At 71.0% G+C, this 43183-nt stretch carries 39 protein-coding genes; 33 read left to right on the forward strand and 6 right to left on the reverse strand.

Annotated features, from left to right (window positions below):
- Positions 1 to 572: 572 nt before the first annotated feature.
- Positions 573 to 1781, reverse strand: a complete 1209-nt coding sequence (locus ABH935_RS48130) for an ROK family protein (protein WP_370384733.1) — start codon at positions 1779 to 1781, stop codon at positions 573 to 575.
- A gap of 198 nt (positions 1782 to 1979) precedes the next feature.
- Here ABH935_RS48130 and ABH935_RS48135 point away from each other — a divergent pair, with 198 nt between their 5' ends.
- From ABH935_RS48135 to ABH935_RS48145, 3 genes are all read left to right on the forward strand, one after another.
- Positions 1980 to 3392, forward strand: coding sequence for an SWIM zinc finger family protein (locus ABH935_RS48135; protein WP_370384734.1), 1413 nt, complete (start codon positions 1980 to 1982; stop codon positions 3390 to 3392).
- Positions 3389 to 6172 (forward strand): DUF6493 family protein, encoded by a 2784-nt coding sequence (locus tag ABH935_RS48140; RefSeq protein WP_370384735.1) that lies wholly within the window; start codon positions 3389 to 3391, stop codon positions 6170 to 6172. The genes ABH935_RS48135 and ABH935_RS48140 overlap by 4 nt, the downstream gene beginning before the upstream one ends.
- Before the next feature lie 607 nt (positions 6173 to 6779).
- The gene (locus ABH935_RS48145) at positions 6780 to 7583 is read left to right on the forward strand and encodes a hypothetical protein (RefSeq protein ID WP_370384736.1); all 804 of its coding nucleotides are present in this window, start codon (positions 6780 to 6782) and stop codon (positions 7581 to 7583) included.
- Here ABH935_RS48145 and ABH935_RS48150 read toward each other — a convergent pair.
- From ABH935_RS48150 to ABH935_RS48165, 4 genes are read right to left on the reverse strand one after another with little or no spacing between them, the layout of a single operon-like run.
- Positions 7556 to 8491 carry a serpin family protein gene (locus ABH935_RS48150; RefSeq protein WP_370384737.1) on the reverse strand — a complete coding sequence of 312 codons (936 nt, stop codon included), beginning with the start codon at positions 8489 to 8491 and terminating at the stop codon, positions 7556 to 7558. The genes ABH935_RS48145 and ABH935_RS48150 overlap by 28 nt on opposite strands.
- A 7-nt stretch (positions 8492 to 8498) precedes the next feature.
- A complete protein-coding gene (locus ABH935_RS48155) occupies positions 8499 to 8780 on the reverse strand; it encodes a hypothetical protein (protein WP_370384738.1) in 282 nt (93 codons plus the stop codon).
- On the reverse strand, positions 8777 to 9670 hold the full coding sequence (locus ABH935_RS48160; RefSeq protein WP_370384739.1) for an ADP-ribosylglycohydrolase family protein: 894 nt from the start codon (positions 9668 to 9670) through the stop codon (positions 8777 to 8779). The genes ABH935_RS48155 and ABH935_RS48160 overlap by 4 nt, the downstream gene beginning before the upstream one ends.
- 28 nt (positions 9671 to 9698) lie before the next feature.
- Positions 9699 to 9860, reverse strand: a complete 162-nt coding sequence (locus ABH935_RS48165; RefSeq protein WP_370384740.1) for a hypothetical protein — start codon at positions 9858 to 9860, stop codon at positions 9699 to 9701.
- On the opposite strand from ABH935_RS48165, the gene ABH935_RS48170 reads away from it, so the two are divergent.
- Positions 9853 to 11175, forward strand: a complete 1323-nt coding sequence (locus ABH935_RS48170; protein WP_370384741.1) for an MFS transporter — start codon at positions 9853 to 9855, stop codon at positions 11173 to 11175. The genes ABH935_RS48165 and ABH935_RS48170 overlap by 8 nt on opposite strands.
- Before the next feature lie 150 nt (positions 11176 to 11325).
- Here ABH935_RS48170 and ABH935_RS48175 read toward each other — a convergent pair whose 3' ends face one another.
- Positions 11326 to 12195, reverse strand: coding sequence for a metal-dependent hydrolase (locus tag ABH935_RS48175; protein WP_370384742.1), 870 nt, complete (start codon positions 12193 to 12195; stop codon positions 11326 to 11328).
- 44 nt (positions 12196 to 12239) lie between these two features.
- Between ABH935_RS48175 and dtd the strand changes: the two genes are divergently transcribed.
- From dtd to ABH935_RS48320, 29 genes are all read left to right on the forward strand, one after another.
- A complete protein-coding gene (dtd, locus tag ABH935_RS48180; RefSeq protein WP_370384743.1) occupies positions 12240 to 12686 on the forward strand; it encodes a D-aminoacyl-tRNA deacylase in 447 nt (148 codons plus the stop codon).
- A gap of 88 nt (positions 12687 to 12774) precedes the next feature.
- Complete coding sequence (locus ABH935_RS48185) at positions 12775 to 14454, forward strand: DUF885 domain-containing protein (protein ID WP_370384744.1); 1680 nt, start codon at positions 12775 to 12777, stop codon at positions 14452 to 14454.
- Positions 14455 to 14552: 98 nt separating this feature from the next.
- Entirely contained in the window at positions 14553 to 14888 is a 336-nt protein-coding gene (locus tag ABH935_RS48190; RefSeq protein WP_194909372.1) for a PadR family transcriptional regulator, read from the forward strand.
- Positions 14885 to 16153 carry a hypothetical protein gene (locus ABH935_RS48195; protein WP_370384745.1) on the forward strand — a complete coding sequence of 423 codons (1269 nt, stop codon included), beginning with the start codon at positions 14885 to 14887 and terminating at the stop codon, positions 16151 to 16153. Before ABH935_RS48190 ends, ABH935_RS48195 begins: the two co-directional genes overlap by 4 nt.
- A gap of 30 nt (positions 16154 to 16183) precedes the next feature.
- On the forward strand, positions 16184 to 16573 hold the full coding sequence (locus tag ABH935_RS48200) for a two-component system response regulator (protein ID WP_370384746.1): 390 nt from the start codon (positions 16184 to 16186) through the stop codon (positions 16571 to 16573).
- 72 nt (positions 16574 to 16645) lie between these two features.
- Entirely contained in the window at positions 16646 to 18340 is a 1695-nt protein-coding gene (gene argS, locus ABH935_RS48205) for an arginine--tRNA ligase (protein WP_370384747.1), read from the forward strand.
- Positions 18341 to 18375: 35 nt separating this feature from the next.
- Entirely contained in the window at positions 18376 to 19773 is a 1398-nt protein-coding gene (lysA, locus tag ABH935_RS48210; protein ID WP_370384748.1) for a diaminopimelate decarboxylase, read from the forward strand.
- 128 nt (positions 19774 to 19901) lie between these two features.
- Positions 19902 to 21197 carry a homoserine dehydrogenase gene (locus tag ABH935_RS48215; protein ID WP_370384749.1) on the forward strand — a complete coding sequence of 432 codons (1296 nt, stop codon included), beginning with the start codon at positions 19902 to 19904 and terminating at the stop codon, positions 21195 to 21197.
- A 32-nt stretch (positions 21198 to 21229) separates the two neighbouring features.
- Positions 21230 to 22285, forward strand: a complete 1056-nt coding sequence (gene thrC, locus ABH935_RS48220; protein WP_370384750.1) for a threonine synthase — start codon at positions 21230 to 21232, stop codon at positions 22283 to 22285.
- 52 nt (positions 22286 to 22337) lie between these two features.
- Positions 22338 to 23348: a homoserine kinase gene (gene thrB, locus ABH935_RS48225; protein ID WP_370384751.1), complete on the forward strand. Its 1011-nt coding sequence runs from the start codon at positions 22338 to 22340 to the stop codon at positions 23346 to 23348.
- Positions 23349 to 23723: 375 nt separating this feature from the next.
- Positions 23724 to 25721, forward strand: coding sequence for a transcription termination factor Rho (gene rho / locus ABH935_RS48230; protein WP_370384752.1), 1998 nt, complete (start codon positions 23724 to 23726; stop codon positions 25719 to 25721).
- 33 nt (positions 25722 to 25754) lie between these two features.
- Entirely contained in the window at positions 25755 to 26543 is a 789-nt protein-coding gene (locus ABH935_RS48235; protein ID WP_370384753.1) for an alpha/beta hydrolase family protein, read from the forward strand.
- Positions 26544 to 26635: 92 nt separating this feature from the next.
- Positions 26636 to 26854, forward strand: coding sequence for a 50S ribosomal protein L31 (gene rpmE / locus ABH935_RS48240; protein WP_194909381.1), 219 nt, complete (start codon positions 26636 to 26638; stop codon positions 26852 to 26854).
- 99 nt (positions 26855 to 26953) lie between these two features.
- Positions 26954 to 28024, forward strand: a complete 1071-nt coding sequence (gene prfA / locus ABH935_RS48245; protein ID WP_370384754.1) for a peptide chain release factor 1 — start codon at positions 26954 to 26956, stop codon at positions 28022 to 28024.
- Positions 28025 to 28129: 105 nt separating this feature from the next.
- A complete protein-coding gene (gene prmC / locus ABH935_RS48250; RefSeq protein ID WP_370351975.1) occupies positions 28130 to 28975 on the forward strand; it encodes a peptide chain release factor N(5)-glutamine methyltransferase in 846 nt (281 codons plus the stop codon).
- A 129-nt stretch (positions 28976 to 29104) separates the two neighbouring features.
- Entirely contained in the window at positions 29105 to 29755 is a 651-nt protein-coding gene (locus tag ABH935_RS48255; RefSeq protein WP_370384755.1) for an L-threonylcarbamoyladenylate synthase, read from the forward strand.
- 55 nt (positions 29756 to 29810) lie between these two features.
- A complete protein-coding gene (locus tag ABH935_RS48260) occupies positions 29811 to 32240 on the forward strand; it encodes a hypothetical protein (protein WP_370384756.1) in 2430 nt (809 codons plus the stop codon).
- A gap of 153 nt (positions 32241 to 32393) precedes the next feature.
- On the forward strand, positions 32394 to 33830 hold the full coding sequence (locus ABH935_RS48265; RefSeq protein ID WP_370384757.1) for an MraY family glycosyltransferase: 1437 nt from the start codon (positions 32394 to 32396) through the stop codon (positions 33828 to 33830).
- A gap of 265 nt (positions 33831 to 34095) precedes the next feature.
- On the forward strand, positions 34096 to 34575 hold the full coding sequence (locus ABH935_RS48270) for a hypothetical protein (protein WP_370384758.1): 480 nt from the start codon (positions 34096 to 34098) through the stop codon (positions 34573 to 34575).
- Positions 34576 to 34757: 182 nt separating this feature from the next.
- Positions 34758 to 35096 (forward strand): AtpZ/AtpI family protein, encoded by a 339-nt coding sequence (locus tag ABH935_RS48275; protein ID WP_370384759.1) that lies wholly within the window; start codon positions 34758 to 34760, stop codon positions 35094 to 35096.
- A gap of 97 nt (positions 35097 to 35193) precedes the next feature.
- Positions 35194 to 36036, forward strand: coding sequence for a F0F1 ATP synthase subunit A (atpB, locus tag ABH935_RS48280; RefSeq protein ID WP_370384760.1), 843 nt, complete (start codon positions 35194 to 35196; stop codon positions 36034 to 36036).
- Between the two features lie 141 nt (positions 36037 to 36177).
- Entirely contained in the window at positions 36178 to 36423 is a 246-nt protein-coding gene (atpE, locus tag ABH935_RS48285) for an ATP synthase F0 subunit C (protein ID WP_194919100.1), read from the forward strand.
- A gap of 44 nt (positions 36424 to 36467) precedes the next feature.
- Positions 36468 to 37019, forward strand: coding sequence for a F0F1 ATP synthase subunit B (locus ABH935_RS48290; protein ID WP_370384761.1), 552 nt, complete (start codon positions 36468 to 36470; stop codon positions 37017 to 37019).
- Entirely contained in the window at positions 37019 to 37834 is an 816-nt protein-coding gene (locus ABH935_RS48295) for a F0F1 ATP synthase subunit delta (protein WP_370384762.1), read from the forward strand. Before ABH935_RS48290 ends, ABH935_RS48295 begins: the two co-directional genes overlap by 1 nt.
- A gap of 172 nt (positions 37835 to 38006) precedes the next feature.
- Complete coding sequence (gene atpA / locus ABH935_RS48300) at positions 38007 to 39641, forward strand: F0F1 ATP synthase subunit alpha (protein WP_370384763.1); 1635 nt, start codon at positions 38007 to 38009, stop codon at positions 39639 to 39641.
- A gap of 54 nt (positions 39642 to 39695) precedes the next feature.
- Positions 39696 to 40607 (forward strand): F0F1 ATP synthase subunit gamma, encoded by a 912-nt coding sequence (locus ABH935_RS48305; RefSeq protein ID WP_370384764.1) that lies wholly within the window; start codon positions 39696 to 39698, stop codon positions 40605 to 40607.
- 1 nt (position 40608) lies between these two features.
- Entirely contained in the window at positions 40609 to 42048 is a 1440-nt protein-coding gene (atpD, locus tag ABH935_RS48310; protein WP_194919087.1) for a F0F1 ATP synthase subunit beta, read from the forward strand.
- Positions 42045 to 42497, forward strand: a complete 453-nt coding sequence (locus tag ABH935_RS48315) for a F0F1 ATP synthase subunit epsilon (protein ID WP_370384765.1) — start codon at positions 42045 to 42047, stop codon at positions 42495 to 42497. Before atpD ends, ABH935_RS48315 begins: the two co-directional genes overlap by 4 nt.
- Before the next feature lie 56 nt (positions 42498 to 42553).
- Complete coding sequence (locus ABH935_RS48320) at positions 42554 to 43000, forward strand: DUF2550 domain-containing protein (RefSeq protein ID WP_370384766.1); 447 nt, start codon at positions 42554 to 42556, stop codon at positions 42998 to 43000.
- Positions 43001 to 43183 lie beyond the last annotated feature (183 nt).

The following is a 43183-nucleotide window of genomic DNA, read 5'->3' on the forward strand; positions in this document are numbered from 1 at the left end:
ACAAGAACCCGATGTATCAGAGGTCTCGTTTCCCATGCCACCCGGCAGCCCAGGGCCTTGACACCCACCACAAACCCTTAACTACCCGCTCTTGCTGTCCGGTCAGCTTGGCTACGCCCGCCGACGCGACGGGGAACCCGGGACAACCCCGCCTGTGGGAAAGGTTCCCGCACCTCCCACACGACAACTCACCGCCACCTGTGGCCACCGGGTGGACCCCGTCCACACCACAGGAGGGGTTGTCCCGGATCCCTCGTCGCTGTCGGCGGGCTCTGCCAACCCGCCAGGCCGGGATGGCTCCCTCCGGGCGACGTCAGCGACGAGGGCCGCCAGCCGCCGACCTGACGCGTGCGCAGTGACTCGGACTCGCGCGCGGTCGTGTCCAGCATCACCGCCGGCCGCCAGCGCGTCCCCAGGCACACCACCGAACTGCGCACCCAGCGGATCCTTCTTAAACCCGCGCGAAGCCGTCAAAAAACGCCCTTGACTGTCAACCCACCAACAAACCGCACCCACCACACATCAAGCAGGAGCGCCCGCGGGATTTTCTGGTGGCGGCGGCCGGCGATCGCCTACGCGTCCGCCGCACCCGCCGCCGGCACCACTTCCTGAACCCCTTGCCACGCCTCGAAAACCAGCCCGCGCACCGTCCGCACGCCCGAGGCCAGCGCCCCCTCCAGCACGGCGTTCGCGCCGAGCACCGACGCCGCCAGGTCCGGGACCAGGGGCGTCATCTTGCCCAGCGTCTCACGCAGCGGCTCCAGCAGCAGGTCCGCGCTGTCGCCGATGCCGCCGCCGAGGACGACCAGTTCTGGGTCGATGACCGCGGCGATCGAGGCGACGGCGTGCGCCAGGCGCTCCGCTTCGCGGCGGACGACTTCCAGTGCGGTCGTGCTGCCGGCGCGGGCGGCCAGGAAGACGTCCTTCGCCGAGGCGACGTCGGCCATGCCGAGTTCGCGCGCGATCGCCACGACCGAGTCGGCGGCGGCGGCGTCCTCCAGCAGGCCGCGGGTGCGGGCGCGGTCCTCGTCGTAGGGGCCGTACGGCAGGTAGCCGACCTCGCCGGCGGCTCCGTGCGCGCCGGGGAACAGCTTGCCGTCCACCACGATGCCGGAGCCGAGGCCGGTGCCGATGTGGAGGTAGACGAACAGGCGGCAGTCGCGGCCGGCGCCCGCCGCGTGTTCGCCGAGCGCCGCGAGGTTGGCGTCGTTCAGCAGCTCCAGGGCGGTGCCCAGGGAGGCGGCGAGGCGGTCGGTCACCTCGCGGCGGCCCCAGCCCGGCAGGTTCACCGCGTAGCGCAGCTCGTTGGTCGCGGTGTCGATGACGCCGGGGCTGCCGACCACGGTGTGCAGCACGCGCGACCACTCGACGCCGGCCTCCTCGGCGGCGTGCCGGACCTGCTCCACGATCGCGTCGACGATGCCGTCGGCGTCGGCGGCGGTGTTCGGGCGGTCGCTGCGGCCGACCACGGTGCCGTCCAGATCGGCCAGGCCGACCCGGATCCAGCTGCGGCCGACGTCCACCCCGATGGCGTAGCCGGCGGTCGGGTCGGCCTCGTAGAGGACCGGCGAGCGCCCGCGCCCGGCGACCGCCTGCTTGCCGATCTCGCGGACCAGGCCGCCGTGCTCCAGCCGGCCCAGCGCGGTGGACACCGTGGGCTTGGACAGCCCGGTCAGCCGGGCCAGCTCCGCGCGGGAGGTGGCGCCGTCGGCGCGCAGGCGGTCGAGCAGGAGCCGCTCGTTGTTCGTGCGCAGAACGCTGCGGTTCCAGGCGGACTCCACGTCTGGCGGGCTCCTTCTTCGCGTCGCGCCTCGGTCGGGCTGAGGATCGGGTTCGGGCTCGGGTTCGGGCTCGGGCTGTGGGTCGGGATCTGAGCTCCAGGGTCGGGATCCAGGTCGGATTCCGAGGTCGGCTCAGGCGGACCCGAGTCGACATTAGTCCTCTCATCCCCTGTCAGTGTCCGCCGCTACCTTCGGACCATGACCTCCACCGCCCAAATATACGGGTATGTCCGCGCGTCCAGCCTGACCCCGGCGGGGCTGCTGGACCTGCAGACCTCCGGCGGTACCACCACTGCGGGTCCCACCGCGCACCCGCGCTTCTTCTCCGGCTTCCTGGGCGAGGCCGAGCCCGCCGCCGCCGCGCTGCTCGGCGTGGCCAATATCGCGCAGGCCCGCTACTGGCGCCCGAATCTGGCCGCGCTGCGTGATCCGGTGGTCACCTGCAACGGCGACCGCCTCCGCTTCGAGTCGTTCTCCGGCTGCTGCGGCGTCTACGCCCGGCTGGACGTCCTCGACGAGGGCATGGACGGCACGGCCCTGGACCGCGGTACCACCAACGTGGACGTCAACAACGACCTGCGGCTGGCGCTGACCCGGGTCCGCGGCGGCGACCCGCTGAAGCTCGAAGTCGGCCCGGAGGCTCTGGTGGCCACGACCTTCGACGGCACCGTGGTCGAGCGCAAGGTCCCGCTGCCGGCGCGTTGGCTGCGCGGCTTCGCGGAGGTGCAGGCCGTCACCTCCGGCTACGACCTGCGCGCCGAGCTCGCCGCGGCCGACGCCGCCCGCTTCCTGCGCGGCCTGCCGAACGCGCCGCGCGGCGTGCAGTGGCTGGTCCCGGCGGGCCGCACGCTGCGGCTGGCGGCCTCGCCCGGCCCCGGCGCGATCTGCATAGCCGGGCCGCAGCGTCTCAAGGAACTGCTTCCGCTGCTGCGCTTCGGCGGCAAGCTCCGGGTCTACGGCCCGAACGTGGCGCGCGGTGCCCATCCGGCGGCCTCGGTCTGGCAGCTCGACCTACCCGGCATGCGGCTGGTGCTGACGCTCTCGCCGGAGATCACCCGGGGCTTCTCCGGGGAGGGCGCGGTGCTCTCGGCGCTGGCCGGCGACGACGTGATCGACGACGCCGAGGCGGTCGCCGCGCTGCTGGCCTTCGACGCGCGGATCGAGCCGGACGTGCTGGCCGAGCAGACCGGGCTCCCGGTGGCGCGGGTGCGCGCGGCGCTGACGCAGCTGGGGACGGCCGGGCGGGTCGGATACGACCACGCGGACGCGGCGTACTTTCACCGCGAACTGCCCTACGACGCCGAGCGCGCGGCCAAGCAGAACCCGCGGCTGCGCGCGGCTCGGGACTTGCTGGACGCCGGAGCGGTGAGCTGGGACGGGGACATCGCGACGGTGAAGGTCGAGGATCACGTGCAGCGGGTTCGGCTGGCGGGTGACGGCGCGCTGTCGTGCACGTGTCTTTGGTACGCGAAGTATCAGGGCGGGCGCGGGCCGTGTAAGCACATTCTCGCGGCGGATGCGTACCGGCGTGGTGAGCGCGGGCTGACGGATAGCGCGGATGCGGACTCGGATGCGGCCTCGGGCGACGATGTGGCGGTGGCGGCGCGATGATCTGGAAGAGAGCTGCTGCGAAGGATGCGAACAACGCGGCCGAAGCGGCTGCGGTTGCTGCGGCTGCCGGCACGCTGTCGGCCTCGGCGTCGCACTCGATAGCCGGCTTCACCCTGCTGCTGGCCAATGGCGATGCCGCTTCGATCGCGAACTTCTTCCAGGGCATGTCGGAGAAGGACCGCCGCACCTTCGGCAAGCCTCTGAGGGAGTTCCTGCGAACAGTCCGCTGGCGCTCCCAGAGTGATGAAGACTGGCGCACCTTTATGGAGCGCAGGGACCGTGCCGAGCGGACCGTGACCCCGGCGGCGTTGGCGGTCTTCGCCAGCGCGTCCGCTACGGCGAAGTTTCTGCGTGGCGTGCAGCGCACAGACCTTTTCCAGCCCCGCGAGTCCGACGCCATCCGGCAGGTTCTGGTTGAGCGTTGTCCGGTCTGGCTGGCCGACTTGCCTGGTGCTCTGCTTGCCGAGCTTGAGCCGGAGCGCGTCTATCAGCTGGTAGAGGAGGTCGCTGCGGTGGCCGGGGTGGAGCTGGAGGCGACGCCCGAGTTCGTACGGGCCTGGGGTGTCTCCTACACCTGGTTCCGGCACAACGAGCGGATCGAAGAGGAGATCTTGCAGGACCCGCGCCTCGGCGAGGTACTGCCGCTTCTCTTCGACGATGACGAGAACGACGAACTGTTCCAGTCCTGGGGCGTCGTCCGGGTCGCGGCCCTCTCGGCGGTTCGGCGCGGTCGGGTTCCTCGTGTCGCGGTGCTGGAAGGCAGCCTGCGGCGGCTGCTGCGCGGCGGTCGGCCCGGGGCGATGCAGGACCACCTCGCGTTCTGGAACGAGTTGCAGGCCACCGACGACGAGGTCGTCGAGCGGGTGTCGAGCTGTATCAGCCTGCTGTCTTCGCAGAACGGGACGGTCGCGCGGACGTTCCTGGCCGCGCTGAAGAAGGCCTCTGACGCCGGGCTGCTCGACGTCGAGCTCGCTGTCGAGGCGGCGTCGATCGCGGTGACGCGGTCGGAGAAGAACGTGGTCAAGACCACGCTGAGCTGGCTGGACGCGTTGCTCGTGGCGCATCCGGATCGGGCCGCGCAGCTGGTCGACGCGGTCGGGACGGCGTTCGGTGCGCAGGCTGCGGATCTGCAGGAGCGCGCGGTGAAGCTGGCCGGGAAGCATGCGAAGAAGCTGGGGGAGGACGAGCGCGGGCGGTTGGTCGCCGAGGCGCAGGTCTACCTCGCTCCGGACTTGGTCGCGATGCTGGCCGGGCTGCTCGGGGTTTCGCAGGACTCGACGACGGATGGGGTCGGCGCTGGCGCTGGCGTTGGCGCGGGCTCTGGCGGCGCCGACTATCCCGAGGTCGCGCCGTATGTGCCGCGTCCGCTGCTGCCGCCGATCGGGTCGCCGGCCGAGCTGGCCGAGGTGGTGGCGTCGTTGATGCACGCCGATCCGGTCGAGGCGATGGTCTTCGAGCGGGTGCTGGAGGCGGTCGTGGAGTTCGAGCGGACGGATTCCGCGGGGCTGCGGGAGGCGCTGGGGCCGATCGTCGAGCGGTGGTCTTCGGGTTCGGGACAGGCCTGGACGTCGTCCATGGCGGCGCTGACTCCGCTCAGCGCTCTGTGCATGGTGATCGCGGCGGGTGCCCGTGTGGGGGAGGAGGCGCGGCGGCATCCGCACCGGGCGTCGGTGAAGCAGCTGTGGTCGCGGGCGCGGAAGTCGAGCCGGGGCTTCTACCGCCGGAGGCGCACGACGCCCGCCGACTTCCTGACGCTGCGCGCGGCCGAGATCCACGCGGCGCTGGGGATGGCCGACATGCCGCCGCTGGTGTCGATGCCGACGTCGCCGACCGGCGCGATCGAGCCGGAGGTGCTGGCGGCGCGGCTGCGGCAGTGCGAGGCGCAGGGTTTGGTGCCGCTGGAGGCGGACTTCCACCAGGCGTTGCTGCGGCTGCCGGCCGACTGCGGGGGCGTGGATGTCAGTGGGCTGACGTCGAAGGCGGGGCGGCGCTTCGCGGCCTGGGTGGCGGGGGAGCGGGTCGTGCTGCCGCCCGCCGAGCTGCCGGAACCGCAGGCGCGGGAAGCCGTCCGCGACCTCCCCGACGCCGAGCTCGCGCGCCGGGTCAGGCAGGGCCACGCGGTCGCGCCGGAGACCCTGCTGGACCTGGCGCCGGGGGTCTGGCGCGAGCCGGAGCGCTGCTGGTACGAGTCGGACTGGATGACGTGCTGGCCCGCGATCGTGCCCTCGCGCCCCGACCTTTCCGCCCTGGCGATGCTCGGCGGCGTGGACCGGGGCACGGCCCCGCCGTCGCCGGAGTCGGCGGTGGTCCTCGCCGAGCAGGACGGGCCGCAGGACGACACGCACAAGGTGATCGCCTACCGCCTGGTCAGCGACGACGCGCGGCTCCGCGCCTCCGGCGTCGACGCGGCGCTGGTGCTGGCATCGCGGAAGCTGCTGGACCCGTCCGCCCTCGGGGCGGCGCTGGCAGCGGAGCTGCGCGTGTTCCCGGCCTCGGGCATGCGCCGGTCGGTGCCGGCGCTACGCGACTTGGCGAACGGCGGCGCGGCGGCGGCGACGTGGGAGGCGATCGCGCTGGCCCTGCCGAAGGTACTGCCACCGGCGGTGCCGAAGACCCTGTCGGGCACCGCGGACCTGCTGGTGCTGGCGACGGAGCTGGCCGGGGCGCTGCCGGCGGAGCGGGCGCCGATCGCGGAGGTGACCGCGCTCGCGCAGAAGAAGAGCGGCGGTGCGGTGGGGAACGCGGCTCGGCGGTTGGAGGCGGTGCTGCGCGCGGGGTGAGGGCTGGCGGGAGTGGGGGCTGGCGCGGTCGCTTCGGGCTCGGCGCGGGGCGGCCACAGCAGGAGGCGCGATGCGGCTGGAGAGCGGCGGTGCGGTGGTTGGAGGCGGTGCTGCGCGCGGGGTGAGGGCTGGCGGGAGTGAGGGCTGGCGCGGTCGCCTTGGGCTCGGCGCGGGGCGGCCACAGCAGGTGGCGCGATACGGCTGAAGAGCGGCGGCGCGGTGGGGAATGCGGCGCGGCGGTTGGAGGCGGTGCTGCGGGTGGGGTGAGGGCCGGCGGGAGTGAGGGCTGGTGCGGTCGCCTCGGGCTCGGCGGCGGGGCGGCCATAGCAGGTGGCGCGATACGGCGGCCGATGGCGCGCTTCGGGCTTCGGCGCGGGGCGACCGGGGCTCGCCGGTGCAGTGCGCTGCGACTGGCGAGCTGCTAGCAGTGGGGATGCCTTAGCGCGGATGGCTGCGGGTGGCTATGAGCGGCTGCGGGTGGTCGGCAGCTGCGGGCGGGCGCTTCGGCGGGCGGTGGGTTTGGCTGTCGGCGAGCGGGCTGCGCGCGTTGCGCCAATAAGGGCCCTGTGTCCGGGAACCGGCGGCGCGTTGCTCGCGTCCAAGTCGCATGGAGATGCGCAAGTACTTGTGTGCTGTCGCGCTGATCATCAGCGTGGCGGGGTGTCAGAGCTCCACGAAGGCTGGTGGGGCTGGTGGGACGGCGACGAGTGGGGCGAGTCCGTCGGTGCCGTTGTTGCCGCCTGCGGGGGTGGTGACGCGGGTCGCGGAGGTCAGCTACTCCGGTGGGTTCGTTGTGCGGAGTGCGTTGGCTGCGCCGGCGGTTGCCGTCTACTCGGACGGGACGGTCGTCTTCGACGCGCGGAAGCGCCTTACGCTCACGCCGGGGGCGCTCGACTACCTCGTGCAGGGGGTGCAGCAGGATCTCAAGGGGCAGTCGTCGACCAAGGTCCTGTTGCCGAAGGGTGGCCATGCGATTCCTGACGGCGCGATCACGGTGCTCGGTGTCTACCAGCCCGGTGGGGCGTATCAGACCGTGCGTGCGCTCGTGCTCGGCGTCAGCACCGAGTCGGAGTATCCCGCGCCTGTGGCCGACGCCTTCGCCAAGCTCCAGGCGCTCACCTCCGACGCCGCCACGCCCTACACCGGCACCAAGGTGCGTTACGAGATGCAGTGCCCGCCGAATGGGACCGGGCCCGTGCAGCCGTGGCCTGCGGGGCTTCCGCAGCCGGGGGCGGCCGACTGCGCGGAGGTGCACTCGGCCGACGGTGCGGTCGCCACTGCCGTGCGAGCTGCGTGTACCGGCATAGACACGCCGTCCGGGCAGCGGCAACCGGCGGCGACCGTGTACCGGTCGGACAAAGGTCTGCGAATCTGCCGATGGCGCTACGCGTTGCCGGACGAGACGTCCTGAGCCTCGGCCGCCGCCCGCAGCGGCGCGCTCACCCACCCAGCGACCAGAATCAGGCCACTGTCACGATGCACCGCGTAGTAGGCGAACGGCCGGTCGAAGGCGACCGCCACGTGCCGTACCCGGTACCGCTGCCTGGGCATCGCAGCACCCATCATGCCGATCGCCGTCACCGCCGCCGCCCGGAAGCCGGTCGCGCTGAACTCGGCGACGGCGTCCTGCAGCGCCTGGTTCACGAACAGCGGGTAGTCGCTGACGCCGGGGAAGTGTCCGTGCGAGTCGTCCGTCGCCCGCCGAAGCCCGAACAGCGCCGCGTGATCCAGCAGGTCGTGCCGCGCCTTGATCCGGAACGGAACCGTCGTCACCTCCAGGCTGTCCTGCTGCCAGGAGGACTCGACCACCGCCACCCGAACTCCCGGTCCGGCATCGCCGACGGGTAGGTCGGAGCCCCGCGTCATGGGGTGACGCGGGGAACCGACCAAGTCGCTCCCGACCGCCAGCACGTCCGACGGCGAGCCGTCCACCGGCCCCAGGACGAGGTGCACGTCCACGTCCTCGTTGCTCTCGACCCTCAGCGTCGTCACCGGGCCGATCGGCGTGTCGGCGACGCTCAGCAGGTCGAGATCCGGGGTGCCGCGCCGCAGGGCCGGGATGTCGTCTCCGGCGTCGGCCCACGGTCCGGTCGATTCAGTGAAGCTTTTGGTGAACGTCTCGCGCCAAGTGAGCGTGACCAGCAAGGCGCTCGCCAGAACGAGCATCGTGTCCGGCTTCACCTCGATCGGCATCCGGGGGATCAGGCCCTCGGTGCGCTCCGAGGCCCAGGCGTTCAACCGCTGCTGGTCGTCGCCCGGCACGCCGGTCAGCTCGCCGTGGACGTCGGCCGGCAGACGCCCGAGCCAGTCCCGGTCCACCTGCACCTCACCACGCGTCCACAACCCGAGCGCGGTGGATCGCAGGCGTGTGCTCGACCACGGCCAGCAGTTCGCGCGCCGCCCGCGCAGCCTCCTGCACCGGAACGCCGAGCGCCCCAGACAGCTCCCGCCCCGTCTCCTCGTCAGCGCCGTCGGCGAGGAAGGCCAGCAGCGGCCAGACCCCGACCGCCGACAGCACACCCGCGTCTGCGCCGACCGCCGCCAACCAGCGCTTCGTCAGGGCATTGACGTTCTCGACGGCCACCCGTGCCTCCCGCGATGTGCTCATTCGACCCCCACCCACTCCGGCAGCGCCTCGCACCGCTTCAGCCACTCCTCCGGGATCCCGGCCACGCCGACCCGCGCGGCCACGATCCCGCCGACGATCGCGCACGTCGTGTCGATGTCCCCGCCGACGAAAGCGGTGTCCCAGAAGGCGTTCTCGAAGTCGTCCAGGTGCTTGGCGGCGATCCACAGGCAGAACGGAACCGTGTCCGGCGCCGAGATGTAGCGGCCGTTGCCCAGCGACGCGGCGGCGCTGCGCGGGTCGGTCAGCGGCAGCAGCGTCATCGCCGTCCCGACCCCGTCGCGGACCAGGCCCGGCGGCGTGCGCTCGGCGATCTCGTCGAGGAACTCGTAGCCGGTCAGCGTCGTGTCGGCGGCCAGTGCGGCGGCGACCGCGATCGCCACGGCGCCCGCCGAGCCCTCCGGGTGCGTGTGCGTCACCTCCGCCGAGGCCGTCGCCTCGGCGACGACGCGGTCCAGATCGGCGGCGCCGTACCAGGCACCGAGCGGGGCCACGCGCATCGCGGCGCCGTTGCCCCAGGAGCCCTTGCCCTCGAACATGCCCGCGGCCTGCTCGCGCCAGTCGGCGCCCTCCTGGCGGATCAGCCGGAGCATGCGGTTGACGCCGGCGCCGTAGCCGCGGTCGAAGTCGTGGTGCGCGGCGAAGGAGTGGGCCAGGGCGTCCTGGTCGACGCGGCCGTGGTCGCGCAGGACCGCCAGGACCGAGCACGCCATCTCGGTGTCGTCGGTCCAGTACCAGGGGTCCGGCGGGAGGCGGCGGTCGGTGAGGAGGGGCTGGTTCAGCGGGATGAAGTAGCAGGCGCCGACCGCGTCGCCCACGGCCAGGCCGCGGAGCGACGCGACGGCGCGGGGGAGCGAGCGGTCGTCGGTCATGTTCCACTTCTTACCGCATGGCATACCACTAACTCACATCGCTGGGGCCGGGCCGGTCGGCGGTGGTCTCGGCGGCGGTGTCGGCAGTGGTCTTGGCGGTGGTCTCGGCAGCCGCTCCACGCGCGATTACCCACTCGTCTTTGTCGGCGGCGTCTGCGATGATCTCGGTGGGAAGGAAACAAGTGCTCAAGCTCATCACCCCTTACAAGCCGATTCTGGCCATGCCCGGGACCCGGGCCTTGTTCGTCGTCGCCTTCGTGGCGCGGTTGCCGCTGACCGCCAAGGCCATGGCGCTGACCCTGCATGTCGTGCTGGACCAGGGCGGCAGTTACGCCGCGGCCGGTCTGGCGAGCATGGTGATGACGATCGGCATGGGTGTCGGGTCGCCGTTGCTGGGGCGGATGGTGGACCGGCGCGGGCTCAAGCCGGTGCTGCTGCTGACCGGGGTGTCGGAGGCGACGTACTGGGTGACGGCGCCGTTCCTGTCCTACCCGGTGCTGCTGGGGACCACGTTCGTGCTCGGCGGCGTGCTCGGCGTGCCGGTGTTCTCGGTCATCCGGCAGGCGGTGGCCGCGCGGGTGCCGGACTCGATGCGGCGGCAGGCTTTCGCGCTGGACTCGATGATCGTGGAGCTGGTCTTCATGGTCGGTCCGGCGCTGGCGATCGCGGCAATCACCTCGATGCACACCGCGACCGTGACGATGGCGGCCATCGGGGTGCTGACGGTCGGGTCGGTGGTGACGCTGTGGGTGCTGAACCCGCCGATCGGGCACCGGGCGGATGGGGCCGGCGACGGCGCGCCGCCGCAGAAGGTGCCGCTGAGCACGTGGCTGCGGCCGGCGTTCGTGCTGGTGCTGGCCACCGGTATGGCGGCGAACCTGGTGCTGGCCGGGACGGACATCTCGATCACCGCGCTGCTGCGGCAGCAGAACGCGGTGAGCATGGCCGGCGTGTGCATCTTCGCGTGGTGCCTGCTGTCGCTGATCGGCGGCTTCTGGCACGGCTCGACCGAGCGGCCGTGGCGGCTGCCGGTGCTGATGCTGCTGCTGGGCGCGGGGACGGTACCGGTCGGCTTCGTCGGCCAGTTCGGGTGGTGGTGGCTGGCGCTGATCCTGCTGCCGGCCGGCTTCATGTGCGCGCCGACGCTGGCCTCCACGGCCGAGGCGGTCGCCGCCGCCGTGCCGGCCTCGGCCCGCGGGCAGGCGATGGGGTTGCAGGGCTCTGCGATGACGCTCGGCGGCGCGATAGGCGCGCCGCTGGCCGGGACGGTGGTGGACGCCTCCTCGCCGCCGTGGGCGTTCGCGACGACCGGGGCGATCGGCGTGGTGCTGGCCGCCGCGATGCTGGGGTACCAGCGGTTCGCGGGGGTCGCGGTGGAGCGGGCGGTGCCGGTGGCGGCGACTGCGCTCGCGTCGGCTCCGGTGCCGATGCCGGTGCCGGTGCCGGTGAATGCGGGTGCTGCGAGGGACGCGGAGGTCGCCGTGCTGGAGCCGGCGGCCTGCTAGCGCCAGGCCGGAGCCAGCCAGCCAGCCAGTCAGTCAGTCGGCCGGTCAGCCAGCCGGCAACCGAAGCGCGCGCCGCGAGCGCGATCTGGCCGCGGCCCGACATGCTGCGGGCGGCGGCCAGTCGGCAGTCCGTCGGCAGTCCGGGCGCTGTTAAGCCCGCTTCGGCGTCGTCACCACGACCAACTCGGTCCCGTCCTCCGACAGGGTCAGCTCCGCGGTCAGCGAAGCCAGCTCCCCGAGCCGGTGCAGGTGCGTGCCGCCGCAGGCGATCTCGACCGTCCGTTCCGGCAGCTCGCAGACCCACTGGCGGCGGGCGGTCAGCTCCGGGCCGGGTGAGTCGATGCGCACCGTCGCGTCCTGCGCCAGCCATTCGGCCAGGCGCGCGTTGACCTTCTCGGTCACCTCCGGCAGCGCCTCGCGGAGTCCTTCGGGGTCGAAGCCCTTCTTGCGCAGCGACTTGCCGAGGCGGTAGCGGTCGGTGCTGGCGTCCAGGCCGATGCGGGAGGTGTCCATCGCGAGGCTGTCGAAGTCCGGGTGGTCCAGGCCGTCGGTGCGGACTTCCTTGCGCCAGCGGTCGGCGAGGGCGTCGTTCAGGGCCAGGGCCATCAGGTGGCAGCCGGTGTGGGAGGCGGACAGGGCTGCGCGGCGGGCCTCGTCCACGCGCAGTTCGACCGACGCGCCCGGGGCCGGCGCCGAGCCCGAGCCTTCCAGCACGTGCACCGCCAGCCACCGCCACGTCTCGTCGCCGCGCCGCACCGGGATGTCGGGCCCGACTGCGAACTCGCCGTCCGGGCCCACGCCGCCGGTGAGGCAGTCCGTCACCGCGTGCTCCACCCCGTCGGCGCTCAGGACGCCGGTGTCGCCGGGCTGGTCCGGCCAGCTGTGGTCCAGCGGGTGGAACGGGGTGGTGTCGACGATCACGCCGACGCCCTCCGCCAGCGGCCGCACGGCCAGGACGGTCGCGGTCCCGGACGTCGCGCCGGCGGGGAAGGTGACGAGGGTGGTGTTCAGCTCTGCCATGGCGCCATCGTCTCATCGGCCGCACGGCGGGGGAGAATAGGCGCATGCGAGCGGTGGTCCAGAGGGTGAGCGAGGCGTCGGTGACCGTGGCCGGCGAGGTCGTCGGCGCGATCGAGGGTCCCGGTCTGGCTGTGCTGGTCGGCGTCACTCATGACGACACCGCGGCCAAGGCCGCGCAACTGGCCCGGAAACTGTGGAGTCTGCGCCTGTTTGAAGGGCCTGATGGCGAGCCCGGAACCGAGCAGTCCTGCTCCGACTTCGGAGCGCCACTGCTCGTGATCAGCCAGTTCACGCTCTACGGCGACGCGCGCAAGGGCCGGCGTCCCACCTGGAGCGCCGCCGCCCCCGGGCCGGTGGCTGAGCCGCTGGTCGAGGCGGTGGTCGCGGAACTGCGCGAGCTCGGCGCGAAAGTGGAGACCGGCCGGTTCGGCGCGGACATGAAAGTCGCGCTCGTGAACGACGGGCCCTTCACGGTGCTGGTCGAGGTCTGAATCCCGGTCGGGGGAGGTCGCCGTGGCGGCGTGCGGGGCGCGTAAACGGCTCGCGCACCGGCGTATGCGGTGACATAGGGTCGAGCCTGTGACGTCCATCAATGAAATCGCCGAAGACTACGTCGCCCGCTACGTCGAACTGGACCCGCAGTTCGCGACCGAACTCGGAGTGGCGGGGCACGACCACGAGCTGACCGACATCTCCCTGGACGGGTTCGCCGAGCGCAACACGCTGACGGCGTCCACCCTCGCGGCGATCCGGGCCCTGGAGCCCGCGGACGGGAACGAACGCGTGGCCAAGGAGGCCATGGAGGAGCGCCTGGCGCTGACCGTCGAGCGGTACGAGGCCGGCGACGACACCTCCGAGCTGAACGTGCTCGCCAGCCCCTTTCAGTCGGTGCGCGCGGTCTTCGACCAGATGGGCGTCGAGGGCGAGGAGAACCACGCGAACATCGCCAAGCGTCTGGCGGCCGTTCCGGCCGCGCTGGAGCAGCTGAAGGCGACGCTGGCGGACTCCGCGGGCCGGGGCCGCACCGCCGCGCGGCGGCAGGTGCTGGCCTGCGCGAAGCAGGCGAAGGACTGGAACGGCGAGCTCGGCGGCGGCAGCTTCTGGACCGGCCTGGTCGAGCGCACCGGCGCCACCGGCGCGGTCCGCGGCGACCTGGACCGCGGCGCCGAGGCGGCGGCGGCCGCCACCGCCGACTTCGGACGCTTCCTCACCGAGCAGCTGCTGGCCTCCGCGCCGGAGAAGGACGCGGTCGGCCGCGAGCGCTACCAGCGCGCCTCCCGCGAGTTCCTCGGCGACACCATCGACCTGGAGGACTCCTACCGCTGGGGCCTGGACGAGGTGGCCCGGCTGCGCGCCGAGATGAACGAGACCGCCGCGCGCATCGTGCCCGGCGGCTCGCTGAAGGACGCGCTGGCCGCGCTGGACGCCGACCCGTCCCGGAAGGTCACCGGTGCGGACAACTTCCGGGCCTGGATGCAGGAGAAGTCCGACGCCGCCGTCGAGGCGCTGGCCGACGTCCACTTCGACATCCCCGAGCCGGTGCGCCGCCTGGAGTGCATGATCGCCCCGACCCACGACGGCGTCATGTACTACACGCCGCCGTCGGAGGACTTCGCGCGCCCGGGCCGCATGTGGTGGTCGGTGCCCGAGGGCCAGACCGAGTTCTCCACCTGGCGCGAGACCACGACGGTCTACCACGAGGGCGTCCCGGGCCATCACCTGCAGCTGGCGCAGACCGCCTACCGCAAGGATCTGCTGAACCGCTGGCAGCGCTCGATGTGCTGGGTCTCCGGGCACGGCGAGGGCTGGGCGCTGTACGCCGAGCGGCTGATGGACGACCTCGGCTACCTGTCCGACCCGGCCGACAAGCTGGGCATGCTCGACGGCCAGATGATGCGCGCCGTGCGCGTGGTGGTGGACCTGGGCATGCACCTGGAGTTCGAGATCCCGGCCGGGACCGACTTCGGCAACGGCGTGGACCACGGCGGCGAGCGCTGGACGCCGGAGCTCGGCTGGGAGTACATGACGACGAACGTCAACACCACCGAGGCGCAGCTCGCCTTCGAGCTGGACCGCTACCTCGGCTGGCCGGGGCAGGCGCCCGCGTACAAGCTCGGCGAGCGGATCTGGTTGCAGTCGCGGGACGACGCCAAGGCGCGCAAGGGCGGCGACTTCGACCTGAAGGCCTTCCACCGGCAGGCCCTCGACCTCGGCTCGATCGGGCTCAAGCCGCTGCGCGAGGCGCTTGAGCGGCTGTAGCCACGCGGTCTCAGAGCCCGGACCCCGCGAGGGCCGGGCTCTTTTTCTTCACGCAGTACTGTGCAATGTGTAGTACTGTGGTCCGCACAGGAGGGGCGATGGATTCCACACAATTGCTCAAAGGCGTCCTGGACTCGGCGGTCCTCGCGGTCCTGGTCGACGAGGACGGCTACGGCTACGACATCGTGCGCAGGCTGCGGGTCGCGGGGTTCGAGGACATCGGCGACGCGTCCGTCTACGGGACGCTGCGGCGGCTGTACGCCAACGGCTATCTGACGAGCTACGTGGTGCCCTCCGAATCGGGGCCGCACCGGAAGTACTACGGGGTCAACGCCAGTGGGCGGGCGCAGCTGAAGGAGTCCGCCGCGACGTGGCGGGTGTTCGCCGGGTCCATGGACCGGCTGCTCGGAGCGGAGAGGGGAGATCGGGCATGAGTTCCCAGGAGTTCGAGGGCATGGGCGGCGGCCTCGGTGATGGTGCCGGCGTCGGTGGCGTGGACGGTCTCGGGGGTGGTGTCGGCGGGAGCGGCGACGAGGTCGCCGGCTACGCGGCCGAGGTGCGCGCGCAGTTCGCCGATCTCCCGGCGGACGAGAGCGCCGACCTCTTGGAGGACCTTGAGGACCACCTGCGGGAGGTCGCGGCCGAGGACGCCGGGACCCTGCGGGAGCGGCTCGGCGCGCCCGCGGCGTATGCCAGGGAGCTGCGACAGGCGGCGGGGCTGCCGGAGCCGGGGGAGGGGAGCGGCCCGGGCGGCCCGGGTGCGGGTTCGCGGCCGCGGCCACGGCGGAGGCTGCGGGCGAGGGTGCGGCAGGCGATCGCGGACGCGGAGCAGCGCGCGCGCAGGTATCGGGCGGGGCGCGAGGTGCTGGACTTCCTGCCCTCGCTGCGTCCCGCGTGGTGGGTGCTGCGTGGCTGGGTGGCCGTGCGGCTTCTGGAGGCGATGACGACGACTGCGCATCCCTGGCACGAAATCACGATCATCCCGCAGGTCGGGAACAGCACGTTCGTCGGGTTGCTCGCGTTGCTCGTCGCGATCCCGGCGTCGGTCTACGCGGCCCGCCAGACCGTGCCGGACGGATGGCGGCGGCGGGCCATGGGCGCCGGGGAGGGCATCCTGGTCCTGTTCACGGTCGGGATGGCGTTGTCGGCGATCGGCAGCCAGGGCGACCGGGGCGACACGGGGTCGGGCGTCTCCTACGTCCAGCAGTCCCAGTCTGGGCTCGTCGAGGACGGCAAGCCGATCTCGAACCTCTACCTCTACGACCAAAGCGGCAAGCTGCTCAACGGCGTCTATGTGTACGACCAGGACGGCATGCCGGTGCGGGCGATGCCGTTCTCGGTCGGGTCGTACATCGACAGCGACGCGTGGCTGGACGGGAACGGGTCGCCGGTCACGAACCTCTTTCCGCGACACCTGCTGCAACAGCAGTGGAGTGGCGACGGCAACTCCATGCACCTCGTCACGGTTCCGCCGCCGATGGTGAGCGTTCCGCACGGCCTGCACCGCGAGCCGGGGTCCGACGATCCTCAGCAGGATCCTGCGACGCCTTCGACGACCGCGACCAGTTCGACGCCGTCCGGACCGCCTGTGACCTCAACTTCCGCAAGTCCGTCCGCGTCGGCGTCCGGTGGCGCCACCGGAGCGCACACGGCGTCCGTGCTCCCGACGACCCCGACACCCTCTGGCGCGACGGGCTAGGACTTCGCGCGGGGCCGCTACCGTGGGGCCGTGACCAAAACCGGCCCCTCGCGTGTCCTCGTGGTGGATGACAGCGATACCGTCAGGACCCTGATCCGTATCAACCTGGAGCTGGAGGGCTTCGAGGTGCAGGAGGCGGAGTCGGGCGCGCGGTGCTTGGAACTGGTGCCGGGCACCGACGTGGTCACCCTGGACCTGCTGCTGCCCGATCCCGGGCCCGGCGGCCTGGACGTGCTGCGACGGCTCAAGTGCGACCCCGCGCTGGGCCGTCCGCGCGTGGTGGTGGTGACCGCCGCGGCGCTGCCGGAGGACCGGCGGCGTGGGGAGTCGGCCGGCGCGGACGCCTACATCACCAAACCCTTCGAGCCGGTGGATCTGGTGGACGCGGTGCGGGCGCTCGCCCCGCCCGGCGGCACCTGACCCGGCGGCCGACACCGCGGCACCGCCGAAACTCGCGCGGGCCGTCCCAGCGCGTCCCGTAATCTAGGACGGGTGACTCCCGAGCAGCTTTCCCAGGCCGTCCTCGACACCGTGAACGCCGCCGTCGCCGACGGCGCGTTGACCCTGACCGCGGTCCCCGGTGTGTGGCCGGCGCAGACCGTGACCGTCGAGCGACCGAAGAACCGCGACCACGGCGACTACGCCACCAACGTCGCCCTCCAGCTGACCAAGGCCGCCGGCATGCCGCCGCGGGCCCTGGCCGAGCTGCTCGCGGAGCGCCTGCGCAAGGTCGAGGGCATCGCAGGCGTCGACGTCGCCGGGCCCGGGTTCCTCAACCTGAAGCTGGCCGCCGGTGCGGCCGGCGAACTCGCCAAGACCATCGTCGAGCAGGGTGCGGAGTACGGCCGGAGCGAGACCTACGCCGCCCACATCGTCAACCTGGAGTTCGTCTCGGCCAACCCGACCGGGCCGCTGCACCTGGGCCACACCCGGTGGGCCGCGGTCGGCGACGCGCTGGGCCGGCTGCTGGAGGCCGCGGGCGCCGACGTCACGCGCGAGTTCTACATCAACGACGCCGGCAACCAGATGAACAACTTCGGCATGTCGTTGGCGCTGCGGGCGAACGGCCAGGAGGTGCCGTCGGGGCAGGGACTGTATGAGGGTGCGTACATCAAGGATCTGGCTCAGGCCATCCTGGAGGAGCACCCGGTCCTGACCCAGCTGCCCGAAGAGGCGCAGGTCGAGGCCTTCCGTACGGCCGGGTACAAGCTCCAGCTGCGGCTCCAGCAGGAGTCCCTGGAGAAGTTCCGCACGCACTTCGACGTCTGGTTCTCCGAGAAGACGCTGCACGAGTCCGGCGCGGTCGAGGGCGTCGCCGACCGGCTGGCCGAGCAGGGGCACGTCTTCGAGCAGGACGGCGCGATCTGGTTGCGGACCACCGACTTCGGCGACGACAAGGACCGGGTCATCGTCCGCTCCAACGGCGAGCGCACCTATTTCTCCGCGGACTGCGCGTACTACCTGAACAAGCGGGACCGCGGCTACTCACCGTGTATCTACATGCTCGGCGCCGACCACCACGGCTACGTCGGCCGGCTCAAGGCGATGGCCGCGTGCTCCGGGGACGACCCGGAGAAGGACATCGAGGTCCTGATCGGCCAGTTCGTGAAGATGGTGAAGGACGGCGAGGAGGTCAAGCTCTCCAAGCGGACCGGGAACATCGTCACCCTGGACGACGTGATCGACCTGATCGGCGTGGACGCGGCGCGGTACGCGCTGGCGCGCTCCAGTGTGGACAACGAGCTGGTGCTCGACGTCGACCTGCTGACGACGAACGCACCTGAGAACCCAGTCTGGTATGTCCAGTACGCACACGCGCGGATGGCCTCGGTCAAGCGCAACGCCGCCGAGCTGGGCTTCGACAAGGGCAGCGCGGAGGACTTCAAGCCGGAACTGCTCTCGCATCCGCGTGAGGAGGAACTGCTCGCCGCGCTGGCGGAGTTCCCGCGGGTCGTGGCCCAGGCCGCGGGACTGCGTGCCGTGCACAAGGTCGCGCACTACCTGGAGGACCTGGCCGGCAAGTACCACGCCTGGCAGTCCGAGAAGAAGGACTGCCGGATCCTCCCGCTGGGCGGCGAGGCGCCGACCGATCTGAACCGCGCGCGGCTGTGGCTCGTCGAGGCCACCCAAACTGTCCTGCGCAACGGCCTGGACCTGCTCGGTGTCTCGGCACCTGAGCGCATGTGACAAATCGGACCTGAAGTAAGGAACACTCTCGGTCCATGAGCAGAAGCGCGCACCCCGCCGGGCCCCGCTACGCCGACGTCCTCCCGGAGGGCGGCCACGGCGCGGCCCCGGCGGACCTGAACCGGCTGGACCGGAAGATCTGGCCCGGCGGGGTGGCACGCGACGCCGACTCCGGTGCGCTGACCTTCGCCGGCGCCGACATCCGCGAGCTGGCGCGCGAGTTCGGCACCCCGGCGTACCTGGTCGACGAGGACGACTGGCGCCGCCGGGCCCGCGAGTGGGTCGAGGCGTTCGGCGCGGACGCCGACGTCTTCTACGCCGGCAAGTCCTTCCTGTCCGTCGCGATCGCCAAGTGGGCCGCCGAAGAGGGGCTGCATCTGGATGTCTGCTCCGGCGGCGAACTCGCGGTCGCCCTGCGCGCCGGCTTCCCGGCGCACCGCCTCGGCTTCCACGGCAACAACAAGTCCGTCGCCGAGCTGGAGCGCGCGGTGGACGCCGGGGTCGGCCGGATCATCGTCGACTCGCACGACGAGATAGAGCGGCTGGCCGCCATCGCCGCGGACCGCGGCGTCCGGCAGCGCGTCATGGTGCGCGTGACCGCCGGTGTCGAGGCGCACACCCACGAGTTCATCGCCACCGCGCACGAGGACCAGAAGTTCGGCTTCTCGCTGGCCGGCGGCGCGGCGGCCGAGGCCGTGGCGCGCCTCCTGAAGCACGCCGACCACCTGGAGCTGACCGGTCTGCACTCGCACATCGGCAGCCAGATCTTCGACACCGCCGGCTTCGAGGTGGCGGCGCACCGGCTCACCGAGGCGCTGGCCGCCATCAAGCGCGAGCACGGCATCGAGCTGCCCGAGCTGGACCTCGGCGGCGGCCTGGGCATCGCCTACACCGAGGCCGACGACCCGGCGCCGGTGGCCGAGATCGCACGGCGGCTCAAGGAGATCGTGGCGCGCGAGTGCGACGCCGCGGGGCTCGCGCACCCCCGGCTGTCCGTCGAGCCCGGCCGCGCCATCGCCGGCCCGCCCGGGATCACGCTGTACGAAGTCGGCACGGTCAAGCCGCTGCCCGGGTTGCGGACGTACGTCTCGGTGGACGGCGGGATGTCCGACAACATCCGTACCGCGCTCTACGACGCGGAGTACACGGTCGCGCTGGTCAACCGGGCCAGCCGGGCCGAGGCGGCACTGACCCGCGTGGTCGGCAAGCACTGCGAGTCCGGCGACATCGTCGTGCGCGACGCCTGGCTGCCCGGCGACACCGCCCCCGGCGACCTGCTCGCCGTCGCGGCGACCGGCGCCTACTGCCGGTCGATGGCCAGCAACTACAACCACGTGCTCAAGCCGCCGGTGATCGCGGTGCGGGACGGCGCGGCGCGCGTGATCGTGCGGCGCGAGACCGAGGACGACCTTCTGGGTCTTGACCTCGGCTGACGACCGTCCGCCGGTCCCACATCCCGGACGACGGGTTGTCGAGGAATGGGATTCGGCAAGACTGGCAGGACTGACTGTGCCGTGCCCGAGGATGTGTGACGGCACCGACCGAGGCGATGGGGTTTGCGATGCGTACTGAGCCGCTGAAGGTGGCACTGCTGGGCTGTGGAGTAGTCGGCTCGGAAGTCGCGCGCCTGATGACGGCCAATGCCGCCGACCTGGCCGCGCGGGTCGGCGCCCCGCTGGAGCTGGCCGGGATCGCCGTGCGCCGGCCGAACCGGCAGCGCGAGGTGCCCGGGGTCGACCCGAAACTGTTCACCACGGACGCCGAGGCGCTGGTCAAACGGGACGACGTGGACCTGGTCATCGAGGTCATCGGCGGGATCGAGCCGTCCCGGGCGCTGATCCTGGCCGCGTTGGAGTCCGGAAAGTCCGTGGTGTCCGCGAACAAGGCGCTGCTCGCCGAGGACGGCTCGACGCTGTACCAGGCTGCTGAGAAACACGGCGTGGACCTGTACTACGAGGCCGCGGTGGCCGGCGCCATCCCGCTGGTCCGTCCGCTGCGCGAGTCGCTGGTCGGGGACCGGGTGCACCGGGTGCTGGGCATCGTCAACGGCACCACCAACTTCATCCTGGACCGGATGGACACCACCGGCGCCGGCTTCGCCGAGGCGCTGGAGGAGGCCACCGCGCTGGGCTACGCCGAGGCCGACCCGACCGCCGACGTCGAGGGCTTCGACGCCGCGGCCAAGGCCGCGATCCTGGCCGGTCTCGCCTTCCACACCCGGGTCACCGCCTCCGACGTGCACCGCGAGGGCATCACCGAGGTCACCTCCGCGGACATCGCCTCGGCCCGGGCGATGAACTCGGTGGTGAAGCTGCTGGCCATCTGCGAGGTGGATCCGGAGGCCGGCAAGGTCTCGGCGCGGGTGCACCCGGCGATGATCCCGCGCAGTCATCCGCTGGCCGGGGTGCGCGAGGCGTACAACGCGGTGTTCATCGAGTCCGAGGCGGCCGGCCAGCTGATGTTCTACGGGCCCGGCGCCGGCGGTGCCCCGACCGCGTCGGCGGTGCTCGGCGACCTGGTGGCGATCGCGCGGAACAAGGTGACCGGATCGCGCGGGCCGGGCGAGTCGGCGTACGCCGGGCTCACGGTCCGGCCGGTCGGCGAGGCGCGGACCCGCTATCACATCAGCCTCGACGTAGACGACAAGCCAGGCGTCCTGTCGGCGGTGGCCGGTATCTTCGCAGAACAGGACGTGTCGATCGCCACCGTGCGGCAGTCCGGCCGCGGGCTGGACGCGCAGCTGGTGATCGTGACGCACCTGGCCCCGGACGCGGCCCTGACCGCGACCGTGGCCCGGCTGCGGGCGCTCGACTTCGTGCGTGACGTGTCCAGCGTCATGCGCGTGGAATCCGAATAATCCCTCCCCGTGAAATAGAGGAGCTGGCGGACATGGTTTGGCGAGGCGTCATCGAGGAGTACCGACAGTGGCTGCCGGTCGACGCCGGCACGCCCGTCATCACGCTGGGCGAGGGCGGCACGCCGCTGCTGCCGGCCCCGCGCCTGTCCGCGCTCACCGGCTGCGAGGTGTTCGTCAAGGTCGAGGGTATGAACCCGACCGGTTCCTTCAAGGACCGCGGCATGACCACCGCGATCTCGCTGGCCAAGCAGGCCGGGGCCGAGGCCGTGGTGTGCGCCTCGACCGGCAACACCAGTTCCTCGGCCGCCGCCTACGCGGTGCGCGGCGGGCTCAAGCCGGTGGTGCTGGTGCCGGCCGGGAAGATCGCGCTGGGCAAGCTGGCCCAGGCGCTGGCGCACGGCGCGACCCAGCTGCCGGTCGAGGGCAACTTCGACGACTGCCTCCGGCTGGCCCGCGAGCTGGCCGCCAAGTACCCGGTCGCGTTGGTGAATTCGGTGAACCCGGTTCGCCTGCAGGGCCAGAAGACCGCCGCCTTCGAGGTCGTCGACGTACTCGGCGACGCCCCGGACATCCACGCGCTGCCGGTCGGCAACGCCGGGAATATCTCCGCGTACTGGCTCGGTTATCAGGAGTACGCGAAGGAAGGTCAGGCCTCGCGCACTCCCCGGATGTTCGGCTTCCAGGCCGCCGGCGCCGCTCCGCTCGTGCACGGCGCGCCGGTCGAGTTCCCGGACACCATCGCCTCCGCGATCCGCATCGGCAACCCCGCGTCCTGGGACCTGGCGGTCGCCGCGCGCGAGGACTCCACCGGCGTCATCGAAGCGGTGACCGACGAGGAGATCCTGGCCGCGCACCGCGTGCTGTCGGCCGAGGAAGGCGTCTTCGTCGAGCCGGCGTCCGCCGCCGGTGTCGCCGGAATCCTCAAGATGGCCCGTGAGGGTCGGCTGGAGGCCGGCAAGCGGATCGTCGTCACGGTCACCGGACACGGCCTGAAGGACCCGGAGTGGGCGGTCAAGGCTGCCCCGCCGCTGCCCGAAGCCGTGCCCGCCGACGTGACGGCGGTGGCCGAGGCTCTCAGCCTCGCCTAAGGAATGTTCTGATACAGCTGAGCCCTCAACCCCTCAGCACGAACGGAGCACAATGCCGAGCCCTGTCTTCCGAGCCGCCCCGGTGCGCGTCCGCGTACCGGCCACCAGCGCGAACCTCGGACCCGGCTTCGACTCCCTGGGCCTGGCGCTCGGGCTGTACGACGAGGTGATGGTCCGGATAGCCGACTCCGGGCTGCGGGTGGACGTCGCGGGGGAGGGCGCCGACACGGTCGCCCGCGACGAGGGCCACCTCGTGGTGCGCGCCATGCGCGCGGCGTTCGACCGGCTCGGGGCCCGGCCGCCGGGCCTGGAGCTGGTCTGTGCCAACCGGATCCCGCACGCCCGGGGCCTGGGCTCCTCGGCGGCGGCGATCTGCGCCGGCATCGTCGCCGCGCGCGCCCTGACCGTCGGGGCGACGCTGTCCGACGAGGAGGTGCTCCAGCTGGCCACCGAGCTGGAGGGGCACCCCGACAACGTGGCGGCCTGCCTGCGTGGCGGCTTCACCATCGCCTGGTTGGACCAAGCGGGTGAAATCTCCGACGCTTCCGCGGCCGCCGCGCGGGCCCTGCGGGTGGACCCCGCCCCGGCCGTGCGCGCCGTCGCCTTCGTCCCGGACGAGGGCCTGTCGACCGAGGTCGCGCGGGGTCTGCTGCCCAAGCTGGTGCCGCACGCGGACGCCGCGCGGACGGCCGGCCGGGCCGCGCTGCTGACCGCCGCGCTCACCGCGGGCCGCGCCGACCTGCTGCTCGCCGCCACGCAGGACCATCTGCACCAGGGGTACCGCGCGCCGGCCATGCCGGAGTCGGCGGAGCTGATCGCCGAACTGCGCGCGGCCGGACACGCCGCGGTGGTCTCCGGAGCGGGCCCGACGGTTCTGGTTCTGACGACGGAAGACCAGGTCCAGGCGGTGATCGCGGCCGGCGACAAGGCCGCGCCGGCCGGCTGGCAGGCCCTCGGTCTCGCCGTCGACCTGGCCGGTGCGGTATCCTTGGGATCGACCGAAGGCGCGGGGCGGGGAATGGATTCCGATAAGGGTTCAAACCCACGCCACGGGGGACTGTGAATCATAAGAGCAGCGCCCGCGTATGGTTTCCCTTGGGACGGCGCATCAATCCCTCGGCGTCCCGCTGACCACCACGAGGTGTTACTCTCCTGTCGAGCACCTACGTCTCCACTGGTGAGCGACAGCGCGACTCCCCTCCCTTGGCGGGCACGACCGTCGGCGGCGGCGATTCGAGCGAGTGCGGTCTAGGTATCCCCGTGTGAAAGCTTCCGCGACTGACCTGTGTCGAATGTGTCAAACACAGAGTCCGTCACGTGCGGGCACCTGCACCGCGACCTTGGTTCTCAATTCAACACTGCTCAACACAACCAGCACCTGTCCCCGGCTCGCGGCGGAGTTCTCGCCCCGGATCCGGCGACCAGGAAGGATCGCTTCGTGAGCGACACCACGACTGAATCCCCCGCCACCGCCCCCGCCGGGCGTGCCGGCAAGGGGCTGTCCTCGATGCTGCTCCCCGAGCTTCAGGCTTACGCCGTGAGCTTGGGGATCACCGGCACCGCGCGGATGCGCAAGGGCCAGCTCGTCGAGGCTATTCAGGAGAAGAACGGCGGCGCCGGCAAGGCCGAGCCCGCCGCCGCGGCTGCCCCCGCGCGGACCACCGCGCGCCGCACCCGCACCACCGCGGCCGCCGCCGAGAAGGCCCCCGCCGCGGAGCAGACCTCTGAGGTCCGCGCCGACATCCCCGAGCAGCCGCAGCGCGAGCGGGTCGAGAAGGCCCCGGTCGAGACGGTGGCCCGGGCCGAGCGCGCCGAGCGCACCACCGAGCGTGCCGACCGCACGGACCGGACCGACCGCGCCGCCAGGGCCGCCGAGAGCGCCGTGGCCACCGCGGAGGGTCAGGCCCCTGCGAGCGCCGGCACCGCTACGGCGACCGCGACCGCCGAGGCCGGCCAGGGCGCCGGCGACGGCGCCGGCGGCGACCAGCAGCGCAACCGGCGCGACCGGAACAACAACCGCCGGGACCGCGACCGCGGCCGTGGCGAGGGCTCCGGCGAGCGCTCCGGTGAGCGTCAGCAGGGCCAGGGTCAGGGCCAGGCCTCGGGCAACCAGGGCCAGGGCCAGAACCAGGGCCAGAACCAGAACTCCGGCGGCGGCGGAGACGACTTCGACGACCGTCGCGGCGGCAACCGCCGGACCCGGGACCGCAACCGCAACCGCGAGGACCGGCAGCAGAACCGCCGCAACCGCGGCAACCGCAACGAGAGCGGCGGCGACGTCGACACCACGATCACCGACGACGACGTCCTGATCCCGGTCGGCGGCATCGTCGACATCCTGGACAACTACGCCTTCGTGCGGACCTCGGGCTACCTGCCCGGCCCGGACGACGTCTACGTCTCGCTGGCCATGGTCCGCAAGAACGGCCTGCGCAAGGGCGACGCCGTCACCGGCGTCATCCGCGCCCCGCAGGAGGGCGAGCGCCGCGAGAAGTTCAACGCCCTGGTGCGGCTGGACTCGATCAACGGGCTGGAGCCCGCCGCGTCCCGCCAGCGTCCGGAGTTCAACAAGCTCACGCCGCTGTACCCGCAGGACCGGCTCCGTCTGGAGACCGAGCCGCACATCCTGACCACGCGCATCATCGACATGATCGCGCCGATCGGCAAGGGCCAGCGCGGTCTGATCGTGGCCCCGCCGAAGACCGGCAAGACCATGATCATGCAGGCCATCGCCAACGCGATCACCCAGAACAACCCCGAGTGCCACTTGATGGTGGTGCTGGTGGACGAGCGGCCCGAAGAGGTCACCGACATGCAGCGCTCGGTGAAGGGCGAGGTCATCGCCTCGACCTTCGACCGGCCCGCCGACGACCACACCACGGTCGCCGAGCTCGCCATCGAGCGCGCCAAGCGGCTGGTGGAGCTCGGCCACGACGTGATCATCCTGTTGGACTCGATCACCCGCCTGGGCCGCGCCTACAACACCAGCGCCCCGGCCTCCGGCCGCATCCTCACCGGCGGTATGGACAGCCAGGCGATGTACCCGCCGAAGAAGTTCTTCGGCGCGGCGCGCAACATCGAGAACGGCGGCTCGCTGACCATCCTGGCCACCGCCCTGGTGGAGACCGGCTCCCGCCTCGACGAGGTGATCTTCGAGGAGTTCAAGGGCACCGGCAACATGGAGCTGCGCCTGGACCGCAAGCTGGCCGACAAGCGCATCTTCCCGGCGGTCGACGTCGACCCGTCGAGCACCCGCAAGGAGGAGCTGCTGCTCGGTGCCGAGGAGCTCGGCATCGTCTGGAAGCTGCGCCGCGTGCTGCACGCGCTGGACCAGCAGCAGGCGATGGAGCTGCTGCTCGACCGGATGAAGAAGACCAAGTCGAACGCCGAGTTCCTGATGACCATCCAGAAGACCGCGGTGGGTCCGCAGGAGTAACGGTTTCAATCAGAAGTAAGTAAGGTGGCCGGGGTGACGATCACCCCGGCCACTCACCCGTACGGCCCCCATCCGTCTCAGATAGCCGACCTGTTCGTCCCCGAGGGCGAGGGCCCCTTCCCTGTCGTGGTCCTGATCCACGGCGGCTTCTGGCGGACCCCCTTCGACCGCGAACTGATGGAGCCCCTCGCGGAGGACCTGGCCGAGCGCGGGTTCGCCGCGTGGAACGTCGACTACCGCCGGGTCGGCGACGGTGGCGGCGGCGGGGCCTGGCGCGTGACCCTGGACGACGTGGCGGCCTCGCTGGACCAGCTGGGCGCGCTGTCGGCGCAGTTCCCGCTGGACACCGACCGGACCGCGCTGCTCGGCCACTCGGCCGGCGGTCACCTGGCGCTGTGGCTGTCCTCGGAGTTCCAGGTCGCGGCGGCGGTCGCGCAGGCCGGGGTGTCGAACCTGTACGACGCGGCGAGCGAGCGCCTGGGTGTCGGCTCCCCGCGCGAAGGACTCGGCGTGCTGGACGTCCCGGCGACCGTGGAGTTCCTCGGCGGTACCCCGGACGAGGTGCCGGACCGCTACGCGGCCGCCTCGCCCTCGGCGCTGCTGCCGCTGGAGACGCCGATCCTGCTGGTGCACGGCGACGAGGACGACCGGGTGCCGCTGTCCCAGTCCCGGAACTTCGCCGAGGCGGCCCGGGAGGCCGGGGACGAGGTCGAGGTCGCCGAGTTCGCGCGGACGGGGCACTTCGAGGTGCTCGACCCGAAGCACGAGAGCTGGGGCCGGACCCTGGACTTCCTGGAGCGGGTGCTGGGCCGGGGGGAATAAGCACCCCTGGCTGGCAGTTATGATGGTTCGTCGGTCCCGGTTCACCCCAATCCCATGGAGACCCGGCGGCCCATCGACCTCAAGGAGCCGAAATGAAGCCTGACATTCACCCGAGCTACCAGGTCACGACCGTGACCTGCGGCTGTGGCGCGACGTTCCAGACGCGCAGCACGGCCCCGAACGGCGTGATCCACGCCGAAGTGTGCTCGCAGTGCCACCCGTTCTACACCGGCAAGCAGAAGATCCTCGACACCGGCGGCCGCGTGGCGCGCTTCGAGGCTCGTTTCGGCAAGAAGGACGCCAGCAAGTAGCGCGTGCGGCGGCGTCGGTGCCGTGGACCCCTCGGGTCCCGGTCCGGCGCCGCCGTCGTTGTTTTTGTGTGGGCGGTTCGCTTCTAGTGAGGACGTGACATGTTCGAGGTCATCGACGACTTGCTCGTTGAGTATGCCGAGCTGGGGACGAAGCTGGCGGACCCGTCCGTGCACGCCGACGCCGACGTCGCCCGCAAGCTGGGCAAGCGCTACGCCGAACTCGGCCCGATCGCCGAGACGTACCGGGAGTACCAGACGGTCGGCGGGGACATCACCGCCGCCGAGGAACTGGCCGCTGAGGACCCCAGCTTCGGCGAGGAGATCCCGGCGATGCAGGAGCGCCGGACCGTGCTGGAGGAGCGGCTGCAGAAGCTGCTGATCCCGCGCGACCCGATGGATGAGAAGAACGTCATCCTGGAGATCAAGGGCGGCGAGGGCGGCCAGGAGTCCATGCTGTTCGCCGGCGACCTGCTGCGCATGTACATGCGCTACGCCGAGCGGCAGGGCTGGAAGACCGAGGTCCTGGAGTCGACCGAGTCCGACCTCGGCGGCTACAAGGACGTGCAGGTCGCGGTCAAGGGCCGGGTCAACGAGGCGGGCGAGGGCGTCTGGGCGCGGCTGAAGTACGAGGGCGGCGTGCACCGCGTGCAGCGCGTGCCGGTCACCGAGTCGCAGGGCCGGATCCACACCTCGGCGGCCGGCGTGCTGGTGCTGCCCGAGGCGGAGGACGTCGAGGTCGAGATCAGCCCCAACGATCTGCGGATCGACGTGTTCCGCTCCTCCGGCCCCGGCGGGCAGTCGGTGAACACCACCGACTCGGCGGTGCGCATCACGCACCTGCCGACCGGCGTGGTGGTCAGCTGCCAGAACGAGAAGTCGCAGCTGCAGAACAAGGAGTCCGCGATGCGCATCCTGCGGGCCCGGCTGCTGGCGGTCGCTCAGGAGGAGGCCGACAAGGAGGCCTCGGACGCGCGCAAGTCGCAGATCCGTACCATGGACCGCTCCGAGCGCATCCGCACGTACAACTTCCCGGAGAACCGCATCAGCGACCACCGGGTCGGCTACAAGTCGTACAACCTGGACCAGGTGCTCGACGGCGATCTGGACGCGGTCATCCAGGCCTGCGTCGACGCGGACACCGCCGCGAAACTCGCGGCCGGGGGGAACTGAGGCGGCGGGAGACCGGTGAGCGATTCCACTCCGGTGACACAGGATGCGGCCGGCGGCGGGAGCGGCGCGGTAGGCGGCGCGGCCGCCGAGGCCAAGGGCTCGTCGCTGCTGCGCGCCGAGATCGCGCAGGCCTCGCTGCGGCTGGCCGAGGCCGGCGTCGGCTCGCCCCGGCACGACGCCGAGGAGCTGGCGGCGTGGGTGCACGGCGTGCGCCGGACCGAGCTGCACCGCGTTCCCGACCACGACTTCGACGCGCGGTACTGGGAGGTCATCGCCCGCCGCGCGAACCGCGAGCCGTTGCAGCACATCACCGGCGCCGCGTACTTCCGCTATCTGGAACTCGCGGTCGGCCCGGGGGTCTTCGTCCCGCGGCCGGAGACCGAGGTGATGGTCGGCTGGGCGATCGACAAGCTGCGGGCGCTGGACGTCGCCGAGCCGCTGATCGTCGACCTGTGCACGGGATCCGGCGCCATCGCGCTGTCGATAGCGCAGGAGGTGCCGCGCGCCCGCGTGCACGCGGTGGAGCTGTCGGACGACGCGTACACCTGGGCCGCACGCAACATCGCGGCCTCGGAGGCCGGCGAGCGCGTGACGCTGCACCTGGCGGACGCGGTGACGGCGCTGCCGGAGCTGGACGGCCGGGTGGACGTGGTGGTGTCGAATCCGCCGTACATCCCGCTGACCGAGTGGGAGTACGTCGCGCCCGAAGCCCGCGACCACGACCCGGAATTGGCGCTGTTCTCCGGTCCCGACGGCCTGGACCTGATCCGCGGCTTGGAGCGCACGGCACAGCGGCTGCTGAAGCCCGGTGGCTGGGCTGCCTTCGAGCACTCCGACAAGCAGGGCGGCGAGGTGCAGCGCATCTTCCTGGAGGAGCGCGGCTGGGCTGAGGCGTCGGACCATCGGGACCTGACGAACCGGCCGCGGTTCGTGACGGCTCGCAAGGGCTGAGGGCTGAGAGCTGAGGGCGGGGGCTAGGACAGGGCTGGGCGCGAGGCTGCGGGCGGGTCTGGGGGCGCTCGCGGACCGTTCGGACCGTGCACCCCACGCACCGCGGAACGGCCAGTAGACTCACGCCCCATGAGCCGCCGTTTCGACTGCACCGACCCCGAGCAGCGCAAGACCGGACTGCGGGAGGCCGCCAGCGCCGTCCGGCGGGGGGAGCTGGTCGTGCTGCCGACCGACACGCTGTACGGCATCGGGGCGGACGCGTTCACCAACTGGGCCGTGCGCGCGCTGCTGGAGGCCAAGGGCCGCGGCCCGGCGATGCCGAGCCCGGTGCTGGTGCCCTCCCCGGCGACCCTGCACGGCCTGGTGGCGGGGATGCCCTCGTACGGCTGGGAGCTGGTCGACGCCTTCTGGCCCGGCGGCCTGACCCTCGTGGCGATGCACCAGCCCACCCTCACCTGGGACCTCGGCGAGACCCGCGGCACGGTCGCGGTCCGCATGCCCCTGCACCCGGTGGCGATCGAGCTCCTGACCGAGACCGGCCCGATGGCCGTCTCCAGCGCCAACAAGTCCGGCATGGCCCCCGCCCGTACCGCGATCGACGCCCAGGACCAACTCGGCGACGCGGTCTCGGTGTACCTCGACGCCGGCCGCGTCGGCGACGAGGGCGGCGCCAGCTCCATCGTGGACGTCACCGGCACTGCCCCAGTACTGCTGCGCGAAGGCACACTCACCTTCGAGCAACTCCTCGAAGTAGCTCCAACCCTCACCCGCGCCGAGTAACCTGCCGCCGACCGACCGACGAGTCCGACGGCCGACCGCGCCGGGGAGGAGCAGGGTGGGGAATCAGGGAACGGGTACCGGCGTGCCCGACGAGGTCGGGGCACCGGACGAGGCGGCCGGGAAGCCGGAAGGGGCCGAGGGCGCCACAGCCGACACGGCCGCGGATGCCGCCGGTGGTGCTCGGATCACCGCCGCGCAAGCCGAGGGCCATACCGGCGAGCAGGCCGAGGGCCAGACCGCCGGCCGGATCGCTGCGCCGGTCGAAGCTCAGGCTGCGGAGCGAATCGCGGGGCGCTCTGGCGGCTCGACCGGCGAGCAGGCCGAGCATGCCGAGCAGCAGGCTGCCGACCAGACTGCGCCGCGCTCTGCTGGCCCGGCTGCCGAGCAGGCCGAGCGCCAGGCTGCCGACCAGACTGCGCAGCGCTCTGCAGGTCAGGCTGTCGAGCAGGCCGAGCGCCAGGCTGCCGACCAGACCGCGCCGCGCTCCGCCGGCCAGGCTGCCGAGCAGGCTGAGCGCCAGGCTGCCGACCAGACCGCGCCGCGCTCCGCCGGCCAGGCTGTCGAGCAGGCTGAGCGCCTGGCACCTGGTCGGATCGCCGTGTCGGTCGAGGGCCAGGCTGCCGACCGGGTTGCGGGGCACTCTGGCGGCGAGACCGCCGAGCAGGCCGAGGGCCGGTCAGCTGGCCGGATTGCTGAGCAGGCCGAGGCCCAGCCCGCCGTCCGCATCCCCCACCCCCGCCGACCGCTCCTCGACAGCGTCAACCCGCTTCGTGCGGTCGGCGCCCTCCGCCGCCACCATCCCGTCACACTCGTCCTGATCGCCGCGACCGCCCTCGCGTATGCGGCCCTGGCCTATCAGCGGCGCTGGATCGCCGATGACGGCATGATCGCGGTGCGCACCGTGCGCCAGATCCTGGCCGGCCATGGTCCCGTCTACTCACCGTACGAGCGCGCCGAGACCGATACCTCGACGCTCTGGACCGCTCTGCTCACCGTCGGTGGTGGGCTCACCGGGTTCGACGTCGCGCGCATCGCGGTCTTCGGCGGTCTGCTGTGTGCTGTCGGGGGAGTGCTCGCGGCGCTGTTCGCCACGGCGCGCTTCCACGCGCGCCTCAGTGGGAAGTCGCGGCAGTTGCTCGTGCCGGGCGGGGCGTTGGTGCTGCTCGGGGTCTCGCCGTTCTGGGACTACGCGACCTCCGGGCTGGAGACCGGGCTCGAAATCCTGTGGCTGGGCCTGTGCTGGCTGGTGTTGGTCGTCTGGTGCGCGGAGGCGCCTGACACGAAGCGGCAGTGCGCCGTGGCGTTTCTGATAGGCCTGGCGCCGCTGGTGCGCCCCGAGTTCGCGCTCATGGAAGCGGTCTTCGGTGTCGCGGCGTGGTTCCTCATCCGGCCCGGCAAACGCCGCACCCTGCTGCTTTTCGTTACGGCGCAAGCGCTGCCGCTGATCACCGAGATCCTGCGCGCGGGCTACTACGGCGAACTCGTCCCGCTTCCGGCGCTGGCGAAGTCCGCCAGCGGCTCGCAGTGGAGCCGTGGCTGGCGCTATGTCGAGGAAACGCTAAAGGGCTACTTCCTCTGGATTCCGTTGGCGATCCTGCTGATAGCCGCCACGGCTCATCTCATGAAGAAGAGCGCACTGAAGACGCGCACCACCACCATCCTGCTCGCCACACCGGTCGTCGCCGGTCTGCTGCTCGGCCTTTATGTCATCAAGGTCGGCGGTGACTTCATGCACGCGCGCATGGTCCTCCCCGCCGTCTTCCTGCTCGTCCTGCCGGTGCTGCTGGTTCCCGCGAACACGGTCCTACTCCCCGCCGTCACGGCGACCGCGGTCTGGGCCGCCTACTGCGGCCCCACCTACGCCGTCCACTTCTACGACCAGAAGCACGCCGTCTCCGAGGACGAACGCCTCGGCTACCAGCAGTGGACCGGACGGCCCAATCCCGACACCTCCGCGGCGTACAGCGCCAAGGAGAAGTGGATCGGCGACGAGATCGCGTCCTGGACCGCGCACGGTGACCGCGTCCTCACGTCCGAGGGCGGGATCGCTGTTCCGCTCAATCCGGACCTGCCCTTCCGCTTCGCCGTGGCCGCCGGGCGGCTCGGCGCGGTCGGCGCCGAGACGTCGCTGCGGGACGAGGTCGTCGACACGCTCGGGCTGGCGAATCCGCTCGGCGCGCACCTGACGGTCACCGAGCCCGGCCGGCCCGGTCACGAGAAGGTGCTGCCGTGGGCCTGGATCCTGGCCGACTACGGCGATCCGGCGGTCGTGGACCACCAGACGGTGATCGCCGGGGTGACCCCCGAACAGGTCAGTGCCGCGCGGCACGCGATGAGCTGCGGAGGCCTGAAGGAGCTGCTGGATTCCACCAGACAGCCCATGACCGCCGGGCGCTTCTGGAACAACCTCACCGGTTCGCTCGGCCGGACGGCCCTGGTCGTCCCGGCCGATCCGTTCGCGGCGGAAAAGAAGTTCTGCGGATGACCCATCCTGTTCCACAGTTGTGACGCACCGCCTGCCGGTAGTCGGCGTAGGGTTGTCTCGCATCACCGCTCACACCGATCACGGGGCGACCGTCTCCCGCCCTCGACTGTCCTTGTCCGGCCCAGCAGTACAGAGAGAAGCGGAGAGGATCCCGTGAGGGAGTACCTGCTCGCCATGACGGTGGCATTGGCGGTGACCCTCCTTCTCGGCGGCCCGATCCGGGCGCTGGCCATCCGGCTGGGACTGGTCCCGGTGATCCGCGAGCGGGACGTGCACGAGACCCCCAAGCCGCGGGTCGGCGGCCTGGCGATGTTCGTCGGGCTGGCCGCCGCGCTGACCGTGGCCGAGCACTTCCCGATGCTGGCGCGCAACGTCTACGGCGAGTCCAACACCATCCAGGCCCTGCTGTGGGGCTGTTTCCTGGTGGTGGTGCTGGGCATGGTGGACGACAAGTTCGAGCTCGGCCCGCTGGTCAAGTTCGTCGGCCAGATCTTCGCCGCCTCGGTGATGGTGGTGAAGGGCATCCAGATCAGCTGGCTGGTGATCCCGGGCATCGGCATCGTGGCCGTGGACCCGACGCTGTCCATCGTGCTGTCGGTGTTCCTGGTGCTGGCGCTGATGAACGCGGTGAACTTCGTCGACGGCCTGGACGGCCTGGCCGCCGGCATCACCTGCATCGCGGGGCTGGCCTCGTTCGCCTACTGCTACCGGCTGGCCATCAGCTACAAGCTCACCGGCGCCACCGCCCCGGCGCTCATCGCGATCGTCACCGTCGGGATCTGCCTGGGCTTCCTGGCCCACAACTGGCACCCGGCCCGGATGTTCATGGGCGACACCGGCTCGATGCTGCTGGGCATGCTGCTGGCCGCCACCTCGATCACCGTCATGGGCGGCATCGACCCCTACCAGCTCGGCGAGCAGGTCGGCGTCGCCGTCAACCAGACCAGCTCGGTGCACAAGCTGGTCCCGGCCTACCTGCCGCTGATCATGCCGATCTCGGTGACCCTGCTGCCGATCGCCGACATGGTGATGGCGGTGGTGCGCCGCACCAAGGCCGGGATGTCGCCGCTGGCCGCGGACAAGGGCCACCTGCACCACCGGATGCTGCAGATCGGCCACTCCAAGCGCCGCGCGGTGCTCATCATGTACTTCTGGTCGGCGCTGGTGGCCTTCGTGACCGTGCTGTTCGCGGTGACGCCGTCCCGGCAGCCGGTGGTCTACGTCGCCATAGGCATGACGCTGGTGGGGCTGGTGATGCTGCTGGGGCCGCGGCTCGGCGACCACCGCGAGCGGCTGCGCACCAAGGCCCTGCGAGTCGGCGCCTCGCCCACGGCGCGGCACCGCGCCGGTGCGGGCGGTAACGGCGGGCCGGCGTCCGGGGGCGCGGCCGGCCAGACCGGCAACGCCGCCGCGAACACCACCCCGACCACCATCGTGAACGCCACCGTCAACGGCACCGTCAACGGCACGGTCACCGCCGCCGTCGAGGGCATCGCCTCGCAGAGCCCGGCGACCGAGCCGGGCCCGACCATTCCGGCCATAGCGACGTCGTCCGAGAACGGGAACCAGCACCGCACTCTGTCACGTTGATCACACCTGGCGTTCGCGATGTGTCCACCCGCCATACGTTCTCCCAGCTGAAGAAGTACGCACTCTGACGGAGCCGGACCGGAAAAACACAGGTCGAGGCCGCACCGAAAACCGGTTCGTGCGTAGAACGCGAGCTTGTGATAGCTTTCACGAACAAGGGGATGAGGGGTTGTGAGAAAAGCGAACCGCCCCCTTAACCTGAACCGACACGACGCGGTGCCGGACCCCGGCAGCGCGCGACCTACAAGACTTCTTGAGGGAAGCCATGCAGGCCATTGACGCCCGATTGTTGCGCGGAGCAGCGGTACCGACCGCTGCCGCCGGCGCGATCGCCGTCGTGCTCTGCACCGTGCTGGTCGGCAGCAAGGGTCTGATCGGAGCGCTGCTCGGCAGCGTGATCGTGCTGGCCTTCTTCTCGGTGACGATCCTGGTCATCAGCAAGGTCGCCCAGAAGCAGCCGGAGATGCTGCTCGGCTACGCGATGCTCACCTACCTCGGCAAGGTCGTCTTCCTGGCCGTGCTGATGATCGCGTTCAAGCACACCACGCTGTTCCACTTCCGGTCCTTCGGGTTCACCATGCTGGGCCTGACGCTGGTGTGGCTGGCCGCCGAGACCCGCGCGGTGCTGAAGACGAAGATCTTCTACGCGGACCCCTCCGCGATCCCGGACTCGCTCAAGCCCGTGGCGCCCGCGCGCCCCGAGAGCACCGCCGAGTCCGAACCGTCGCCCCTCGGCGGCCGGTAGCACAATGACCGCCCATAAACCGGCCCTTCGGCCGGAGCTGACACCTATCCTGCCCAATGTTCGGAATCGAACCGAGCCGGATCACAGGTTCCTAACGCATTCCAGCGTGCCGCTCACGCCTTCTCAGCTGGGTTTCAGGGAAGGTCATCTCTCCTGCTATCGTCCGAGGCGGCATGAGCAGCATGAGCAGTACACACAAGACGAAAACCCCCACCGGGAAGCCCGAGAAGAAGGTCGATCCGCAAGCGATCACGGGCTATCTGCTGGGGGGCATGGTCCTCTACGGCGGCCTCGGCTGGCTGATCGACAAGTGGGCCGGCACCTCCAACGTGTTCGCACCGATCGGGGTGATCTTCGGACTGGCCGCGGGCCTGTACCTCACACTCCGGCAGGTGGCGGTCATGGAGAGGCAGGAACGCGAGGCGCTGATCCGCAAGCGCCGCGCGCTGGCCGACACGGTCGACACCGAGGACGAACGCACGCAGGGCCCGCAGGACCAGAACGACCCGCACGACCGATAGCCACGACACATCCAGTGCCGATCGCGTGCCCGGGGGCGACCCGGACGCGCCGACACCTGAAGGTTGCCGTCACGATGAGCCAGTCTGGATACACACGATGAGCCTTAGCCTTGCCGCCGGTGTCGGCGCGCTGAGCACGGACAGCAGCGGTTCCTGTCACCTGTTCGGGAGCAACGGCTGTGGCTTCGACCACGTCGCCCCGACGTCTTCGATCTTCGACTTCTCCAACCGGCCGTGGTTCCACATCGCCGGCTGGGGCGTCACCAAGCCGGTCGTGCTCGCCGTGCTCATCACGGTGCTGGTGGTGAGCTTCTTCTGGGTGGCCTTCAACAAGCCGAAGATGGTGCCGCGCGGCGTCCAGAACATCGGCGAGGTGGCCTACCTGTTCGTGCGCGACCGCATGGCGCGCGACTCGATGGGCAAGCAGGGCGACAAGTACGTGCCCTTCCTGTTCTCGCTGTTCTTCTTCGTCTGGCTGATGAACGTCATGTCGTTCGTCCCGGGCATCCAGTTCCCGGTCTCCTCGCGCATCGCCTTCCCGGCGGCGCTGGCCGTGATGGTCTGGCTGACCTACATGTACGCCGGTTTCAAACGGCACGGGCTGGGGTACTTCCGGGTCCTCGGCGTCCCGAGCGGTGTGCCGCTGGGCATCCTGTTCATCCTGACCCCGATCGAGCTGCTGTCGAACATCTTCATCCGGCCGTTCACCCTGGCGATCCGGCTCTTCGCGAACATGTTCGCCGGTCACCTGCTGGTCGCGACGTTCTCGATCGGCGCCTGGTACATGTTCAGCGTCAAGGGGATCCTCTTCTCCGGCGCGAGCTTCACCATGGCGATCGTGATGACCGGCTTCGAGCTGTTCATCCAGGCCCTTCAGGCTTACATCTTCGTGATGCTGACCGCGAGCTACCTCGCCGGCGCACTCGAGGAAGCGCACTAGTACCACACAGGTACCGACGAAGACGGGCGCTTCCTTGTTCCCGAGGGAGCGCGGGCAAGACCACAACTCAAGATCCCGCATCACTTATAAGCGACCGGTTGGCACCACGCCCGCCGGCCAACCAGAAGGAAAACGAGAGACATGAGCGCTGCTCTGACCACCCTGGCGGACTCGACCACCACCATCAAGGGCCTGGGCTTCCTCGGGTACGGTCTGTCGGCCATCGGCCCCGGTATCGGCGTCGGCCTGATCTTCGGCAACGGTGTGCAGGCCATGGCCCGCCAGCCCGAGGCCGCGGGCATGATCCGCACCAACATGTTCATCGGTTTCGCGCTGACCGAGGCGCTCGCGCTGCTCGGTTTCATCGCGCCGTTCGTCCTGAAGTAAAGAGCCATCCCGAGCCACTTCGGACCTAGGGAAGGTGGAAGACCATGACACCAGGAGTTGTCCTGGCTGAGAGCCCGATCGTCCCGCAGGGCGACGAACTCGTCGTCGGCACGATCGCGTTCCTGATCATCTTCGTGATCTTCTGGAAGAAGCTTCTTCCGAGCATCAAGAAGACCCTGGATGAGCGCACCGACGCCATCGAGGGCGGCATGCAGCGTGCCGAGGAGGCCCAGGCGGCCGCCGCGGCGCTGCAGGAGGAGTACCAGCGCAACCTGACCGAGGCGCGCCACGAGGCCGCCAAGATCACCCAGCACGCCCGGGAACAGGGTGCTGAGATCGTGGCGCAGATGCGGGCCGACGGCACCGAGCAGCGCGACAACCTGGTGGCCGGCGGCCGGGCTCAGCTCGACGCCGACGCCGCGGCGACCCGCGCCGCGCTCAAGGGCGACCTGGGCACGCTGGCCATCCAGCTGGCGAGCAAGATCGTCGGTGAGTCGCTGGAGGACGAGGCCCGTCAGCGCGGCACCGTCGACCGGTTCCTGGCCGAGCTCGAAGCCAAGGCCGATGCCCAGGCCACCGCGAAGGCGGGTGCCTGATGCAGGGCGCCAGCCGCGACGCGCTCGCGGCCGGGGCCGATCGGCTGGACGCGCTGACCGGCGCGCCCGGCGCTGACGTCACCGGCATCGCCGACGACCTGTCGGCCGTGGCGGTGGCCTTCGGCAAGGACGCCTCGCTGCGCCGCATGCTGACCGACCCGGCCCGGCCGGCGGCGCTGCGCGCGGACATCGTGACCTCGTTGCTCGCCGGCAAGATCAGCGCCGATGCCGCCGCCCTGGTGGCGGGCCTGGTGCGGTCCCGCTGGAGCGCCCCGCGCGACCTGGCCGACGCGGTCGCGGACCTGGCGGTCCGTGCCGACCTGGCGGTCGCCGAGCGCGACGGCAAGCTGGACGAGGTCGAGGACGAGCTGTTCCGGCTGAGCCGGCTGCTGGACTCCAACGGCGACCTGGCGCTGGCCCTGGCCGACGGCCGGGTGCCGGCGGACAAGCGGGTCGCGCTGGTCGACGGGCTGCTCTCGGGCAAGGTGGACCCGACCACCTACCGCCTGGTGGGCCGGTTGGTGGCCAACCCCCGCGGGCGGTCGATCAGCGCCGGCCTGACCGAGATCGGCAAGGAGGCGGCCGCGCGCCGCGAGCGGCTGATCGCCTACGTGACCGCCGCGGTCCCGATCACCGAGCAGCAGCGCGACCGCCTCGGGGCGGTGCTCAAGCGCATGTACGGGCAGCAGGTCCACCTGAACGTGGATCTGGACCCCGAGGTGCTCGGCGGGCTGTCGGTGCGGATCGGGGACGAGGTCATCGACGGCACCGTCGCGACCCGGCTGGCCCGGGCCCAGCGGCAGCTGGCCGGCTGAGCGCGAGCCGACCCGGCGGCGCTCGGCGTCAAGGCTTAGCGTCGTACAAGAAGACACAGAGCAGTACCCACCAGAAACGACCTGCGGGTGGTGGCGGCGGGCGGAACTCCGGCGAACGGTGCCGGGCCCGCCGTTGCCCGGCCCGGATGAATCTAGGAGAGCAGGAATACTCATGACGGAGCTCACGATCCGTCCGGAGGAGATCCGGGACGCGTTGGAGCGCTTTGTCGACTCCTACAAGGCGCCCGAGGCGTCGAAGGACGAAGTCGGCACGGTGACCGAGATCGGTGACGGCATCGCCAAGGTCGAGGGCCTGCCCTCGGCGATGACCAACGAGCTGCTGAAGTTCGAGGACGGCACCCTGGGCATCGCCCTGAACCTGGACGTCCGCGAGATCGGCGTCGTGGTCCTGGGCGACTATGAAGGCATCGAGGAGGGGCAGCGGGTCGCCCGTACCGGCGAGATCCTGTCCACCCCGGTCGGTGACAAGTTCATGGGCCGGGTGGTGAACCCGTTGGGTGAGCCGATCGACGGTCTGGGTCCGATCGAGGCCGAGGGCACCCGCATCCTGGAGCTGCAGGCCCCGGGTGTCATGGCGCGGCAGTCGGTGAAGGAGCCGCTGCAGACCGGTATCAAGGCCATCGACTCGATGACCCCGATCGGCCGGGGGCAGCGTCAGCTGATCATCGGTGACCGGCAGACCGGCAAGACCGCGGTGGCCGTGGACACGATCATCAACCAGAAGCAGAACTGGGCGTCGGGCGATCCGAAGAAGCAGGTCCGCTGCATCTACGTGGCCATCGGTCAGAAGGGCTCCACCATCGCGGCCGTCAAGGGCGCGCTGGAGGAGGCCGGGGCGATGGAGTACACGACGATCGTGGCTTCCCCGGCGTCGGACCCGGCGGGTTTCAAGTACCTGGCGCCGTACACCGGTTCGGCTATCGGTCAGCACTGGATGTACGACGGCAAGCATGTCCTGATCGTCTTCGACGACCTGACCAAGCAGGCCGAGGCGTACCGGTCGATGTCGCTGCTGCTGCGCCGTCCGCCGGGCCGCGAGGCCTACCCCGGCGACGTGTTTTACCTGCACTCGCGTCTGCTGGAGCGCTGCGCGAAGCTCAGTGACGACATGGGCGCCGGCTCCATGACCGGCTTGCCGGTGATTGAGACCAAGGCGAACGACATCTCGGCGTTCATCCCGACCAACGTCATCTCCATCACCGACGGTCAGTGCTTCTTCGAGACGGACTTGTTCAACTCCGGTGTCCGTCCGGCGATCAACGTGGGTACCTCGGTGTCCCGGGTCGGTGGTTCGGCGCAGGTGCGGGCGATGCGTTCGGTGTCCGGTTCGCTGCGTGTGGACCTGGCGCAGTTCCGTGACCTGGAGGCGTTCGCGGCTTTCGCCTCGGACTTGGACGACGCCTCCAAGGCGCAGCTGTCCCGCGGTCAGCGCATGGTCGAGCTGCTCAAGCAGGGCCAGTACGAGCCGTATCCGGTTGAGGAGCAGGTGGCTTCGATCTGGATCGGTACCTCGGGTTCGATCGACGATGTGCCGGTGGCTGATGTGCGTCGTTTCGAGAAGGAGTTCATCTCCTTCTTGAAGACTGACCACGCCGGTGTGCTGGCCTCGATCCGGGAGACCGGTCAGCTTTCCGACGACACCGTGACGGCGTTCAAGGACGCGGTCGCGCAGTTCAAGCGCGGCTTCGAGCTCGGCGACGGCACGCTGCTGGCCGACCAGGGCAAGGCCGAGGCCATGGACGAGGACAACGTCGGCCAGGCCACGATCACCAAGCACAAGGCCTGATCGCGGTGACTGAGACTTTCGTGCACGACCGGATTCGGGAAGGGGTGAACTGACATGGCAGGCCAGCTCCGGGTATACCGGCGCCGGATCGCCTCGGTGAAGGCGACCAAGCAGATCACCCGGGCCCAGGAACTGATCGCCACCGCCCGCATCGTGAAGGCGCAGCAGAAGGTCGCCGCCTCCACGCCGTACGCGGAGGAGATCACGCGCGCCGTCTCGGCGGTCGCCTCGCGCTCCAACGCCTCGCACGCGCTGACCACCGAGCGCGAGCCGCAGGCCGGCATCCGGCCGAAGGCCGCCGTCGTGGTGGTCACCAGCGACCGCGGGTTCTGCGGCGGCTACAACACCAACGTCCTGCGGGAGGCGGAGCAGCTGATGCAGCTGCTGCGCGAGCAGGGCAAGGAGCCGGTGCGCTACGTGGTGGGCCGCAAGGGTGTGGCGTACAACTCCTTCCGCGAGCGGGCGATGGCCGGCACGTGGGTCGGGTTCTCCGACAACCCCGCGTACACCGACGCCCGCGCGGTCGCCGACGAGGTGATCGCGTCGTTCCTGGCCGAGGACGGGATAGACGAGATCCACCTGGTCTCGACCCGGTTCATCTCGATGCTGTCGCAGCAGCCGACCACGGTGCGGATCCTGCCGCTGCAGTACGAGGAGACCACCGAGCCCCCGGCCGGCGGGGTGTTCCCGCTGTACGAGTTCGAGCCGTCCCCGGAGCGGGTGCTGGACGCGCTGCTGCCGCAGTACGTGCGGGCGCGCGTGTACAACGCCATGCTCCAGTCGGCCGCCTCGGAGCACGCGGCGCGGCGCCGCGCGATGAAGTCCGCGACGGACAACGCCTCGGACCTGATCGACAACCTCACCCGGCTGGCGAACGCGGCCCGGCAGGCCGACATCACCCAGGAAATCAGCGAAATCGTGGGCGGCGCCAACGCGCTGGCCGACGCGAATGTGGGAAGTGACTGAAATGACTGCGACCACAGAGACCGCGACGAAGGCCGTCGGCCGCGTCGCGCGCATCATCGGCCCGGTCGTCGACGTGGAGTTCCCCGTCGACGGCATGCCCGAACTGCAGAACGCCCTCACCATCGACTACCCCTTCCTCGGTGAGACCCGCCGGCTGACCCTTGAGGTCGCCCAGCACATCGGCGACGGCATGGTCCGCGCCATCGCGCTGAAGCCGACCGACGGCCTGGTCCGCGGCGCCGAGGTGATCAACACCGACGGCCCGATCACCGTCCCGGTGGGCGACGTCACCAAGGGCCACGTCTTCGACGTGACCGGCGAGGTGCTGAACCTCAAGGAGGGCGAGGAGTTCCACGCCGAGACGCGCTGGGGCATCCACCGCAAGGCGCCGTCCTTCGACCAGCTGGACTCCAAGACCGAGATGTTCACCACCGGCATCAAGGTCGTCGACCTGCTGACGCCGTACGTGAACGGCGGCAAGATCGGCCTGTTCGGCGGCGCCGGCGTCGGCAAGACGGTGCTGATCCAGGAGCTGATCTACCGCGTCGCGGAGAACTTCGGCGGCGTGTCGGTGTTCGCCGGCGTCGGCGAGCGCACCCGCGAGGGCAACGACCTGATCGCGGAGATGACCGAGACCGGCGTCATCGAGAAGACCGCGCTGGTCTACGGCCAGATGGACGAGCCCCCGGGCACCCGTCTGCGCGTGGCCCTGTCCGCCCTGACGATGGCGGAGTACTTCCGCGACGTGCAGAAGCAGGACGTGCTGCTGTTCATCGACAACATCTTCCGGTTCACCCAGGCCGGCTCCGAGGTGTCGACGCTGCTCGGCCGCATGCCGTCGGCGGTGGGCTACCAGCCCACCCTGGCCGACGAGATGGGCCAGCTGCAGGAGCGCATCACCTCGACCAAGGGCCACTCGATCACCTCGGTCCAGGCGATCTACGTCCCCGCGGACGACATCACCGACCCGGCCCCGCACACCACCTTCACCCACCTGGACGCGACGACGGTGCTCAGCCGTCCGATCACCCAGAAGGGCATCTACCCCGCGGTGGACCCGCTGGACTCCACCTCGCGCATCCTGGACCCGCGCTACATCTCCGCGGCCCACTACGAGTGCGCGACCCGGATCAAGGCGATCCTGCAGAAGTACAAGGACCTGCAGGACATCATCGCGATCCTCGGCATCGACGAGCTCTCCGAGGAAGACAAGATCACCGTGCAGCGCGCACGGCGCATCGAGCGCTTCCTGTCGCAGAACACCTTCGTGGCGAAGATCTTCACCGGCATCGACGGCTCCTTCGTCCCCCTGGACGAGACCATCGCCGCCTTCACCGCGATCGCCGACGGCAAGTACGACCACGTGCCGGAGCAGGCGTTCTTCATGTGCGGCGGCATCGAGGACCTGGAGAAGAAGGCCAAGGAGCTGGAACGCGCATGAGCGAGTCGCACGCGGCGAGCCGCCGGTTGAACGTCTCGTTGGTGGCGGCCGACCGCAAGGTGTGGCAGGGCACGGCCGACATGGTCATCGCCCGCACCACCGAGGGCGACACCGGCGTGCTGCCGGGCCACCAGCCCATCCTCTCCATCCTGGCCCCCTCCGTGGTGACGATCCGCGGCACGGAGGAGGGCACCATGGACGTCGTCGTCTCCGGCGGCTTCCTGTCGGTGGCGCGCGACGACGTGTCAGTCCTGGCCGAGAGCGTCCTGCTCCCGTCCGAGATCGACCTGCCGACCGCCCGCGACCTCGCGGCCACGGCCCGCGCGGCCGAGGACGCGGCAGGCGACGACACCGCAGCCCGCGACCAGGCCCAAGCCGACCTCCGCTTCGCCGAAGCCCAACTCCGGGTCCTCGGCGACGCCTCCGTCGGCGCGACCACGGCACACTAAGGGCCCTGAGGTACACGTAGATGCAGCCGGGACTCGACAGTGAGGAGCTTTCGTAAATGCTCAGCGCTGTCGAGGTCCTGGCTGTCTGCTTTGTGGTGCTCTGCCTCTCCGTAGCCTTCATCCCCATGCGCCGCCACCTGATCCGCCGCGGCGGCGGCGCATTCGACTGCGCAGTCCGCTTCGGCCCGATCCCCCCCACCGGCGACGCCTCCGGCTGGTCCTTCGCCGTAGGCCGCTACCGCGACCTCACGGTGGACCTTTACCGCGTCTTCAGCTACTCCCCCCGCCCCCGCACGAGCCTGGCTCGGCGGGGGTTCGACGTCGTAGCCCGCCGCGACGCAGCAGGCGAGGAGACCCGCACCCTACTGCCGGGCTGGGCGGTCCTGGAGTGCTCAGCCGGCGGCGCGGTGGTGGAACTGGCCATGTCGACGGAGTCGATGATGGCCTTCTTGACGTGGGTGGAGGCGGCGCCCCCGGGATGGGACATCTCGCGGGTGAGCTGAGGCGGCGCGCGACCGCATACGCCGCGACTTAGCCGCGCCAACACCACCCCGCGATTGCGGACGGCGACGGGCCAGCGCTGGCCGGCCCCGTGGTTCGTCGTGTCCGACCGGACCATGCGGGGTGTTGGTTCTGGGTCCCTCGCCGCGTCGGCGGGCGAAGCCAACCTGCCCGGTTTGGTGGTG

Source organism: Catenulispora sp. GAS73 (assembly GCF_041262085.1).
In the GTDB taxonomy this organism is placed as follows: Bacteria; Actinomycetota; Actinomycetes; order Streptomycetales; family Catenulisporaceae; genus Catenulispora.

What these genes read in the sequence shown, in the direction of transcription:
- ABH935_RS48140 (WP_370384735.1), top strand. Translation starts at nt 3,389, where the DNA reads ATGATCTGGAAGAGAGCTGCTGCGAAGGATGCGAACAACGCGGCCGAA.
- ABH935_RS48270 (WP_370384758.1), top strand. Translation starts at nt 34,096, where the DNA reads ATGCAGGCCATTGACGCCCGATTGTTGCGCGGAGCAGCGGTACCGACC.
- atpD (WP_194919087.1), top strand. Translation starts at nt 40,609, where the DNA reads ATGACTGCGACCACAGAGACCGCGACGAAGGCCGTCGGCCGCGTCGCG.
- atpB (WP_370384760.1), top strand. Translation starts at nt 35,194, where the DNA reads ATGAGCCTTAGCCTTGCCGCCGGTGTCGGCGCGCTGAGCACGGACAGC.
- ABH935_RS48195 (WP_370384745.1), top strand. Translation starts at nt 14,885, where the DNA reads ATGAGTTCCCAGGAGTTCGAGGGCATGGGCGGCGGCCTCGGTGATGGT.
- ABH935_RS48290 (WP_370384761.1), top strand. Translation starts at nt 36,468, where the DNA reads ATGACACCAGGAGTTGTCCTGGCTGAGAGCCCGATCGTCCCGCAGGGC.
- ABH935_RS48315 (WP_370384765.1), top strand. Translation starts at nt 42,045, where the DNA reads ATGAGCGAGTCGCACGCGGCGAGCCGCCGGTTGAACGTCTCGTTGGTG.
- ABH935_RS48305 (WP_370384764.1), top strand. Translation starts at nt 39,696, where the DNA reads ATGGCAGGCCAGCTCCGGGTATACCGGCGCCGGATCGCCTCGGTGAAG.
- ABH935_RS48295 (WP_370384762.1), top strand. Translation starts at nt 37,019, where the DNA reads ATGCAGGGCGCCAGCCGCGACGCGCTCGCGGCCGGGGCCGATCGGCTG.
- rpmE (WP_194909381.1), top strand. Translation starts at nt 26,636, where the DNA reads ATGAAGCCTGACATTCACCCGAGCTACCAGGTCACGACCGTGACCTGC.
- thrB (WP_370384751.1), top strand. Translation starts at nt 22,338, where the DNA reads ATGCCGAGCCCTGTCTTCCGAGCCGCCCCGGTGCGCGTCCGCGTACCG.
- ABH935_RS48160 (WP_370384739.1), bottom strand. Translation starts at nt 9,670, where the DNA reads ATGACCGACGACCGCTCGCTCCCCCGCGCCGTCGCGTCGCTCCGCGGC.
- dtd (WP_370384743.1), top strand. Translation starts at nt 12,240, where the DNA reads ATGCGAGCGGTGGTCCAGAGGGTGAGCGAGGCGTCGGTGACCGTGGCC.
- atpE (WP_194919100.1), top strand. Translation starts at nt 36,178, where the DNA reads ATGAGCGCTGCTCTGACCACCCTGGCGGACTCGACCACCACCATCAAG.
- ABH935_RS48255 (WP_370384755.1), top strand. Translation starts at nt 29,105, where the DNA reads ATGAGCCGCCGTTTCGACTGCACCGACCCCGAGCAGCGCAAGACCGGA.
- ABH935_RS48135 (WP_370384734.1), top strand. Translation starts at nt 1,980, where the DNA reads ATGACCTCCACCGCCCAAATATACGGGTATGTCCGCGCGTCCAGCCTG.
- ABH935_RS48175 (WP_370384742.1), bottom strand. Translation starts at nt 12,195, where the DNA reads ATGGCAGAGCTGAACACCACCCTCGTCACCTTCCCCGCCGGCGCGACG.
- ABH935_RS48320 (WP_370384766.1), top strand. Translation starts at nt 42,554, where the DNA reads ATGCTCAGCGCTGTCGAGGTCCTGGCTGTCTGCTTTGTGGTGCTCTGC.
- prfA (WP_370384754.1), top strand. Translation starts at nt 26,954, where the DNA reads ATGTTCGAGGTCATCGACGACTTGCTCGTTGAGTATGCCGAGCTGGGG.
- ABH935_RS48145 (WP_370384736.1), top strand. Translation starts at nt 6,780, where the DNA reads ATGGAGATGCGCAAGTACTTGTGTGCTGTCGCGCTGATCATCAGCGTG.
- lysA (WP_370384748.1), top strand. Translation starts at nt 18,376, where the DNA reads ATGAGCAGAAGCGCGCACCCCGCCGGGCCCCGCTACGCCGACGTCCTC.
- ABH935_RS48215 (WP_370384749.1), top strand. Translation starts at nt 19,902, where the DNA reads ATGCGTACTGAGCCGCTGAAGGTGGCACTGCTGGGCTGTGGAGTAGTC.
- thrC (WP_370384750.1), top strand. Translation starts at nt 21,230, where the DNA reads ATGGTTTGGCGAGGCGTCATCGAGGAGTACCGACAGTGGCTGCCGGTC.
- ABH935_RS48275 (WP_370384759.1), top strand. Translation starts at nt 34,758, where the DNA reads ATGAGCAGTACACACAAGACGAAAACCCCCACCGGGAAGCCCGAGAAG.
- ABH935_RS48155 (WP_370384738.1), bottom strand. Translation starts at nt 8,780, where the DNA reads ATGAGCACATCGCGGGAGGCACGGGTGGCCGTCGAGAACGTCAATGCC.
- atpA (WP_370384763.1), top strand. Translation starts at nt 38,007, where the DNA reads ATGACGGAGCTCACGATCCGTCCGGAGGAGATCCGGGACGCGTTGGAG.
- ABH935_RS48190 (WP_194909372.1), top strand. Translation starts at nt 14,553, where the DNA reads ATGGATTCCACACAATTGCTCAAAGGCGTCCTGGACTCGGCGGTCCTC.